Source organism: Gemmobacter nectariphilus DSM 15620 (assembly GCF_000429765.1).
Lineage (GTDB): Bacteria > Pseudomonadota > Alphaproteobacteria > Rhodobacterales > Rhodobacteraceae > Wagnerdoeblera > Wagnerdoeblera nectariphila.
Map to the genome: position 1 here is coordinate 224,707 of NZ_AUCM01000006.1, position 54,906 is coordinate 279,612.

At 64.7% G+C, this 54,906-nt stretch carries 55 protein-coding genes and 1 tRNA gene (2 of these 56 cut by a window edge); 24 read left to right on the top strand and 32 right to left on the bottom strand.

What is annotated here, in order from left to right:
* Positions 1–139: the 3' portion of a tripartite tricarboxylate transporter permease gene (locus G481_RS23205; RefSeq protein WP_035025423.1), read on the top strand. It extends 1,361 nt beyond the left edge of the window; 139 of the gene's 1,500 nt are visible here — the last part of the coding sequence; its start codon lies beyond the left edge, outside the window; its stop codon occupies positions 137–139.
* Between the two features lie 75 nt (positions 140–214).
* Here the strand turns inward: G481_RS23205 and G481_RS0107785 are convergent, their stop codons facing one another.
* The 3 genes from G481_RS0107785 to G481_RS0107795 are packed head-to-tail and all read right to left on the bottom strand — an operon-like array spanning position 215 to position 3,244.
* Positions 215–1,381, bottom strand: a complete 1,167-nt coding sequence (locus tag G481_RS0107785; RefSeq protein ID WP_028029528.1) for a CaiB/BaiF CoA transferase family protein — start codon at positions 1,379–1,381, stop codon at positions 215–217.
* On the bottom strand, positions 1,378–2,172 hold the full coding sequence (locus G481_RS0107790; protein ID WP_028029529.1) for a flavin reductase family protein: 795 nt from the start codon (positions 2,170–2,172) through the stop codon (positions 1,378–1,380). The genes G481_RS0107785 and G481_RS0107790 overlap by 4 nt, the downstream gene beginning before the upstream one ends.
* Before the next feature lie 10 nt (positions 2,173–2,182).
* On the bottom strand, positions 2,183–3,244 hold the full coding sequence (locus G481_RS0107795; RefSeq protein ID WP_028029530.1) for an LLM class flavin-dependent oxidoreductase: 1,062 nt from the start codon (positions 3,242–3,244) through the stop codon (positions 2,183–2,185).
* A 103-nt stretch (positions 3,245–3,347) separates the two neighbouring features.
* Here G481_RS0107795 and G481_RS23210 point away from each other — a divergent pair, with 103 nt between their 5' ends.
* The 4 genes from G481_RS23210 (at position 3,348) to trpE (ending at position 8,968) form a co-directional block, all read left to right on the top strand.
* Positions 3,348–4,304 carry a LysR family transcriptional regulator gene (locus tag G481_RS23210; RefSeq protein ID WP_051294380.1) on the top strand — a complete coding sequence of 319 codons (957 nt, stop codon included), beginning with the start codon at positions 3,348–3,350 and terminating at the stop codon, positions 4,302–4,304.
* A gap of 59 nt (positions 4,305–4,363) precedes the next feature.
* Positions 4,364–5,548 (top strand): aminotransferase, encoded by a 1,185-nt coding sequence (locus G481_RS0107805; RefSeq protein WP_028029531.1) that lies wholly within the window; start codon positions 4,364–4,366, stop codon positions 5,546–5,548.
* 66 nt (positions 5,549–5,614) lie between these two features.
* Complete coding sequence (locus G481_RS0107810; protein WP_028029532.1) at positions 5,615–7,456, top strand: peptidyl-prolyl cis-trans isomerase; 1,842 nt, start codon at positions 5,615–5,617, stop codon at positions 7,454–7,456.
* Positions 7,457–7,462: 6 nt separating this feature from the next.
* Positions 7,463–8,968 carry an anthranilate synthase component I gene (gene trpE, locus G481_RS0107815; RefSeq protein ID WP_028029533.1) on the top strand — a complete coding sequence of 502 codons (1,506 nt, stop codon included), beginning with the start codon at positions 7,463–7,465 and terminating at the stop codon, positions 8,966–8,968.
* 229 nt (positions 8,969–9,197) lie between these two features.
* Here trpE and G481_RS0107820 read toward each other — a convergent pair whose 3' ends face one another.
* The 4 genes from G481_RS0107820 to G481_RS0107835 form a co-directional block, all read right to left on the bottom strand.
* A complete protein-coding gene (locus G481_RS0107820) occupies positions 9,198–10,160 on the bottom strand; it encodes a 2-hydroxyacid dehydrogenase (protein ID WP_028029534.1) in 963 nt (320 codons plus the stop codon).
* Positions 10,157–10,492, bottom strand: a complete 336-nt coding sequence (locus G481_RS0107825) for a tRNA-binding protein (RefSeq protein ID WP_028029535.1) — start codon at positions 10,490–10,492, stop codon at positions 10,157–10,159. Before G481_RS0107825 ends, G481_RS0107820 begins: the two co-directional genes overlap by 4 nt.
* Entirely contained in the window at positions 10,489–11,301 is an 813-nt protein-coding gene (proC, locus tag G481_RS0107830; RefSeq protein ID WP_028029536.1) for a pyrroline-5-carboxylate reductase, read from the bottom strand. Before proC ends, G481_RS0107825 begins: the two co-directional genes overlap by 4 nt.
* A 61-nt stretch (positions 11,302–11,362) precedes the next feature.
* A complete protein-coding gene (locus tag G481_RS0107835; RefSeq protein ID WP_425402454.1) occupies positions 11,363–11,845 on the bottom strand; it encodes a type III secretion system chaperone family protein in 483 nt (160 codons plus the stop codon).
* 457 nt (positions 11,846–12,302) lie between these two features.
* Here G481_RS0107835 and G481_RS0107840 point away from each other — a divergent pair, with 457 nt between their 5' ends.
* The gene (locus G481_RS0107840; RefSeq protein ID WP_028029538.1) at positions 12,303–12,707 is read left to right on the top strand and encodes a DUF2177 family protein; all 405 of its coding nucleotides are present in this window, start codon (positions 12,303–12,305) and stop codon (positions 12,705–12,707) included.
* Here the strand turns inward: G481_RS0107840 and G481_RS0107845 are convergent.
* The 3 genes from G481_RS0107845 to G481_RS0107855 are packed head-to-tail and all read right to left on the bottom strand — an operon-like array spanning position 12,688 to position 14,637.
* A complete protein-coding gene (locus G481_RS0107845; RefSeq protein ID WP_028029539.1) occupies positions 12,688–13,437 on the bottom strand; it encodes an SDR family NAD(P)-dependent oxidoreductase in 750 nt (249 codons plus the stop codon). The genes G481_RS0107840 and G481_RS0107845 overlap by 20 nt on opposite strands.
* Before the next feature lie 4 nt (positions 13,438–13,441).
* Entirely contained in the window at positions 13,442–14,077 is a 636-nt protein-coding gene (locus G481_RS0107850; RefSeq protein WP_028029540.1) for a ChrR family anti-sigma-E factor, read from the bottom strand.
* Positions 14,074–14,637 (bottom strand): sigma-70 family RNA polymerase sigma factor, encoded by a 564-nt coding sequence (locus G481_RS0107855; RefSeq protein WP_035025424.1) that lies wholly within the window; start codon positions 14,635–14,637, stop codon positions 14,074–14,076. Before G481_RS0107855 ends, G481_RS0107850 begins: the two co-directional genes overlap by 4 nt.
* Before the next feature lie 244 nt (positions 14,638–14,881).
* Between G481_RS0107855 and G481_RS0107860 the strand changes: the two genes are divergently transcribed.
* From G481_RS0107860 to G481_RS0107870, 3 genes are read left to right on the top strand one after another with little or no spacing between them, the layout of a single operon-like run.
* A complete protein-coding gene (locus G481_RS0107860; protein ID WP_028029542.1) occupies positions 14,882–16,162 on the top strand; it encodes an NAD(P)/FAD-dependent oxidoreductase in 1,281 nt (426 codons plus the stop codon).
* A gap of 3 nt (positions 16,163–16,165) precedes the next feature.
* On the top strand, positions 16,166–16,951 hold the full coding sequence (locus tag G481_RS0107865; RefSeq protein ID WP_084450717.1) for a DUF1365 domain-containing protein: 786 nt from the start codon (positions 16,166–16,168) through the stop codon (positions 16,949–16,951).
* The gene (locus tag G481_RS0107870; protein WP_028029544.1) at positions 16,948–18,108 is read left to right on the top strand and encodes an SAM-dependent methyltransferase; all 1,161 of its coding nucleotides are present in this window, start codon (positions 16,948–16,950) and stop codon (positions 18,106–18,108) included. Before G481_RS0107865 ends, G481_RS0107870 begins: the two co-directional genes overlap by 4 nt.
* A gap of 32 nt (positions 18,109–18,140) precedes the next feature.
* Here the strand turns inward: G481_RS0107870 and yidD are convergent, their stop codons facing one another.
* From yidD to rpmH, 3 genes are all read right to left on the bottom strand, one after another.
* Positions 18,141–18,395: a membrane protein insertion efficiency factor YidD gene (gene yidD / locus G481_RS0107875; protein ID WP_028029545.1), complete on the bottom strand. Its 255-nt coding sequence runs from the start codon at positions 18,393–18,395 to the stop codon at positions 18,141–18,143.
* Positions 18,392–18,766: a ribonuclease P protein component gene (gene rnpA / locus G481_RS0107880; protein ID WP_051294381.1), complete on the bottom strand. Its 375-nt coding sequence runs from the start codon at positions 18,764–18,766 to the stop codon at positions 18,392–18,394. The genes yidD and rnpA overlap by 4 nt, the downstream gene beginning before the upstream one ends.
* A gap of 62 nt (positions 18,767–18,828) precedes the next feature.
* A complete protein-coding gene (gene rpmH / locus G481_RS0107885) occupies positions 18,829–18,963 on the bottom strand; it encodes a 50S ribosomal protein L34 (RefSeq protein WP_028029547.1) in 135 nt (44 codons plus the stop codon).
* Between the two features lie 229 nt (positions 18,964–19,192).
* Between rpmH and G481_RS0107890 the strand changes: the two genes are divergently transcribed.
* The gene (locus G481_RS0107890; RefSeq protein WP_028029548.1) at positions 19,193–20,581 is read left to right on the top strand and encodes a sensor histidine kinase; all 1,389 of its coding nucleotides are present in this window, start codon (positions 19,193–19,195) and stop codon (positions 20,579–20,581) included.
* A 65-nt stretch (positions 20,582–20,646) separates the two neighbouring features.
* A tRNA-Arg gene (locus G481_RS0107895) sits at positions 20,647–20,723 on the top strand.
* 110 nt (positions 20,724–20,833) lie between these two features.
* On the opposite strand, the gene G481_RS0107900 is transcribed toward G481_RS0107895, so the two are convergent.
* Complete coding sequence (locus tag G481_RS0107900; protein WP_211235189.1) at positions 20,834–21,988, bottom strand: DSD1 family PLP-dependent enzyme; 1,155 nt, start codon at positions 21,986–21,988, stop codon at positions 20,834–20,836.
* Between the two features lie 128 nt (positions 21,989–22,116).
* Between G481_RS0107900 and G481_RS0107905 the strand changes: the two genes are divergently transcribed.
* Both G481_RS0107905 and G481_RS0107910 read left to right on the top strand, forming a co-directional pair.
* Complete coding sequence (locus tag G481_RS0107905; protein WP_028029550.1) at positions 22,117–23,526, top strand: amidase family protein; 1,410 nt, start codon at positions 22,117–22,119, stop codon at positions 23,524–23,526.
* 72 nt (positions 23,527–23,598) lie between these two features.
* A complete protein-coding gene (locus G481_RS0107910; RefSeq protein WP_028029551.1) occupies positions 23,599–24,819 on the top strand; it encodes an NAD(P)/FAD-dependent oxidoreductase in 1,221 nt (406 codons plus the stop codon).
* Positions 24,820–24,822: 3 nt separating this feature from the next.
* Here G481_RS0107910 and G481_RS0107915 read toward each other — a convergent pair whose 3' ends face one another.
* The 5 genes from G481_RS0107915 to rpsA form a co-directional block, all read right to left on the bottom strand.
* Complete coding sequence (locus G481_RS0107915; RefSeq protein ID WP_028029552.1) at positions 24,823–25,269, bottom strand: GNAT family N-acetyltransferase; 447 nt, start codon at positions 25,267–25,269, stop codon at positions 24,823–24,825.
* The gene (locus G481_RS0107920) at positions 25,266–25,940 is read right to left on the bottom strand and encodes a phosphoribosylanthranilate isomerase (protein ID WP_245594940.1); all 675 of its coding nucleotides are present in this window, start codon (positions 25,938–25,940) and stop codon (positions 25,266–25,268) included. Before G481_RS0107920 ends, G481_RS0107915 begins: the two co-directional genes overlap by 4 nt.
* Before the next feature lie 3 nt (positions 25,941–25,943).
* Positions 25,944–26,303 carry a lipopolysaccharide assembly protein LapA domain-containing protein gene (locus G481_RS0107925; protein ID WP_342666567.1) on the bottom strand — a complete coding sequence of 120 codons (360 nt, stop codon included), beginning with the start codon at positions 26,301–26,303 and terminating at the stop codon, positions 25,944–25,946.
* The gene (ihfB, locus tag G481_RS0107930; protein ID WP_028029555.1) at positions 26,300–26,605 is read right to left on the bottom strand and encodes an integration host factor subunit beta; all 306 of its coding nucleotides are present in this window, start codon (positions 26,603–26,605) and stop codon (positions 26,300–26,302) included. Before ihfB ends, G481_RS0107925 begins: the two co-directional genes overlap by 4 nt.
* A 179-nt stretch (positions 26,606–26,784) precedes the next feature.
* Positions 26,785–28,467 (bottom strand): 30S ribosomal protein S1, encoded by a 1,683-nt coding sequence (gene rpsA, locus G481_RS0107935; RefSeq protein WP_028029556.1) that lies wholly within the window; start codon positions 28,465–28,467, stop codon positions 26,785–26,787.
* A 269-nt stretch (positions 28,468–28,736) separates the two neighbouring features.
* Here rpsA and secB point away from each other — a divergent pair, with 269 nt between their 5' ends.
* A complete protein-coding gene (gene secB / locus G481_RS0107940; protein WP_028029557.1) occupies positions 28,737–29,207 on the top strand; it encodes a protein-export chaperone SecB in 471 nt (156 codons plus the stop codon).
* A gap of 75 nt (positions 29,208–29,282) precedes the next feature.
* Here the strand turns inward: secB and dnaQ are convergent, their stop codons facing one another.
* The 4 genes from dnaQ to G481_RS0107960 are packed head-to-tail and all read right to left on the bottom strand — an operon-like array spanning position 29,283 to position 32,002.
* Positions 29,283–29,978 (bottom strand): DNA polymerase III subunit epsilon, encoded by a 696-nt coding sequence (gene dnaQ / locus G481_RS0107945; protein WP_028029558.1) that lies wholly within the window; start codon positions 29,976–29,978, stop codon positions 29,283–29,285.
* Positions 29,971–30,567, bottom strand: coding sequence for a dephospho-CoA kinase (gene coaE / locus G481_RS0107950; protein WP_028029559.1), 597 nt, complete (start codon positions 30,565–30,567; stop codon positions 29,971–29,973). Before coaE ends, dnaQ begins: the two co-directional genes overlap by 8 nt.
* Positions 30,564–31,409 carry a shikimate dehydrogenase gene (locus tag G481_RS0107955; RefSeq protein ID WP_028029560.1) on the bottom strand — a complete coding sequence of 282 codons (846 nt, stop codon included), beginning with the start codon at positions 31,407–31,409 and terminating at the stop codon, positions 30,564–30,566. The genes coaE and G481_RS0107955 overlap by 4 nt, the downstream gene beginning before the upstream one ends.
* The gene (locus G481_RS0107960; RefSeq protein WP_028029561.1) at positions 31,406–32,002 is read right to left on the bottom strand and encodes a Maf family protein; all 597 of its coding nucleotides are present in this window, start codon (positions 32,000–32,002) and stop codon (positions 31,406–31,408) included. The genes G481_RS0107955 and G481_RS0107960 overlap by 4 nt, the downstream gene beginning before the upstream one ends.
* A 392-nt stretch (positions 32,003–32,394) precedes the next feature.
* Between G481_RS0107960 and G481_RS0107965 the strand changes: the two genes are divergently transcribed.
* From G481_RS0107965 to G481_RS0107995, 7 genes are all read left to right on the top strand, one after another.
* Positions 32,395–32,847, top strand: a complete 453-nt coding sequence (locus G481_RS0107965) for a CopD family protein (RefSeq protein ID WP_028029562.1) — start codon at positions 32,395–32,397, stop codon at positions 32,845–32,847.
* A 126-nt stretch (positions 32,848–32,973) separates the two neighbouring features.
* On the top strand, positions 32,974–34,242 hold the full coding sequence (gene rho, locus G481_RS0107970) for a transcription termination factor Rho (protein ID WP_028029563.1): 1,269 nt from the start codon (positions 32,974–32,976) through the stop codon (positions 34,240–34,242).
* Positions 34,243–34,252: 10 nt separating this feature from the next.
* Positions 34,253–35,539, top strand: a complete 1,287-nt coding sequence (mnmE, locus tag G481_RS0107975; RefSeq protein ID WP_028029564.1) for a tRNA uridine-5-carboxymethylaminomethyl(34) synthesis GTPase MnmE — start codon at positions 34,253–34,255, stop codon at positions 35,537–35,539.
* Between the two features lie 12 nt (positions 35,540–35,551).
* Positions 35,552–37,426 carry a tRNA uridine-5-carboxymethylaminomethyl(34) synthesis enzyme MnmG gene (gene mnmG / locus G481_RS0107980; RefSeq protein ID WP_028029565.1) on the top strand — a complete coding sequence of 625 codons (1,875 nt, stop codon included), beginning with the start codon at positions 35,552–35,554 and terminating at the stop codon, positions 37,424–37,426.
* A complete protein-coding gene (gene rsmG, locus G481_RS0107985; protein ID WP_028029566.1) occupies positions 37,423–38,061 on the top strand; it encodes a 16S rRNA (guanine(527)-N(7))-methyltransferase RsmG in 639 nt (212 codons plus the stop codon). Before mnmG ends, rsmG begins: the two co-directional genes overlap by 4 nt.
* A 5-nt stretch (positions 38,062–38,066) precedes the next feature.
* On the top strand, positions 38,067–38,864 hold the full coding sequence (locus G481_RS0107990) for a ParA family protein (RefSeq protein ID WP_035025428.1): 798 nt from the start codon (positions 38,067–38,069) through the stop codon (positions 38,862–38,864).
* A complete protein-coding gene (locus G481_RS0107995) occupies positions 38,861–39,763 on the top strand; it encodes a ParB/RepB/Spo0J family partition protein (RefSeq protein ID WP_028029568.1) in 903 nt (300 codons plus the stop codon). Before G481_RS0107990 ends, G481_RS0107995 begins: the two co-directional genes overlap by 4 nt.
* On the opposite strand, the gene hemW is transcribed toward G481_RS0107995, so the two are convergent.
* Genes hemW through rph form a run of 3 tightly spaced genes read right to left on the bottom strand, consistent with a single transcriptional unit; the run spans position 39,754 to position 42,240 of the window.
* Complete coding sequence (gene hemW / locus G481_RS0108000; protein ID WP_028029569.1) at positions 39,754–40,911, bottom strand: radical SAM family heme chaperone HemW; 1,158 nt, start codon at positions 40,909–40,911, stop codon at positions 39,754–39,756. The two genes, G481_RS0107995 and hemW, sit on opposite strands and share 10 nt — an antisense overlap.
* 13 nt (positions 40,912–40,924) lie before the next feature.
* A complete protein-coding gene (gene rdgB, locus G481_RS0108005) occupies positions 40,925–41,530 on the bottom strand; it encodes an RdgB/HAM1 family non-canonical purine NTP pyrophosphatase (protein WP_028029570.1) in 606 nt (201 codons plus the stop codon).
* Positions 41,527–42,240: a ribonuclease PH gene (gene rph, locus G481_RS0108010; RefSeq protein ID WP_028029571.1), complete on the bottom strand. Its 714-nt coding sequence runs from the start codon at positions 42,238–42,240 to the stop codon at positions 41,527–41,529. The genes rdgB and rph overlap by 4 nt, the downstream gene beginning before the upstream one ends.
* Before the next feature lie 139 nt (positions 42,241–42,379).
* On the opposite strand from rph, the gene hrcA reads away from it, so the two are divergent.
* Both hrcA and G481_RS0108020 read left to right on the top strand, forming a co-directional pair.
* The gene (gene hrcA, locus G481_RS0108015) at positions 42,380–43,450 is read left to right on the top strand and encodes a heat-inducible transcriptional repressor HrcA (protein WP_028029572.1); all 1,071 of its coding nucleotides are present in this window, start codon (positions 42,380–42,382) and stop codon (positions 43,448–43,450) included.
* A gap of 5 nt (positions 43,451–43,455) precedes the next feature.
* Complete coding sequence (locus G481_RS0108020) at positions 43,456–44,007, top strand: nucleotide exchange factor GrpE (RefSeq protein WP_154664550.1); 552 nt, start codon at positions 43,456–43,458, stop codon at positions 44,005–44,007.
* A 37-nt stretch (positions 44,008–44,044) separates the two neighbouring features.
* On the opposite strand, the gene mutS is transcribed toward G481_RS0108020, so the two are convergent.
* Complete coding sequence (mutS, locus tag G481_RS0108025) at positions 44,045–46,690, bottom strand: DNA mismatch repair protein MutS (protein WP_028029574.1); 2,646 nt, start codon at positions 46,688–46,690, stop codon at positions 44,045–44,047.
* A gap of 115 nt (positions 46,691–46,805) precedes the next feature.
* Between mutS and G481_RS0108030 the strand changes: the two genes are divergently transcribed.
* Complete coding sequence (locus G481_RS0108030) at positions 46,806–49,061, top strand: NADP-dependent malic enzyme (protein ID WP_028029575.1); 2,256 nt, start codon at positions 46,806–46,808, stop codon at positions 49,059–49,061.
* 48 nt (positions 49,062–49,109) lie between these two features.
* Here the strand turns inward: G481_RS0108030 and G481_RS0108035 are convergent, their stop codons facing one another.
* The 5 genes from G481_RS0108035 to G481_RS0108055 form a co-directional block, all read right to left on the bottom strand.
* The gene (locus G481_RS0108035) at positions 49,110–50,228 is read right to left on the bottom strand and encodes an alpha/beta hydrolase (RefSeq protein ID WP_028029576.1); all 1,119 of its coding nucleotides are present in this window, start codon (positions 50,226–50,228) and stop codon (positions 49,110–49,112) included.
* Positions 50,229–50,349: 121 nt separating this feature from the next.
* Positions 50,350–51,501 (bottom strand): DNA recombination protein RmuC, encoded by a 1,152-nt coding sequence (locus G481_RS0108040; RefSeq protein ID WP_028029577.1) that lies wholly within the window; start codon positions 51,499–51,501, stop codon positions 50,350–50,352.
* Positions 51,498–53,300, bottom strand: coding sequence for a DNA mismatch repair endonuclease MutL (gene mutL / locus G481_RS0108045; RefSeq protein ID WP_425402453.1), 1,803 nt, complete (start codon positions 53,298–53,300; stop codon positions 51,498–51,500). Before mutL ends, G481_RS0108040 begins: the two co-directional genes overlap by 4 nt.
* 54 nt (positions 53,301–53,354) lie before the next feature.
* Positions 53,355–54,653 (bottom strand): M16 family metallopeptidase, encoded by a 1,299-nt coding sequence (locus G481_RS0108050; RefSeq protein ID WP_028029579.1) that lies wholly within the window; start codon positions 54,651–54,653, stop codon positions 53,355–53,357.
* Positions 54,650–54,906: the 3' end of a M16 family metallopeptidase gene (locus tag G481_RS0108055; protein ID WP_211235190.1), read on the bottom strand. It continues 1,069 nt past the right edge of the window; 257 of the gene's 1,326 nt are visible here — the last part of the coding sequence; its start codon lies off the right edge, out of view; its stop codon occupies positions 54,650–54,652. The genes G481_RS0108050 and G481_RS0108055 overlap by 4 nt, the downstream gene beginning before the upstream one ends.

A 54,906-nucleotide genomic window follows, 5' to 3' on the forward strand; every position in this document is an offset into this window, starting at 1 on the left:
TCGCCGCGCCATGGTGGTCAGCGGCGGCGAGTTCGCACCCTTTGTCGAGCGCCCGATCTCGGCTGCCTTCCTGCTGGCCGGGGCCGCGCTGGTGCTGTGGTTCTCGGGCCGGTTCCTGATGCGGGCAGTGCGGGCCTGAGGGGGCCGCACGTCCGGCAGACATGCAAAGGGCGGGAGCATCGGCACCCGCCCTTTTCCGTTTCAATGTCCGGCGTTACTTGCGCACAAGCCCCGAATCATCGCCGTTCAGGCCAAATTCGCGCACCACGGCATCGGTATCGGCGGCAAAGGCGGGCGGCGCCTTGCGATAGGTCGCCGGCGTGCGGTCCAGCTTGATCGGGCTTGCCGTGCCGCGAAAGTCGCCGATGTCCACGATCATGCCGCGCGCGGCCGTATGCGGGTCGGCCACCACCTGATCCAGTGTGCGGACCGGCGCGCAGGGCACGCCCGAGGTGATCAGCCGTTCCGCAATCTCTTCGGCGCCAAAGGCGGCCAGCGCACCTTCCAGCATCTCGCGCAGGGCCGGGCGGTTGTCCTTGCGCAGCGCGTTGGTCGCATAGCGCGCATCGTCTCCCGGCAAGCCCAGCACCGCGCACAGCTTGGCGAACTGCCCGTTGTTGCCAACCGCCAGGAAGATGTCGCCATCCTTGCAGCGATAGGTGTCATAGGGCGTGATGTTCGGATGCGCATTGCCCGAAGGCGCAGGCACCGGCGCCCCCAGATAAAGGTTCGGCAGATGCGGATGCATCAGTGAGAAGCCGCAATCGTAAAGCGCCGCCTCGACAAACTGCCCCTTGCCGGACCGTGCCCTTTCCTGCAACGCCAGCAGGCAGCCGATGGCCGCGTTCAGGCCCGTCACCATATCGACAACCGGCACGCCCATGCGCACCGGGGCGCCGCCTGCCTCGCCGTTGACCGACATCAGGCCGACCAGCGCCTGAATGGCCGCATCATAGCCCGGACGGCCACCATAGGGGCCATCCTCGCCAAAGCCCGACACGCGCACATGAATCAGCCGGGGAAAGCGGCGGCGCAGTTCCTCGCGCCCGATGCCCCATTTTTCCAGCGTGCCGGTCTTGAAGTTTTCCAGGAACACATCAGCGCTTTCCAGCAGCGCCAGCAGGATTTCGCGCCCTTCGGGGCGGGAGAAATCGACGGCAATGCCTTCCTTGTTGCGGTTCAGGCCCAGGAAATAGCTGGCCGCATCGCCCTGGAACGGCGGGCCCCAGAGCCGGGTTTCATCACCCTGCGGCGGTTCGATCTTGATGACCCTTGCGCCATGATCGGCTAGGATCTGGCCGCAATAGGGGCCTCCCAGCACCCGGCTGGCGTCAATGACAAGCACGCCGTCCAGCGCGCCCTTCGATGTCGTTTCGGTCATGCAGCTTCCCCCTCGAGCCGGCGGGTCACGCCGTTGAAATGCACCATGGGTTGATACTCGCGCGTGGCGGTCTGGACAATGCGCCCGACCAGCAGCCGATGGGTGCCCAAGGTTTCGGTCGTGACGATCCGGCATTCCATCACCGCCAGCGCCGAGGCCAGAACCGGCAGATCCAGCGCCCCTGCCTGCCAGTCCGCATCGCCAAAGCGCCGGCTGCCCTGCGGCTGGGTCATGAAATCGCGCACGATGTCGGAATGCCGGCAGCCAAGGACATTCGCGGCGAACAGGCCGTTTTGCAAGATCATCGGCAGGGCAGAGCTGGCCCCGTTGACAAACACGCCAATCAGCGGCGGTTCGGCGGAAATCGACACCACGCTTGACGCAACCAGCCCGGCCGGGTTCGCCGGCGTTCCGGTGGTGACGGCGCAAACGCCCGCCGCCAGCCGCCGCAAGGTGCGGCGGAAATCGTCGGGATCGATCGCGGCAGGCGGGTCGGACCAGGTGACATGGGCACGCACGGCGCCCGCATCATCCACCCATCCGGCCCGGACGGCATGGGCGATCATCGCATCGAACCCGGCATCCCAGCCAGGATCGCCCGCAAGCGGCGACAAAAAGCGCAGCACGCCAGGCGCGATGCGAATGTGGCCGTCCCCTTCGCGGCGCCCGATGCGGGCGATCTGGCGGGTCAGCCGGTCTTCGGGTTGCGGGTCGATCAAAATGTCGAGCCCGCGAAAATTCGCGGGCTCGAGCATCGTGATCGCGCCCGCATCGGTGATGTGGATGCGCATGTGATCGAACTCAGGCCGCCTTGCGCTGGCCCAGTTCCTTGCGCACGGCGGGGATGATCTTGTCGCCCCACAGCTCGATCTGCTTGAGCATGGTCTTCTGGTCGAAATCGCCCAGCTGGGTCTGCAGCGCGATGTGCTTGGGCTTGAGGATCTCGATCTCGGCCAGCAGCTTGTCGATGACCTGATTGACCGAGCCGACCGGCAGGTTCTTTTTCAGCTGCTCGAACGACAGGTCGGTCTCGGACGGCACTTCCTTGATCATGTAGCCATCGTCGCTTTGCTGGCGGCGATACTTCAGGCTTTCCGAGATGCGGCGCTGGAAGCGGGCGTTATCGAGGTAGCTGTCGATTTCCGCCTGATTGTCACTGGCATAGCCGCAGCGCAGGAAGCCGAACTTGACGTCACGGTCCAGATCCTTGCCCTCTTTCGCGGCAATGCCGTCCAGACGCTTGCGCAGATCGGCAATGGCCTCGTTGCCGTTCAGCAGCGAGGTCACGAATAGGTTGTGCCCGTCACGCACCGCGCGGCCCAACGTCGCCGGGTTGCCCGAGGTTACCCACATCGGCGGCAGCGGTTCCTGCACGCAGCGCACGGCAATCGAGCTGGGCGGGATGTTCAGGTGCTTGCCGTGGTATTCGAACACCTTCTGCGACATCGCCATCGGGATGATGTCGAGGAATTCGTTATAAATCTCGCCTGCCTCGTCCAGGCTGGTACCGAAGCGTTCGAATTCGAACTGCTGATAGCCCGAGCCCACGCCCAGCTCCAGCCGGCCATCGGACACGGAATCGACAAAGCCCACCTCGGCCAGGAACCGCGCGGGGTGATAGAGCGGCAGGATGCACACCGCGCTGCCCAGACGGATCCGGCTGGTCTTGCCGGCGCAATGCGCGATCATCATCAGGGGCGAGGGTGACAGTGAATAGTTGTTGAAATGGTGTTCCGCATACCAGGCCGTATCAAAGCCGGCCTGTTCGGCCACGACGGTCTGTTCGACCGAATTCTTGATCACTTGCTGCGAGGTCTGGTGATAGCCACGCTGCTGGGCCAGAATGAAGACGCCGAATTCCATGGTTTCCTCCGAACGATGGTCTGGTCGATGTTCTATCCGGCTTTGATCTTTGCGGTTAATCGCTATAATGCCTTCAACTGTCCTGCATTCGTTGGGGGTAATCATGGACCGCCTGCGCGCGATGGAACTGTTTGCCTCGGTGGCGCGCACTGGCAGCTTCACCGAAACGGCGCGGCTGTTCGGCCTGTCCGCCACCTCGGTTTCGCGCACAATCACCGATCTGGAGGACCATCTGAACGTCAAGCTGCTGCTGCGCTCGACCCGGCAGGTGGCACTGTCCGAGGCCGGGCAGGAATATGCCCGGCGGGTCGAGGGTATCCTGTGGTCGATCAAGGATATCGAGGGCGGGGTATCGGCCATCGGCACCGATCCGGCAGGCACCTTGCGGGTGCATTCGCGCACCATGTTCGGCCTGCGGGTGCTGACACCGCTGATCGTGGAATTCCGCCGCCTGCATCCGGGCATCACGGTCGAATTGCTGCTGGGCGAGGCCAAGGTCGATCTGCGCCGTCATCAGGTGGATGTCGATTTTCGCATCGCCCCGCCCGCCGAGGCCGGGGTGAAACGGCGGATGCTGTTCATGTCTGAACGCTATCTCGTTGCCTCGCCCGCCTATGTCGCCAGTGCGCCCGCGCTGCGACAGCCGCAGGATCTGGCGCGCCATGCCTGTCTGGCCTACCACCTGCCGGGCAGCGGCATCGTCTGGCGCTTTCGCCAGGCCGACGGCGCGATCGAGGAAGTGCCGGTTGCCCCGCGGCATGTCACCAACAACGGGATGGTGCTGCTGGAACTGGCCCGCATGGGCGAGGGCATCGCGCTGCTGGACGATTACACGGTGGCCGACGATCTGGCCTCGGGGGCGCTGGTGCGGCTGATTCCGACGCTGCGGGCCAGCAATACCGCCTTCGAGGATGGCATGTATGCCACCATTCTGGAAACCACGCCTGTCCCGGCCAAGATCCGGGTGTTTCTGGATTTCGTTTCGGCCCGTGTATCGGGGCCGGAACGGCGGTTTGGCAATTTTGCCCCGCGCAGCCAGCCCGAGGCCGCAGCACGCTGACAGACCCCTTGCGGCGCGCCGTGGCATTGGCCACTCTGCCCCCGAACAAGGAGTGTCCAATGCATCCGCTGAACCCCGCCATGGCCGCAACCTTTGCCCCCCCGGTGATGGAGGCGCGGCGCTGGCTGGCGGAAACCACGCTGCCCCCCGGCCTGCCGCTGATCAACGTCAGCCAGGCCGCGCCGGTGGAGCCCCCGCCGCTGGGCCTGCGTCAGGCCATCGCGGATGCGGCGCTGACCAATGATGCGGCACATCTTTATGGCCCGGTGCTGGGCCTGCCCGAGTTGCGGGCCGAGGTGGCGGCGCAATGGTCCGCCGCCTATGGCGGCGTGATTGCCGCCGGGCAGGTGGCCATCACCCAAGGCTGCAATCAGGCGTTCTGCGCCGTCATGGCCACCCTTGCCGGTGCGGGGGACGAGGTGATCTTGCCGACGCCATGGTATTTCAACCACAAGATGTGGCTGGACATGCAGGGCGTTCGCGCCGTGCCGCTGACCACCGGCCCCGGCCTGATTCCCGAGGCCGATCAGGCCGCCGCCCTGATCACCGACCGCACCCGCGCCATCGTGCTGGTCAGCCCGAACAACCCTGGCGGCGCGGAATACCCGGCCGAAACGCTGGCCGCCTTTCGCGACCTGTGCCGCGCGCGCGGGCTGGCGCTGATCGTGGACGAGACCTACCGCGATTTCGACAGCCGCACGGGCCGCCCCCACGATCTGTTCGCCGATCCCGACTGGGACGATGTGTTGATCCAGCTTTACAGCTTTTCCAAGGCCTACCGGCTGACGGGCCATCGGGTGGGCGCCGTGGTGGCCAACACCGCGCGGCTGGCGGAAATCGAGAAGTTCCTCGATACGGTCGCGATCTGCCCCAGCCAGCTTGGCCAGATCGCCGCCCTTTGGGGGATGCGCAACCTGGCCCGGTGGGTCGCGGGCGAGCGGCAGGAAATCCTGTCGCGCCGCGCCGCCATGGTTGCGGGCTTTCCGGCGCTGACCGGCTGGCGGCTTCTGGGGTGCGGCGCCTATTTCGCCTATGCGGAACACCCCTTCGCCGCCCCCTCGCCTGACGTTGCGCGCGAGATCTTGCGCCAGCAGGCGATCCTCATGCTGCCCGGCACCATGTTCATGCCCGAGGATGACCCCGCCGGCGCCCGCCAGATGCGCATTGCCTTTGCCAATATCGACGCGGAGGGCATTGCCACCCTGTTCAAACGCCTGTCAGACCTGCGCCTGCCCTTGCGCTGAACGCTTGCCCCTGCCCCGCGCTGCCCTTAGACAGGCTTCAACATTTTCAAGGTGCAGGAGGCACGGATGGCGGCTGGCGGCAAGGCAGGACAGGTTCTGGTCTGGATCCTGATGGCCATGCTGATCCTGGGCCTTGGTGGCTTCGGGATCACCAACTTCGGCGGTTCGGTCCGCCGCATCGGTTCTGTCGATGGCGAGGATATCACCACCGACGCCTATTTCCGCGCCCTGCGCAGCGATCTGAACGCGCTGTCGGCCCAGATCGGCCGCCCGCTCGGCTTTGCCGAGGCTTCGGCCCTTGGCCTTGATGCCTCGGTCCGGCAACGGCTGGTGACGACGGCGGCGCTGGACGCCGAAACCGCCCGGCTGGGCATCTCGGTCGGCGATGACCGGCTGGCACAGGAAATCCGCGCGATCCCGGCCTTCCGCGGCATGTCGGGCGCCTTTGACCGCGCGGCCTATACGGCCACCTTGCAGGACAACGGCTGGAAAGAGGCCGCGTTCGAAACCCAGATGCGCCGCGACATTGCGCGCGGACTGGTGCAGACCGCCATTGCCACCGGCTTTGCCGGATCGGATGCGGCGGCCGCCGCGTTCTACGACTATGCCGAGGAGCGCCGCAGCTTTTCGCTGCTGCGCCTGACCGAGGCCGATCTTGCGACCCCGGTGGCCGAACCGGACGCCGCTGCGCTGAAGGCCTATTACGACGCGCATCCGCAGGAATTCACCAGCCCCGAGTTGCGCCGCATCACCTATGCCGCGCTGCTGGCCGACGATGTGGCCAAGGCCGTCACGGTGGACGATGCCGAACTGCGCAAGCTGTATGACCAGCGGATCGGCGAATTCGTCCAGCCCGAACGGCGGCTGGTGGAACGGCTGGTCTATCCCGACGATGCTGCTGCAAAGGCTGCCCGCGACAAGCTGGATGCCGGGCAAGCCACCTTCGAGGATCTGGTCAAGGAACGCGGCCTTGCCCTGTCGGACACCGACATGGGCGATGTGACCAAGGCCGATCTGGGCGCAGCGGGCGAGGCGATCTTTGCCATGACCGAACCGGGCGTCACCGGCCCCCTGCCCTCGCCGCTGGGGCCGTCGCTGTTTCGCATGAACGGCATTCTGGCGGCTGACGAGATCAGCTTTGAGGATGCGCGCGATGCGCTGACGTCCGAATTCGCGCTGGATGCCGCGCGCCGCCAGATCCGCACCCGCGTCAACGAGATCGAGGATCTGCTGGCAGGCGGTGCGACGCTTGAGGATCTGGCCAAAGAGGCAGGTCTGACGCTGGGCACCATCGACATGGGCCCCGACACCGCCGAAGGCATCGCCGCCTATCCGCGCTTTCGCGAGCAGGCGGAAAAGATCACCGACAAGGACTTCCCCGAGGTAACAGAGGTGGATGACGGCGGGATCGTCGCCATGCGCCTTGATGCGATCCTGCCGCCCGCCCTGCGCCCCTATGACGAGGTGGCGGACCAGGTGGCCGAGGCTGCCCGCGCCGCCGCGGTGAAACAGGCGCTGGAATCGCGTCTGGCCGAGGTGCAGGCCGAGGTGGCCAAGGGCGCCGCCATGGGCGGGTTCGGGATCGTCGAGGTTGCGCAGGCCATGCCGCGCGGCGGCCGCATCGACGCTGCCCCCGCCGATCTGGTCGAGCGCGCCTTCCGTCTGCAACAGGGCGACCTTGCCGCGGTGGTCGAGGGCGATTTCGTCGGCCTGATCCGTCTGGACGAGATCATCGCCGCAGACCATGCAACCCCCGAGGCGGAACAGCTGAAACTGGCGCTGAAGGCCCGGCAGGGTCAGGACATGGGGCAAGACGCCTTTGCCCTGTTCTCGGCTGCGCTGGAACAAAAAGCCAAGATCACGCTGGACGAGGCCGCAATCGGCGCCGTCCACGCCCAGATGCGGTAATTCACCATGGCCCTGGTTCCCGATTTCGCGACGTTTGAACAGGGCTGGAACGCTGGCCGGAACCAGCTGGTCTATGCCCGGCTGGCCGCCGACCTGGATACGCCCGTCTCCCTGATGCTGAAACTGGCCGAGGCGCGGGCGGATACCTTCATGCTGGAATCGGTGACCGGCGGCGAGGTGCGCGGGCGCTATTCGGTGGTCGGCATGAAACCCGATCTGATCTGGCAGTGCCACGGCCAGACCAGCCGCATCAACCGGCAGGCGCGCTATGATGCCACCGCCTTTGACCCGCTGGACGGCCACCCGCTGGACACGCTGCGCGCGCTGATCGCGGAAAGCGCGGTGGACATGCCCGCAGATCTGCCGCCCATCGCGGCGGGCCTGTTCGGCTATCTGGGCTATGACATGATCCGGCTGGTCGAACGCCTGCCGAACGTGAACCCCGACCCGCTGGGCCTGCCCGATGCGGTGCTGATGCGCCCTTCGGTCGTGGCCGTGCTGGATGGCGTCAAGGGCGAGGTGACGGTGGTTGCCCCGGCCTGGGTCGGCTCTGGCCTCTCGGCCCGCGCAGCCTATGCCCAGGCGGCTGAACGGGTGATGGACGCGCTGCGCGATCTGGACCGCGCGCCCCCGGCCCAGCGGGATCTGGGCGAGGTCGCCACCATGGGCGAGCTGCGGTCGAACTTCACCCCCAAGGGCTACAAGGCCGCCGTCGAAAAGGCCAAGGACTACATCCGCGCCGGCGATATCTTCCAGGTGGTTCCCTCTCAACGCTGGGCGATGGATTTCGCCCTGCCGCCCTTTGCGCTCTACCGCTCGCTGCGGCGCACGAACCCGTCGCCCTTCATGTTCTTCTTCAACTTCGGCGGCTTTCAGGTGGTGGGCGCCAGCCCGGAAATCCTTGTCCGGCTGCGCGAGGGCGAGGTGACCATCCGCCCGATCGCCGGCACCCGCAAACGCGGCGCCACCCCCGAAGAGGACAAGGCGCTCGAGGCCGACCTGCTGGCCGACCCCAAGGAGCTGGCCGAACACCTGATGCTGCTGGATCTGGGCCGCAACGATGTGGGCCGCGTAGCGAAAATCGGCACGGTACGGCCGACCGAGAAGTTCATCATCGAACGCTATTCCCACGTCATGCACATCGTCTCGAACGTCGTAGGTCAGCTGCGCGAGGACGAAGACGCCCTCTCTGCCTTGCTCGCCGGCCTGCCCGCAGGCACCGTCTCGGGCGCGCCCAAGGTGCGGGCGATGGAAATCATCGACGAGCTGGAGCCGGAAAAGCGCGGCGTCTATGGCGGCGGCGTCGGCTATTTTGCGGCCAACGGCGAGATGGACTTCTGCATCGCCCTGCGCACCGCGGTGGTCAAGGACGAGACGCTCTATATCCAGGCCGGTGGCGGCGTGGTCTATGACAGCGATCCGGACGCCGAGTTCGAAGAAACCGTGAACAAGTCCAATGCTCTGCGCCGGGCCGCACAAGATGCCGGCATGTTCGCGCGGCGCGGAAACTGATACCGCACCGCCCGTGGCTGGCGGCAAGATCGGTATTCCCCACCATCGCGCGACGCGGGATGGTGGGCGGCGCATGGGTATTTGTAAAAAGGCAAAGGGGGAAAGCGCGCGCCCTGCCCCTTTGCCTTTTTTGAAAATACCCCCGCCGGAGGCACGCCGCGCCCCGCGCGGCGCCCGGCCCAAAGGAAGAAGCCGCGCTGGCGCGGCGACGACCTGCGGGAGGTTTTCGTCAGCCCACCCGGTTCGGCACCTCATGCCCGTCAAAGAAGGCATCAAGGTTGTCCAGCGCCATCAGGCCCATCGCCTCGCGCACCTCAAGGGCAGCTGTGCCAAGGTGCGGTAGCAGCACGACATTTTCCAGCGCGCGCAGTGCCTCGGGCACGTCGGGTTCGCGTTCGTAGACATCAAGACCGGCACCCGCGATGCCTCGCTGTTGCAGGCAGGCGATCAGCGCCGCTTCGTCCACCACATCGCCGCGCGCGATGTTGACAAGGATTGCATGGGGTTGCATCGCCGCCAGCGCCTCGGCGTCGATCAGGTGATGCGTTCCCGCGCCGCCCGGCACGGCAATGACAACACAGTCGCAAGACCCCATCAGGTCAGCCAGACTGTCCACCTGCGTTGCCGGCAGCCCTGGATCGTCGATGCGCGAGCGGTTGTAGAACGCGATCTGCATGCCAAAGCCATGATGCGCGCGCCGGGCGATGGCCTTGCCGATACGGCCCATGCCAACGATGCCCAGCCGCTTGCCGGTCACATGCAGCCCCAGCATCTGGGTTGGCTGCCAGCCGGTCCACAGGCCAGCGCGTACCAGGCGCTCGCCCTCTCCGGCGCGGCGTGCGGTCATCAGAAGCAGCGTCATCGCGATATCCGCCGTCGCATCGGTCACCGCGCCGGGCGTGTTCGACACCACGACGCCGGCTGTCCGGGCCGCCTCCACGTTGATATGGTTGTAGCCCACGCCGAAATTCGCCACGATCCGGCAGCGCGGCGCCGGAGACTGTTCAAACACCTGCGCTGTGAAGGCATCGCCCAGCGTTGCCAGCACCGCATCATGGTCATAAAGCGCGGCCAGGGCCTGAGCCTCGGTCAGCGGCTCCAGATCCTCGCGCAGTGTCACGTCATAGCGGGTCAGCGCACGGGTGATGACCCGATCCGGCAGGGTGCGGGTGATCAGCAGCTTCGGGGTCAATACAATCTGCCTCCTTCTGGGACCGCCTGGTCGGGGGCGATCAGCACGACTTCGCCATCGGCATCGGGCACGCCCAGCACCAGCACTTCGGACATCACCTTGCCGATCTGGCGGGGCGGAAAGTTGACCACGGCCAGCACCTGGCGGCCGACCAGACCTTCGGGCGTATAGTGCCGGGTGATCTGCGCCGAGGACCGCTTTTCGCCGATCTCGCCGCCAAAATCGACCCAGAGCTTGATCGCGGGCTTGCGCGCCTCGGGAAAGGGCTCGGCCCGGGTGATGCGGCCGACACGGATGTCGACCTTGGCAAAATCGTCGTAGGTGATGGTCATTTGCCCAGTTCCCTGCCCCGGTCGGCCGCCGCCTGCACTGCGCGGCGCAGCAGCGGCGGAAAGCCGGTTTCCGGGTTCATCAGCACCTCGAGCGCCGCCGCCGTCGTGCCGCCGGGCGAGGTGACGTTGATGCGCAGCTGCTCGGCGCTTTCGCTGGCCTGATAGGCCAGCTCCCCTGCCCCGCAGACGGTGGCACGCGCCAGCTGCATCGACAGATCGGGGGCCAGCCCTTGTGCCACACCGGCCGCCGCCAGCGCCTCGATCAGGTGAAAGACATAGGCGGGGCCAGAGCCGGACACCGCCGTCACCGCATCCATCTGGTGCTCGCCCTCCAGCCGGACCACCTGGCCGACCGCCGACATCAGCGCCTGCGCCATGTCCAGATGCGCGGGGGTCGCATGGGCATTGCCGCAGATCGCAGTGATGCCGCGCCCTACCGCAGCCGGCGTGTTCGGCATGGTGCGCACGATCGGCGTTGCCGTCCCCAGAACCGCCTCGTAGGAGGCGATCAGCGTCCCCGCCGCGACCGAGACGAACAGCGTGCCGCCCCCGCCAAAGGCTTGCAGTTGCGGCAGCGCCGCGCCCATCATCTGCGGCTTGACCGCGACCAGAACCACGGCAGGGGCCGCCGGCAGGGGCTGGTTGACCTGAACGCCCTGCGCCCTGACCCAGCCCGAAGGGTTCGGGTCGATGACATGCACCGCATCCGGCCGCAAACCGCGGGCCAGCCAGCCCTGCAACAGCGCCGAGCCCATCTTGCCGCAGCCCAGCAGCACCAGCCCGCGTTCCGAAATCGCTGCAAAATCCATATGGTCCCCCTTGGGTTTGGCCTGCAGCCTAGGGGGATCGGCGCGGGCGGGCAAGTGGGGCTCAGGCGCGGCCCCAGGCCTCGGTCATGGCGACCTGCATTGCCTCGTCCGGGGTCTTGCCGGCCCAGGCGACCAGCTGGAAGGCCGGGTAGAACCGTTCCGCCGCACCGACGGCAGCGCGGATCATGGTTTCCACCTGCTGAACCGCCGCGCCCTGCCCCCCGGTCAGCACAAGGCCATAGCGCCAGACCATCAGCCGCTGTTCTTCCCACCAGGTAAAGGCGCCGCACCAGCATTCGTCATTGATGCGGTTCAGCAGGGCGTAAAGCTGCGCCTCGGCGCCGGTCGGGGGTTCCATTTCGAAGGTGCAGATCAGGCGCAAGGTTTCATCCCTGCCCGACCAGGCAAGGGTCAGCGAATAGGTCCGCCACTGGCCCGTGACCGCCATGGCGATCTGATCGTCGGTCACACGGTCGAAATCCCATGCGTGATGCGCCGCCAGAGTCTCGACCAGGTCGATCGGGTGAACATCGTCGGTCAACATGAGGTCTTCGGCAATCGACACGCGGCGTTCCTTCCCGGCTATCGACCCACCGACCCATCAGCTTGGGTTGCACAGGACAAAAGCCACTATATGACGCGAGCTATTCTAGATATGGTGTCAGCGATGCGGAAGTCTGTAAAGCGAAAGTTGACGAACAAAGTTGTGGACAAGACGGCGGAGCGATGCGGCATGACCGCAGATCCTGGCGCGGTTGGAACGGGGATCCGCCAAGGAACGGTCTTGCCGGGTTGGGCGGTATAGGGGCGATTGGCGCCCGCATCAAACCCTTCTTTGGCGTCGCTCGATCGGCGCGGCCGACATAGGGCGCCGTGGATCTGCCAAGGCCGTCCACGCTGACCGGCCCGCCCTGCGGGGGCCCAAGGATCTGCCCCGGGTGATCCATCTGCCCCGCCACCGCGTAACCCTAGCAACGTCAGCAAATGGAACCGCGGATATCATGGGGCAACTGATACTTCTTTACGCTGTGACGGCGGTGATCTTTCTGGGGCTCGATATCCTCGGCATCCGCTACATCGTGCGCCCCGTCTTCGAGCCGCATGTCGGGCATCTGCTTGCCTCGCCCCTGCGGCTGGGGCCTGCGGCCCTGTTCTATCTGTTCTATGTCGCCGGGCTTCTGGCCTTTGTCTCGTGGCCCGCACTGAAGGAAGAGGCGCCGCTTCAGGCGCTTGTCATGGGCGCCCTGCTGGGGGCGCTGTGCTATGGCACATATGAAATGACGAATTACGCCACGCTTGCCGACTGGTCCTGGAAACAGGTGGTGGTCGACGGGCTGTGGGGCACCTTCCTGACCGGATTTGCGGCCTGGGCCGGGGTTGCCGCCTTCAGCGGTCGGCTGGCTTGACCGAAAGCCTGGCGGTCAGCCGCAGGGAAAGCGCATAGGGCAGAGCGCGCAGAAGTTTCACCGCACAAGTAAAACGCTTTGGGAAATGCAGCTCGAAAGAGCTGCCTTTCAGCCCCTTGACCACTGCCGCTGCGGCCTGATCGGGTGTGATCAGGGCGGGCATGGAAAAATCGTTCTTGTCGGTCAGTCGGGTGGAAACGAACCCCGGGCAGACCAGCCTGACATCGACGCGCGGGGAGAGTTCTGCCCGCAAAGTTTCGGCCAGATTGTTCACGGCGGCCTTGGTGGCGCTATAGGGCTGGCCGCCCGGCAAGCCGAAATAACCTGCAACCGACCCGAACAGCACCAGCTGCCCCCCGTCACGCAGCAGCGGCGGCGTGAGCCGCGCCACCTCGAAGCTGCCCAGCAGATTGACCGCCACCAGTTTGGCCGTAGCTTCCCGGGACATGTCCTGCACGCGCCCCGGATTATAAAGCGCGGCGGTGCAGATCACCGCATCCAGCGTGCCAGGCGCGATGCTGGCAACGGCGGCGTCCAGCGACCCGGTATCGGCCAGATCAAGCGGCAGCACGCGGGCATCGCCGCAGCTGGCCGCCAGCGCCTCGAGCGCCGCCTGATTGCGCGCCGACAGGATCAGCCGCGCACCTTCCTGCGCCAGGGCGCGGGCCAGTGCCGCGCCGATCCCGTCGCTTGCGCCAATGATCCAGACCGTCTTTCCGGCAAAGTCCATGCCGTCAGATCCGGAAGAGCGGCTGCAACAGGCGTGGGATCGCGGCGCGGAACCGCAGCGGCGCATCGGTGGCCGCAAGGCAGATGCAGGGGGCCTCGGATCCGGCGATGGGCTGATGGTCGATCTCGTCATGCGCGGTTTCGACATCGCCGCGCCCAAAGCGGCCTTCGCTGTCGGAAAAGCTGCCCTGAAGCACCAAGGTCAGCTCCAGCCCGCCATGGCTGTGTTCGGGCACCGCGCGCCCAGGCGGGATATACAGCAGCCGCAGCGATCCTTCGGCATCGGCCGACAGGATCTGCTGGCGAATGCCACCCCCCAACATGCGCCACTTGGGCGGCTGCCCGCCAAGCGCCTGCATGACCGGCGCCGGAAAGATGCCCGACCGCTGGATCGGCGGGCGCGGCAAGGGCGCGCGGTCCAGCGCGTCAAGCAGCCGATCCCTGGCCCCTGCACTGACAGAAGTGGGCGCAATCCGGTCAAGAAGCGCGCCGCCCAGCATCTCGGCAGCCTCGGCCCGTGCCCGGCAGGTATCGCACAGCGACAGATGCGCCGCGACGACAACCGCAAAAGGATGTGACAGGTTGCCGGTGACAAAGGCATCCAGCAGGTCATCGGAGATATGATGGGTAATCGCGGTCATGGCTGCCTCAGATAGTTCAGGTCGCGGCGCAGGCGTTCCAGTCCCAGACGGATGCGCGATTTGATGGTGCCAAGAGGCAGCCCCGTCACCTCGCTGATGCGCGAGTGAGGCAGATCCTCGAAATAGGCCTGTTCAAGAACACGGGCCTGATCGGGCGACATCCCGTCCAGCGCCTTGCGCAACAGCGCCGCCTCTTGCCCAAGGGCAAGGATCTGGGCTGCATCCGGTTCGGACCCTTCGGGTTCGGTCAATGCATCGGGTTCGGGCGGTGGCTTGCGGCGCGCCAGATCGATGCGGCGGTTTCGGGCGATGCGGTAGATCCAGGCGCTGGCCTCGGCCCGGTGGGGGTCGAACTGCGCGGCCTTGTGCCAGACCGTCAGCATGACGTCCTGAACGACATCCTCGGCGCTGCCATCGCGCAAGCCGCCACGCATGAGCATCGCCTTCAGACGCGGTGCGAAATATTCGAACAGGCGCAAGAACGCGGCACGGTCGCGATGGTCGCGCACAGCCAGAAGCCAGAGCGTTGGCTGTGTCGGTGTCTCGGTGTCGTCTTGCAAAACGCCGCTCTCCTTCACGCTTCGACTGGCGTGGCATGCGCGCGCAATAACACCGCGGTTCGGCGGTGCAATCACATCATGGCTGCTGCGGTCATCTGGCATCATGGACTCGATACGGACCGCACGGCAGATCAGATCACCCCGACGCGGGAATTTCAATTACAGATCAGTTTCCTGACCTTACGAGTGATCTGGGGCCCGTGCCGGAACGTAGCCAAACATACCCAGACCCAAGGAGACGACCTTGCCCTTTGACCTGACACGCGGCGCGCCGCAGAAGATCGCGATCATCGGTGGCGGAATTGCCGGGATGTCGGCGGCCTGGCTGTTGTCGCGTCACCACAAGGTCACGCTGTTCGAGGCCGCGCCCAGACTTGGCGGGCACGCACGGACCGTCATGGCCGGGCGGCGGGGGGATATTGCGGTCGATACCGGGTTCATCGTCTTCAACTATGCCAATTACCCACACCTGACAGCAATGTTTCGCGATCTGGACGTGCCGGTCCATCGCAGCGACATGAGCTTTGGCGTCTCGCTTGGGAATGGCCGGGTCGAATATGCGCTGCGCTCGGCCGGGGCGCTGTTCGCGCAACGCTCGAACCTGGTGCGTCCGGGGTTCCACCGGATGATCCGAGACATCTTGCGTTTCAACGCCCATGGGGCGGCTGCGGCGCAGGGCCGGCCCGAGCTGACCATCGAGGAGCTGCTTGGGGAACTGGGGCTGGGGGCGCGGTTCCGCGATCACTACCTGTATCCGATCTGCGGGGCAATCTGGTCCACCCCGGCAAGCCGCATCGCCGACTTTCCCGCCGAGACGCTACTAAGATTCATGGGCAATCATGCGCTGATGTCCAAGGGCGGTCAGCATCAATGGTGGACGGTCACGGGCGGCAGCGTGACCTATGTGAACCGGCTGACGCAGGCTATGGCTGCGCAGGGCGTCGCCTTGCGGCCGGGAACGCCCGTGCGGGCCGTCACGCGCGGTGACGCCGGGCCGACGGTTCAGTTTGACGGCACGGCCGAAGGTTTCGATCAGGTGATCTTTGCCTGCCATGCCGATCAGACCCTGGCCCTGCTGTCCGACCCCTCGGCCGAAGAAACCGCAGCCCTGGGCGCCGTGCGCTTTCAGGACAACCGCGCGGTGCTGCATGCCGATCCTGTCGTGATGCCGCGCCGGCGCGCCTGCTGGAGTTCCTGGGTCTACCGTGCCGATGATCCGCAGGCCGAACAGGCAGTGGGCGTGACCTACTGGATGAACCGCCTGCAATCGCTGCCCGAGGATGACCCGCTGTTCGTCAGCCTCAATCCTGGCGCCGCGATCGACCCGGCGCTGATTTATGACGAAACGACCTTTCGCCATCCGGTCTTTGATCAGGCCGCCATTGCGGCGCAGGCCAGGCTGAAAGACATGCAGGGCACGCGCCAGACCTGGTTTGCCGGCGCCTGGTTGCGCAACGGATTCCACGAGGACGGCTTTGCCAGCGCCATGCGCATCGCGCGCCAGCTTCTGCCGGCACGGATCTAGGTGATGACCGGGGGCCTTGGGTCCATTCTGGCCGACGGGGGCGTGCTGCATCTGCCGTCGGATGTCATGCATGCCCGGCGTGGTGCGGTGCGCCACGCCTTTCGGTATTGGGTCGATTACCTGCTTCTGGCGCCGGAAACCGTCCGCCCGCGTGGGCTGTTCCGGCTGGGCCGATTTGGTCTGTTCAGCTTTTTGGCTGCCGATCACGGGGGGCCACGCGGGGCGGGCAAGGGCGCGCCCTGGGCCTGGAAGATCATCGAAAATGCCGGGCTGGTGCGGGACGGGTCGATGACCATGGCCCTGATGACGCAGCCGCGCTTTCTGGGCTACTGGTTCAATCCGGTCAGCTTCTGGATGGTGCTGCGCGGCGACGACCTGCTTGCCGTGATTGCCGAGGTCAACAACACCTTTGGCCAACGCCATTCCTATCTGTGCCACCGGCCCGGTTTCGCCCCGATCAGGCCCGAGGATTCGCTGACGGCCGACAAGGTCTTTCATGTCTCGCCGTTTCAGGACGTGGCAGGCAGCTATGAATTCCGCTTTGCCCTGACCGCAGACAGCATCAACGTGCTGATCCGCCAGACCGACGGCGACGAAGGGCTGATCGCCACCATGCGCGCAAGGCCCGGCCCGCTGCGTCAGACCGCACTGCTTGCCGCCGCCCTGCGCCGCCCGGGCGGCGCGCTGCGCATTGTTGCCCTGATCTACTGGCAGGCGCTACGCTTGCGTCTGAAGGGTATCGCCTACCGCCGCCTGCCCCCACCCCCGTCCGAGGAGATCAGCCAATGAGCCTGATGCAGACCCGCTTTCTTTCCTCTCTCGAAGGGATCAACCACGGGCGGCTACGGCTGATCACACCCGAAGGACACCGCCACAGCTTTGGCTCGGACGGGCCCGAGGCCGAGATCCAGATCTCTGACTGGGCGCTGCTGTCGGCGCTGGCACGGCGGGGCGATGTCGGCTTTGGCGAAAGCCACATCGCCGGCCATTGGGACAGCCCGGACCTCGAGGCGCTGCTGACGCTGGCGATCCGCAACCTTGACCATCTTGGGTCTCAGGGCAGGCAAGGGCTGCTGGCCGGGCTGCGGTTTCGCATGATCGACCGGCTGCGGGCGAACACGCTTGCCGGGTCATCGCGCAACATCCGGGCGCATTACGACGTCGGGAACGAGTTCTACCAGCTTTGGCTGGACCCCGGCATGAGCTATTCCTCGGCCCTTTTTGACGGCACCGACGATCTGGAAACAGCCCAGGCGCGCAAGAACGACCGCATCCTGTCGCGCCTTGCCAGCGGCGAGCGGATTCTGGAAATCGGCTGCGGCTGGGGCGGGTTTGCCGAACGCGCCGCCGATACGGGGCGCCATGTCACCGGGCTTACGCTGTCGCCCGCGCAAAAGGGCTATGCCGATGCCCGGCTGGACGGGCGGGCCGACATCCGGCTGCAAGACTATCGCCACGCCAGCGGGCGGTTTGACAACATCGTCTCGGTCGAAATGATCGAGGCGGTGGGCGAGCGTTATTGGCCGACCTATTTCTCGGCGCTCAAGGCCCGTCTGGCCCCCGGCGGGCGCGCGGTCGTGCAGGCGATCACCGTGCCGGATGCGGAATTCTCGGTCTACCGCAAACGGTCCGACTTCATCCGCCAGCACATCTTTCCGGGCGGCATGTTGCCCAGCCCCGCGATCCTTGCGCATCAGGGCGCCAAGGCAGGGCTGGAGCTGCGGGGCAGCTTTTCCTTTGGCAAGGACTATGCCCGGACCTGCCGCATCTGGGCCGCGCGCATGGCTGAAGCCGCGCCGCGTATCCGCAAGTATGGCTATGATGCAGCCTTCCTGCGCGGCTGGCGCTATTACCTTGAAGGATGTGCCGCGACCTTTGCAACGGGTCGCACCGATGTGGTGCAGGTCGAATACGGCCACGCAGAGGGCGCTGCACTGGCCGCCTGAGCCCCCAGCCACCGCGATAGCGCGCCAAACGCCTAGCGGTGGTGCTGCGCGTCATGCTCGGGGTCTGCCCCGGGCACAGGATCATATCCGTGCCCGCCCCAGGGGTGACAGCGGCAGATCCGGTGCGCCGCCAGCCAGCTGCCGCGCAGGGCACCATGGCGCTCCAGCGCCTCAAGCGCATAGGCCGAGCAGGTAGGCTGATAGCGGCAGCCATGCCCGACCCAGGGGCTGAGCAGCAGCCGATAGGCGCGCACTGGCAGCGCGGCGATATGGGCCAGCGGGGTCATGCCCCGGCCCCATGAATGCGGCGCAGCGCCTGCGCCAGATCGGCCAGCAGGTCGGCGTAGGGCCGGATCACCGTGGCGCCCGGCCGCGCGACCAGAACATAATCCCAGCCCGGCACCCCCTGCCCTGCCAGAACCTCGCGCGCTAAGGCCCGCATCCGGCGCTTGGCCCGGTTGCGCATCACGGCATTGCCGATCTTTCTCGAGGCGGTAAATCCGACGCGCAGCGCGGGGCTGCCATCGTCACGGGCGCGGGCCTGCAACAGGAAACCTGCGGTGCCCTGCCGGCGGCCCTGCGCAGCGCGCAGGTAATCGGACCGAAGCTGCAAGGTTTCCATCTGCATTCCTCTGGCCAACGACAAAAGGCGCCGCATGCGGCGCCTTGCCTGCCCTTGCGGGCGCAACATCCGGGTCGGGCCGAAGCCCTAACCGGAAATCAAGCGCACAGGCGCTTGCGGCCCTTGGCGCGGCGGGCTGCCAGCACCAGCTGACCACCTTTGGTGGCCATGCGGGCGCGGAAACCGTGGCGCCGCTTGCGGACCAGCTTCGAAGGTTGATACGTGCGTTTCATCGCGGCTCTCCGTGTCGATCATGCGGCCCGCACCCGATGGATTCGAGAGCCGCCGTCATCAAGGCCCGGTCCTTAACTGCGACTCCCCCGCAAGTCAATCACGCTGCTCGCCTTTTTTCGCCGATTCCGCCACAAGCCCGTGCTTTCGCTGTTGCAGCGCAGCAGGCTCTGGTAACGTCGGTGCAAATCGCCGTGATCGGCCAACGGCGCGGCACACTGGGGACGGAGGATGATCCTGAACACCCTGTCGGGGCGGTTTCTTGCGCTGACCGTGGTTTTCGTGGTGTTGGCAGAAGCGCTGATCTTTCTGCCCTATATCGCGAAATTCCGCGAGGACTGGATGCTTCTGCGGCTGGAAAAGGCCCAGATCGCCGCGCTTGCCCGCCTGACCACCGATGCGGTCATCGACGAGTCGCTGGAGGCCGAGCTTCTGGCGAATGCAGGCGTGTTCAACGTCGTGCTGCGGCGCGACGAGGTGCGCCAGCTTGTGCTGTCCTCGCCGATTCCCTCACCGATTGTTGCAACCTATGACCTGCGGCTTGCGACCGTGTGGGATCTGGTGGGCGATGCGGTGGTCGCCATGTTCGGGACCGGGAACCACGTCATCCGCATCATCGGCACGCCGACGAACGATGCCGGATCGCTGATCGAGATCACCACGCAGACCGCGCCCCTGCGCGCGGCGCTGCTGGATTCGGGCCTGCGCATCCTGGCCATGTCGGCACTGGTGTCGGCCGCCACGGCGGTTCTGCTGTTCATGGCCGTCCAGGTGCTGATGGTGCGCCCCATCGGCCGCGTGATCGCCAGCATGTCCGCCTATGCTGCCGCGCCCGAAGATGCCCGCAGCGTCATCGTGCCCACCGCCCGCATCCGCGAGCTGCGCGAGGCCGAAGAGGCGTTGCAGACGCTGCAAACCCAGCTGACCGGCGCGCTGCGGCAAAAGGAACGACTGGCCCAGCTTGGCAGCGCCGTGGCCAAGATCAGCCACGATCTGCGCAATATCCTGACCTCGGCCCAGCTGTTCGCCGACCGGATGGAAGACAGCGACGATCCCATGGTCGCCCGCGCCGCGCCCAAGCTGATCGGCTCGATCAACCGGGCGATCAACCTGTGCGAAACGACGCTGGCCTTTGGCAAGGCCGAAGAGCCCCCGCCAAGGCTGGCCCCGCTGCAATTGCGCCCGCTGGTCGAGGAGGTGCTCGAGGCCGAATCGCTGTCGACCGACGGGCCGGTCACGGCCCTGGTCGATCTGCCGGACGATCTGACCGCCATGGCCGATGGCGAGCAGTTGTATCGTGTCCTGTCCAACCTGATCCGCAATGCCCGGCAGGCGATCGAGGCCACCGGCAAGCCCGGCGAGATCGAGGTCAGCGGTGGCCAGGACGAGGCCGGCATCTGGCTGCGCATCGGCGATACCGGCCCCGGCCTGCCGCAAAAGGCGCGCGAGAACCTGTTCTCGGCCTTTCAGGGCGGGGCACGCAAGGGCGGCACCGGACTTGGCCTTGCCATCGCGGCCGAGCTGGTGCGCGGCCATGGCGGACGGCTGGAGCTGCTGCGCAGCGATGCCGAGGGCACCGAATTCCTGCTGACCTTGCCCGCGCCGAACGAATTGCACTGACTGTCGCATTCCCGTCGTTTTCGCCCTTGCAAACCCCCGGAACCACCGCTAGAAGCCACCCCAACGCGCCCGTAGCTCAGCTGGATAGAGCATCAGACTACGAATCTGAGGGTCGGACGTTCGAATCGTTCCGGGCGCGCCATTCAACTCCTGAACATCGGTAGAGTTTGTCTGGCCTTGGCTAGGCCATTGTCTTGGCTGCCATTCAGGCTGCGGCAAAGGCGGGTGGCCCTTTGGGGGCCGATCAGCCCCCTACCAGACCTTGCCGCGCGCGCTGACTGGCCAGACGTCCTCGACGCGGCCGTTGCGGATGCAGACATACCAGTCGTGCAGGTTACAGGTCGGGTCGCAATGGCCGGGCACAAGGCGCAGGCGGTCGTTGATCTTCAGCCGGTTCTCGGGGTCGGCCAGCGTGCAATGTTCATCGCTCAGGCCGGTAATGGTGACGCCGTCCAGCCCATGCACCAGCGGCAGGCCGCTTTCGGCCGACATGGCCTTGAGCCCCGCATCGCCGACGGCGCGGCCGGGCAGGGGGTGGCTGATGACGCTGGTCAGCACGAACAGTGCGTTTTCCCACTCCGACTCGTCGATCCGCCGGCCTTCGGCATCGCGGATCCGGCCATAATCGGCGTCCATGAAGGCGTAGGAGCCGCATTGCAGTTCATTGTAAAGGCCCGAAGCGGCCTCGAGCCGATAGGACCCGGTGCCCGCGCCTGACACCAGCTTTGGCGGCAGCCCCGCGGCCGCAAGCGCGTCGACCACCTGACGGACCAGCGCAAAGGCGCGGTCCGCGGCGGCCTGACGTTCGGCATGGGTTTCCAGATGCTGCATGGCGCCCTGATAGGCCTGCACCCCCGCAAAACGCAGCCCGGGCGCCGCGTCGATTGCCTGCGCCAGCGCCACGGCCGCGTTCGGGCCAGAAACGCCGCAGCGGCCGGCACCGCAATCAAACTCGACAAAGCAGTCCAGGGCAGTGCCATGGCGCTGCGCAGCAGCCGACAGGGCGGCAACATTCGCCAGATCGTCGACACAGACCGTAACCTCGGTGCCAAGGGCGGGCAGCCTGGCAAGCCGGTCGATCTTGGCCGGATCCGTCACCTGGTTGGACAGCAGAATGTCCCGCACCCCCGCGCGGGCGAACACCTCGGCCTCGGAGACCTTCTGGCAGCACACGCCCGCAGCCCCGCCCAGATCCTGTTGCAGCGCCAGCACGTCCACCGACTTGTGCATCTTGCCATGCGCGCGGTGCCGCATCCCGTGGGCGCGGGCAAAGTCGCCCAGCTTGCGGATGTTGCGCTCCAGCGCGTCCATGTCGAGGATCAGGCAGGGTGTCTGAATCTGCGCCTCGGTCATGCCGGGCAGGGCGGGAATGTCGAAACCGACTTCGAGTCCGTCGAACGCGCGCATCACAATCTCCATCCTGGGACCCTATGGGTGGCGCGGCACCGCCCAAAACACAAGAGGGTCAGAGCAACCTTGCGATACCCGCCCCACGGGGCCATGCTGCCCCCGAAACCGGCAGGGGGGGGCGACGGATGGCCGAGCTTTGGGAACTGGATGCAACCGTGATCGCGGCCAAGGTGCGCGCCCGCGAGGTATCGGCACGCGAGGTCACCAGCGCGGCGCTGGCGCGGTTGACAGCTGTCAACTCTGCCCTCAACGCGGTGGTGCAGGAATTCCCGCAAGAGGCGCTGGCCGCGGCCGACCGGGTGGATGCCGCGCTGGCCGCCGGGCAGGATCCGGGTCCGATGGCGGGCGTTCCCGTGACCATCAAGGTCAATATCGACCAGACCGGCCATGCCACGACCAATGGGTTGCGGCTGCAAAAGGATCTGATCGCAACCTCGAACAACCCGGTGGTCGACAATTTCCAGCACGCGGGCGCGGTGGTGATCGGGCGCACCAATACCCCGGCGTTTTCGATGCGCTGGTTCACCGACAACCAGCTGCACGGCAAGACGCTGAACCCGCATGATCCGGCGATCACCCCGGGCGGATCGTCGGGCGGGGCGGCCGCCGCAACGGCCGCAGGGATTGGCGCGGTCGGGCATGGCAACGACATTGGGGGATCGGTGCGCTATCCGGCCTATGCCTGCGGCATCCACGGGCTGCGGCCCAGCTTTGGCCGGGTGGCCACCTTCAACGCCTCGGGCGCCGAGCGCAGCATTGGTGGGCAGATGATGTCGGTTCAAGGTCCGATGGCGCGCAGCATTGCCGATGTGCGGCTGGCGCTGGCCGCGATGGCCGGGCGCGACATGCGTGATCCGTGGTGGGTGCCTGCGCCGCTGCAGGGCCCGGCCTTTGCCCGGCGCGCAGCGCTGTGCATTCGCCCTGACGGACTTGAGACCGCGCCCGAGGTCGAGGCCGCGCTGCGCGAGGCGGCGGCGCGGCTGGTCGATGCCGGCTGGCATGTGCAGGAAATGGACACCCTGCCACCTTTGCGCGAGCTGGTGCCGCTGCAACTGGCGCTGTGGTTTGGTGGCGACGGGATCGAGAATGTCCGCGCCATGGTTCTGCGCGAGGGTGATCCCGGCGCGATTGCCACGCTGAGCAATGTGCTGGGCAAGCATCTGGACAGCATCGACCTGCCCGCGTTTTCCTCGGTGCTGACCCGCCGCGCGACATATCTGCGCCAGTGGCTGGCCTTTCTGGAGGACTGGCCCGCGGTGCTGATCCCCAATTCGGCGCATCTGCCCATGCCGCAGGATTTCGACATCCAGTCGCCGGAAACCGGCGCCATCGCGGCCGAGATCCAGATGACCCAGCTTGCCCTGCCTGTGCTGGGCCTGCCGGGGCTGTCGGTCGCCATGGACAAGGTGGGCCGGGTGCCGAATGGCGTGCAGATCATAGCCAGCCGCTTTCGCGAAGATATCCTGCTGGCCGCGGGCGAGGACATTGCCAGCCGGGGCGCCCCGATCATGCCAGTCACGCCGGCAATGGGCTGATCCAGCCCACCTTGTGCAGCACGCCAAAGCGGCGCAGGCTGGCCGCGGGTCATTCAGGTAAGAGAGGCTGACATGTCCGAGGTGATGGTTCTGGGCGCCGGTATGGTGGGCGTGGCCACTGCGCTTGCGCTTCAGGCCGCTGGCCGGTCCGTCCTGCTGATCGACCGGGGCGAGCCGGGGCGCGAGACCAGCTATGGCAATGCCGGGATCATTCAGGCCGAGGCGGTGGAACCCTATGCCCTGCCGCGCGATCTGGGGGCCCTGCTGTCCATTGCGCTGCGGCGGGACAATGCGGTCAGCTATCATCTGGATGCGTTGCCCTCGCACATGGGCGTGCTGTGGCGCTATTTCCGCGCCTCGGCGCCCGGACGTCACCGGGAAATCTCGCAGGTCTATGCGGCGCTGGTGCAACGCTCGACCGCCGATCATGCGCCGCTGATTGCCGCAGCGGTGGCCGAGGCGCTGATCCGCCGCGATGGTCTGCGCACCGCCGCGCGGGCCGAGGCGCCCTTTGCCGCGCAGGTTGCCGATGCCGAACGGTTGGCGCGGGACTATGGCGTTGCGATCTCGGTCATGGATGGCGAGGCGCTGGCGGCGGCTGAACCCGGGTTGCGGCTGCGCTTTGCCGGGGCGATCCACTGGCATGACGCCTGGGCCTGTTCCGACCCCGGCGCGCTGGTCGGGGCCTATGCCGATCTGTTCCGCGCGCGGGGCGGCACGGTGGACACCGGCGATGCGATGACGCTGGAACAGGCGGGCGCCGGCTGGCGGCTGGGCCAGCACAGCGCGCAGGATGTTGTCGTGGCGCTTGGCCCCTGGTCGCCGGTTCTGCTGCGGCGCTTTGGCTATCACATCCCGATGCTGCGCAAGCGGGGCTATCACCGGCATTTCACCGGCGGGGCCAGCCTGAATGTGCCGATGATGGATACCTCTATCGCCACGGTTCTGGCGCCGATGCGCGCCGGGTTGCGCGTGCTGACCGGGGCCGAACTGGCGCGCCCGAATGCGGCGGCGACCCCGCGCCAGCTGGCCCGGTCCGAAGCCGGAGCACGCGAGATCCTGGACCTTGGAACCCCGCTAGAGGCCCAGCCCTGGGTCGGAAACCGGCCCTGTATGCCCGACATGCTGCCGCTGGTCGGCGCTGCGCCGCGCCATCGGGGGCTGTGGTTCCACTTTGGCCACGGGCATCAGGGCTTTACGCTTGGCCCGACCACCGCTGCCCTGCTGGCCGAGGAAATGGTGGGCGGGCGTCAGCCCATGTCGGCGCTGTCGCCATCGAGGCTGGCGGTTTAAGGATCAGATCAGGGATTTCTTGAAGCCTAAGTGGCTGGGCTCATACCCCTGCCGGGCATAGAACGCATGGGCGCGGCTGCGGTCGCGGTTGGTGGTCAGCTGGATCAGGCTGCACCCGGCTGCGCGGGCCCGCGTCTCGGCATCGGCCATCAGCGCGGCGCCAATCCCGGTGCTGCGCAGGTTCGAGGCCACGCGCACCGATTCCACCTGCGCCCGCCGCGCGGCGCGCAGCGAAAGGCCGGTGATGAAGGTCAGCTGATAGGTGGCCACGATCACCCCGTCCTGATCGCCAACGATCAGGTGGTTGTTGCCTTCGGCCATCATCGCATCAAAGGCGGCCAGATAGGGGGCAAGGTCCGCAACCTCGCGCCGGGCGCCTAGATCGTCGTCTGCCAACATGGCCACGACCGCCGCCACATCGCCGCGCGTGGCCAGGCGCCAGCGGATCACGCCACAGCCGCCACGAATGCGGCGATCAGGGCCGGATCCTTGATCCCCGGCGCGCTTTCCACACCGGACGAGACATCGACCTGCCGCGCGCCGGTCAGGCGCACCGCCTCGGCCACGTTGGCGGGCGTCAGGCCACCGGCCAGCATCCACGGCCGGCTCCAGCGGCGCCCGGCGATCAGGCGCCAGTCAAACGCCAGCCCGTTGCCACCCGGAAGGGCCGAGCCCTTGGGCGCCTTGGCATCGACCAGCAGCATGTCGGCCACCTGGGAATAGTTGTCCAGTGCGGGCAGGTCTTCCTCGGAGGCAACGCCAACCGCCTTCATAACCGGCAGGCCATAGCGGGCGCGGATTTCGGACACGCGCGCAGGGGATTCCTTGCCGTGCAGTTGCAAGATGTCGATGGGCACTTCGGCCAGAATGGCATCCAGCAGCGCATCATCGGCATCGACCGTCAGCGCGACCTTGGCCAGACCCACAGGCGCCAGCAACGCCAGGTCCCGCGCCTGCGGGATCGACAGGTTCCGGGGCGAGCGGGGGAAGAACACGAAGCCACCATAGGCCGCGCCAGCCTGCGCCGCCGCCAGAACATCGGCCGCCGTGGTCAGGCCACAAATCTTGACACGAACGCCGCCACCCGTGTCGGGGGCGCTCATCACCAATCTGACAGCCATGGATCAGCCAGCCTTGCGCGGAGGCGCATCCAGCAGCGCCAGAACATCGTCTTTCGGCGCGGGCGGGGTGGCCTGGGCGACCTCGCGCTTCAACTGCTGCACCTCGCGCGCCTTGGCGGCGGCAGCGGCCCGATGTTTGTGTTCGCGCAGCCATTCCCAAACGAAGCCGATCAGCACGCCGACGACAACACCGCCGAAGCCGACCAGAAACAGCGGCAGGCGGATCGTCCAGTCAATGCCGACCAGCTGCGCCAGATCTGGCGGCAGCATGTGCAGCGCAACCACTTCGCGGTTCGCCAGCGCCACTGCGACCAGCCCGACGGCGATCAGCAGCAGCACCAGATAGCGCAGGTATTTCATCATTCGTCGTCGTCCGGTCCGGTATCGTATCCGTTCAGGCGATCACGCAGCAGCTTGCCGGTCTTGAAGAAGGGCACGCGCTTTTCCTCGACCTCGACAGCCTCGCCGGTGCGGGGATTGCGGCCAACCCGGGCGTCCCGTTCCTTGACGGAAAACGCACCGAACCCGCGCAGCTCGACCCGGTCGCCACGCGAAAGGGCAGAGATGATCTCTTCGAATACGGTGTTCACGATCCGCTCGACATGACGCTGGGTCAGGTGCGGGTTTTCGTCCGCGATCTTCTGGATCAGCTCGGATCGTATCATCAAGTCCCCCCGGTTCTGGAGTGGCCCTGTTACCGGACCTGCCGCGACTATAGGCAGAAATTGGCGCCTGACAAATACTAATGCCATGCCGAGGCACCCGGTAAGCGGCGCTTGGCGCACAGAAAATGTGAAACGGCCCCGCCAGGGCGGGGCCGTCGCAAGGGCCACTGGCCCCGATCTTAGTTGCGGTCGCCGCGCAGGGCCGCGCCGAGGATATCGCCCAGCGATGCGCCCGAATCAGACGAGCCGTACTGTTCCACGGCTTCTTTCTCTTCGGCGATCTCGCGCGCCTTGATCGACAGGCCCAGACGGCGGGTCTTGGGGTCGATGTTGGTCACGCGCACGTCGACCTTGTCGCCAACCTGGAAGCGCTCGGGGCGCTGGTCGGCACGGTCGCGGGCCAGATCCGAACGGCGGATGAACGACTTGGCGCCGTTGTATTCCACCTCGATGCCGCCATCTTCGATGGCCGAGACGGACACGGTGATGACCGAGCCACGCTTCACGCCATCAACAGCGTCGGTGAAGGTGTCGTCGCCCAGAGCCTTGATCGAAAGCGAGATACGCTCGCGCTCGACATCGACTTCCGAGACGGCGGCCTTGACCACGTCGCCCTTGCGGTAGTTCTGGATCGCATCTTCGCCGCGCTGATCCCACGACAGATCCGACAGGTGGACCATGCCGTCGATATCGCCTTCGAGGCCGACGAACAGACCGAATTCGGTGATGTTCTTGACTTCGCCTTCGATGACGGTGCCGGGCGGGTTGTTTTCAGCGAAGACTTCCCACGGGTTGCGCATGACCTGCTTGAGGCCCAGCGACACGCGGCGCTTGGCGCTGTCGATTTCCAGAACCATGACGTCCACCTCTTGCGAGGTCGAGACGATCTTGCCGGGGTGCACGTTCTTCTTGGTCCAGGACATTTCGGACACGTGGACCAGACCTTCGACACCGGCTTCCAGCTCGACGAACGCGCCGTAGTCGGTGATGTTGGTCACGCGGCCCTTGTGGACCGAACCCAGCGGATAGGTGCGTTCCACCACATCCCACGGATCGGTCTGGAGCTGCTTCATGCCCAGGCTGATGCGGTGGGTTTCCTTGTTGATCTTGACGACCTGAACCTTGACGGTTTCGCCGATCGACAGGATTTCCGAGGGGTGGTTGACGCGGCGCCAGGCCATGTCGGTGACGTGCAGCAGGCCATCGACGCCGCCCAGGTCAACGAACGCACCGTATTCGGTGATGTTCTTGACCACGCCATCGACGATCTGGCCTTCGGCCAGCTTGCCGATGATCTCGGCGCGCTGTTCGGCACGCGACTCTTCGAGGATCGCGCGGCGCGAGACAACGATGTTGCCACGGCGACGGTCCATCTTCAGGATCTGGAACGGCTGCTTCAGACCCATCAGCGGGCCGGCGTCGCGCACGGGGCGCACGTCAACCTGCGAGCCGGGAAGGAACGCAACAGCGCCGCCCAGATCGACGGTGAAGCCGCCCTTGACGCGGCCGAAGATGGCGCCTTCGACGCGCTCTTCTTTCGCATAGGCTTTTTCCAGACGATCCCAGGCCGCTTCACGCTTGGCTTTCTCGCGCGAGATGACGGCTTCGCCGCGGGCATTTTCCACGCGGTCGAGATAGACCTCGACTTCGTCGCCGACAGCAACGTCGGGCGCTTCGCCGGGGTTCGCGAATTCTTTCAGGTCGATGCGGCCTTCCATCTTGTAGCCGACATCGATGATGGCCTGGCCCGCCTCGATGGCGATGACCTTGCCTTTGACAACCGTGCCCTCGTCGGGGGTGTCAAGTTCGAAGCTTTCGTTCAGGAGGGCTTCGAATTCCTCCATGGTCGCTTTAGCGCACATGCAGATCAGTTTCCTTTTGGTCTGTTTCACAGGCCATGCGGTTGGCTCCGCCGGTCTTTGGCCCCGTCAACGCGGTCTGCCCCGGATCATCCGGGCACAGGAGTCGTCGCAGCGGGATGGCGGGCATTTAACGCGCCCACGCCTGTCTGACAAGGAAAACAAGCCGGATTTCCCGTGATGCGGTCGATTCAGGTAGGGGATCGCGCCATTGAGGCCCCGCAGGCTTCCTGATAACACGTCGCCAAGCCGGTTTACAGCAGGAGAGGACTATGGCCGAAGACGCAGAAGCCGCGCCGCAGGTGCGGATGACCATTGTCGCGCAATACATCCGCGACCTGAGCTTTGAAAACGCGCTGGCGCAAAAGGGCCTGTCCACGGGCGACGTTCAGCCGGACATCCAGGTCCAGGTGGCGCTGGACGCCAGCAAGCGGGCGCAGGATCACCAGTACGAAGTGGTGCAGAAGTACAAGATCACCGCCAAGAACAAGGTGAATGGCGATACGCTGTTCCTGCTGGAAGTGGATTATGGCGGGGTCTTCCATGTCGAAGGCGTGCCGGAAGACCAGCTGCACCCGTTCCTGCTGATCGAATGCCCGCGGATGCTGTTCCCCTTTGTGCGGCGGATCGTGTCTGACATGACCCGCGATGGCGGCTTCCCGCCGCTCAACCTGGATCCGGTGGATTTCCTGGGCCTGTATCGTCAGGAACTGGCGCGCCGGGCGCAAGTCGGCAACGCCTGAGCCTGTGACATCTGCGGACCGGGGGTTTTGCACCCCCGGACCCCCGCAGGGTATTTGAAAAAAGGCAAAGGCCGGTCAGGAATAGCGTTTCCAGATCGCCTGATCGCCCATCGCGTCGACAAACGCGGTATGCGCTGTCAGCTCTGACTCGGTCAGCCGGGCGGGCAGGGGTTGCGGGCGGGGACGGGGGCGCCAGTCAGGATCCGAGGCCACGGGGCCCTTTGAGCCCGAGGCAACCGGTGCGAGCACCAGATCGGGTTGCCGGCCACCGATCAGTTCCAGATAGACTTCGGCCAGGATTTCGCTGTCGAGCAATGCGCCGTGCTTTTCGCGCGCCGAATTGTCGACCCCGAAGCGGCGGCACAGCGCATCGAGCGAGGCGGGCGAGCCGGGAAACTTGCGGCGGGCCATCGCGAGCGTGTCAACCACGCGCCCCCAGTCCAGATGGGTCAGCCCGATGCGGCCAAGTTCGAAGTTCAGGAACTTGATGTCGAAGGCGGCATTGTGGATCACCAGCCGGGCATCGCCGACAAAGTCGATGAACGACTGGCCGACGGCGCGAAACACCGGATGGCCGCGCAGGAATTCCTCGGACAGGCCATGCACGGCGAAGGCCTCGGCCGGCATGTCGCGTTCGGGGTTGATATACTGGTGATACGTTCGGCCGGTCGGCATGTGGTTGAACAGCTCGACCGCGCCGATTTCCACGATGCGGTGCCCCTCGGAGGGCTCGAACCCGGTGGTTTCGGTATCGAGGACGATTTCACGCATTGCGCAGCTTTTCTCGGATCTCGGACAGGATGGCGCGCACCTTGGTACGGGCGCCCTCGAGCGTCGAGGTGTCGATCACCCAGGTGGCGCGGGCGCGCTTGTCGGTGTCAGGCATCTGGTTGGCAAGGATGCGGTCCAGATCGGCCGGGGTCATGGTGCCACGATCCAGAACGCGGGCGCGCTGGACATCGGCAGGAACAGAGACGACGGCAACGCCATCACACATCCTGTCGGACCCGCCCTCGAACAAAAGGGGGATGTCGAGCAGGACGATATCGGCGGTGCTCTGGGCCAGAAATTCGGCGCGGTCCTGGCCAACCAGCGGGTGAACGATGGATTCAATGCGCTTGAGCGCGGTCGGATCGGCGGCGATCCGGGCCTTGAGCGCGCCGCGGTCGATCGCGCCCGACACCAGAGACTCGGGAAAAGCCTGGGACAGGGGGGCGACAGCGGCACCACCCGCCGAATAGAGCCGGTGAACGGTGGAATCGGCATCCCAGACCGGGATGCCTTCGTCCGCGAACATGCGGGCGGTCGTTGACTTGCCCATGCCGATGCCGCCGGTGAGGCCAAGAACGTAGCGGGTCATGCGGCAAGCACTGCAGCGCGGGTTTCGGCATCGACCACGGGACGGACGCCGAACCAGCGTTCAAAGCCCGGGACGGCCTGATGCAGCAGCATTCCCAAGCCATCGACGGTGGTGCAGCCGGCCTCTTTGGCGGCGCGCAGGAACGGGGTTTCCAACGGGGTGTAGACAATATCCGTGACAACCGCGCGCGGATCGAGCGCATCGAGCGGAATGCGAAATTCGGACTTGCCGACCATGCCAAGAGAGGTCGTGTTGACGACCGTCATGGCGCCTTCGACCATACTGGCGCCTTGCGTCCAGTCGACGACCTGCACACGGGCGCCAAAATCGGCGCGCAGGCTTTCGGCCCGGGGGCGGGTGCGGTTGGCGATGCGCACCTCGGGCACGCCCGCATCGAGCAAGGCCCAGACCACGCCACGCGCGGCGCCGCCAGCCCCGAAGACAGCCGCCGGACCCGAGGACGGCACCCAATGCGGCGCCTCTTGCCGAAGGTTGTTCAGGAAACCGAGGCCATCGGTGTTGTCGGCGTGCAGCTTGCCATCCTTGCGGAAGATCAGCGTGTTCGCCGCACCAATCACCGCAGCGCGGTCGGTCACGATATCGGCAAGGCCAATGATCGCCTCTTTGTGCGGGATGGTGACGTTGCAACCGACGAAGCCAAGCCGGGGAAGCATCCGCAGCGCCTCGGCCAGATCGGCCTGGGACACCTCCATCGGGATATAGTGGCCTGCGATGCCATAGCGCCGCAGCCAGAAGCCATGCAGGGCAGGGGACCGCGAATGGGCAATCGGCGAGCCGATGACACCGGCGAGGGGAATGCGGGTCGGTGCAGGAGTGGTCATGCCGGGATCAGACCCCGTTGACCCAGATAGCCGAGCAACGCGACCAAGGGCAGACCCAGGACGGTGAAATAGTCACCCTCGACCCGAGAGAACAGGCGAACACCTTCGGATTCAAGCTTGTAGCCGCCGACGCTGTCCAGGACGGATGCACCGTTCCTGCTGATGTAGTCATCAAGATAGGCGTCTGAAAACTCACGCATCGTCAATCGCACCTCCCCGACATGCCGCCACACTGGCCCCCCATCCTGATATACCACGACGGCTGACAAAAGCTTGTGGGTGCGGCCACGAAGAGCCACCAACTGTGCCCGCGCTGCATCAGGGGTTTCCGGCTTGGAAAAGACCTGACCACCACAGTCCAGAACCTGATCGCAGCCGATCACGACAGCAGAGGGAAAGCGGCTGGCAAGTTTGGCGGCCTTCATCTCGGCCAGGGTATCGGCCTGATCGCGCGGATTTGCGCCTTCTGCGTCTAGGGCGGCGCGGATCGCCTCTTCGTCGATGCGGGCAGGGTGGCATTCCACCTGCACGCCTGCATTGCGCAGCATGTCGGCGCGGATCTGCGAGGCAGAGGCAAGGACGATCTGGGGCATGGACGACTCTGTGGATAATCGCGTTTCGTTCTGGTGGTGGATTTTCGGAAATCCCGCCGATCGGCGAAGGTTGGGGCTGAAACCGGACATTCTGTCAAGGCTGAGGTGCGTTCTTCCACATGAGCGTGATTTTTCCACCCGCATGGGGATAAGACAGCACAGACGGAGCACCCCCGATTTTATCCACAACCCCATGACGCGCTGAATATCGTGCAACGCATTGAAATATTTAGATTCAGCAGCGAAGATTCAAAGCGCCCAAAATCATGAGCAAGTTATCCACAGGCAGTCTGGCTGGGGACGAAGACATGGATTTTCCGAGATTTCCGGTTTTCCACCGCCCCTACTATCTTCTACATCCTTATACTCTAAGATCTTTATAAGAGGATAAGATGGAAGACCTGCTCGCTGCCGCTTACCCATGGGTCAAGGCCATGCATGTCGTCTCGGTCATCTCGTGGATGGCAGGGCTGTTCTATCTGCCACGGCTGTTCGTCTATCATGCCGAACAGGTCCAAGCGGGTCTGACCACTGCGGACGAACTGTTCTGCACCATGGAACGTCGCCTTTTGCGGGCCATCATGAACCCGGCGATGATTTCGACCTGGTTGTTCGGGCTTTTGCTGGTTGCAACGCCGGGGATCGTCGATTGGGGGATGGTCTGGCCCTGGGCAAAGGCGGTTTCAGTCCTGGCCATGACGTGGTTTCACATGTGGCTTTCGGCACGGCGCAAGGACTTTGAAGCAGGGCGGAACATTCGCACGGGTCGCACCTATCGGATGATGAACGAGGTTCCGACGCTTTTGATGCTGGTGATCGTCTTTGCCGTGATCGTGAAGTTCTGAAAACGTTGACTCGCAGGGGTGGCCGGTGTAGCGGGGGCCTTGGTGGCCGTCCGGCCCTACCGTTTCCCGTTCTGATTCCGATGTGCTGCCCTTCAGGGTGGTATCGGTGTGCGTTGAGGGCCTGCCATGAGCGAGCAGCTGAAACTTTCTGACCTGAAGGCCAAGACCCCGGCAGATCTGCTGGCGATGGCCGAGGAATGGGAAATCGAGAATGCCTCGTCCATGCGCAAGGGCGAGATGATGTTCCAGATCCTCAAGGAGCACGCCGAAGAAGGGTTCGAGATTGGCGGGGACGGCGTTCTGGAAGTGTTGCAGGACGGTTTCGGCTTCTTGCGCTCGCCCGAGGCGAACTATCTGCCGGGTCCTGATGACATCTATGTCTCGCCCGACATGATCCGTCAGTGGTCGCTGCGGACCGGGGACTCGGTTGAAGGCGTGATCCAAGCACCGCGCGAGAATGAGCGGTATTTCAGCCTGACCAAGGTGACGCGGATCAACTTTGAAGAGCCCGAGAAGGCGCGCCACAAGGTGGCCTTTGACAACCTGACGCCGCTTTACCCGGATGAGCGGCTGAAGATGGAAATCGAGGACCCGACGATCAAGGACCGCTCGGCCCGGATCATCGATCTGGTCTCGCCGATCGGCAAGGGGCAGCGGTCGCTGATCGTGGCGCCGCCGCGCACGGGTAAGACGGTGCTGCTGCAGAACATCGCCCGGTCGATCGAAGTGAACCACCCGGAATGCTATCTGATCGTTCTGCTGATCGACGAGCGGCCCGAGGAAGTGACCGACATGCAGCGCTCGGTAAAGGGCGAGGTGATTTCCTCGACCTTTGACGAACCGGCAACCCGTCACGTTGCAGTCGCCGAGATGGTGATTGAAAAGGCCAAGCGACTGGTCGAGCACAAGCGAGATGTTGTGATCTTGCTCGACTCGATCACCAGACTTGGTAGGGCCTTCAACACTGTCGTGCCTTCGTCGGGCAAGGTGTTGACCGGCGGCGTCGATGCGAATGCGTTGCAGCGGCCCAAGCGGTTCTTTGGTGCGGCGCGCAACATCGAGGAAGGCGGCTCGCTGACGATTATCGCGACGGCGCTGATCGATACCGGCAGCCGGATGGATGAAGTCATCTTCGAAGAGTTCAAAGGCACCGGCAACAGCGAGATCGTGCTGGACCGCAAGGTTGCGGACAAGCGGATCTTCCCGGCGATGGACATTCTGAAGTCGGGCACCCGCAAGGAAGAGCTGCTGGTTGCCAAGAATGACCTGCAGAAGACCTATGTGCTGCGGCGCATCCTGAACCCGATGGGCACGACGGATGCGATCGAATTCCTGATCTCGAAGCTGAAGCAGACCAAGACAAATTCGGAATTCTTCGACTCCATGAACAGCTGAGGTCTGTGCAATGGACACGATCTATGCCCTGGCGACCGCTCGGGGCAAGGCGGGGGTTGCTGTCGTCCGCATCTCGGGGCCGCAAGCCCGGGATGCGCTTTTGCCTATGGTTGGATCCTTTGGCCCGCCCCGGGTCGCAGCGCTGCGTGTTCTGAAGGACGGCGCCGAGGTTCTTGATCAGGCCCTGGTGCTGGTGTTCGAAGCTGACCGCAGCTTTACCGGCGAAGAGGTTGTCGAGCTTCATCTGCATGGCAGTCAGGCCATTGTTCAGGCGGTTCTGGAGCGGTTGAGCCGCCTTGCTGGGTTTCGCCTCGCGCAACCTGGCGAGTTTACCCGGCGCGCATTGGAAAACGGGCGGCTGGATCTGGCACAGGTCGAGGGTCTGGCGGATCTGATCGAAGCTGAGACCGAGATGCAGCGCCGGCAGGCGATGCGTGTCTTCTCGGGGGCCTTGGGAGGCAAGGCCGAGAATTGGCGCAGGAAGCTGATCAGATCAGCGGCGTTGATTGAAGCCATGCTTGATTTTGCCGATGAGGATGTGCCGGTCGATGTGCGGCCTGAGGTGATCGGCTTGCTGGATGGCGTTCTCGCCGACCTTCGGGAAGAGCGGGATGGTTACGCCGCAGCCGAACGCATTCGCGATGGGTTCGAAGTTGCGATCATCGGGGCGCCGAATGCGGGAAAGTCGACTTTGCTCAACAGGTTGGCGGGGCGCCAGGCTGCGTTGACCTCGGAATATGCCGGGACAACGCGCGATGTGATTGAGGTTCGGATGGACCTGCGTGGCATTCCAATCACCATGCTGGATACGGCAGGCCTTCGCGAAGCATCTGACCCTGTCGAGGCGATGGGGGTAGAGCGTGCCATCGCGCGTGCGCGTCACGCGGATTTGCGGGTGTTTCTGCTTGGGGGTGATGAGGACAGTCTGCCCTTGACGCCAGTGCCGGGCGATATCGCGATACAAGGCAAGGCGGACCTTGCCAAGGTCGGTGGGCTGGCTGTGTCTGGTGTCACCGGCGAAGGTGTCGATGAGCTGATCAACCTCATTGGCGATGCACTGGAAAGCAAGACTGCCTCGGCCGCTACAATTATACGTGTGCGGCACCGGGAGATTGTCGCTCACGCCATTGGGGCTTTGGAATTCGCCCGCGAGGTGGTATTGAGCGGCGAGCAAGGCGAGGAAATCGCGGCGGATGCGCTGCGATCTGCGATTGGCTTGATGGATGATCTTGTTGGGCGGGTCGGTGTAGAAGATCTCTTGGGGGAGATCTTCGCCTCGTTCTGCATCGGGAAGTAGGGCTTGTTTCACATGAAACACTATGACGTCATTGTCGTGGGTGGCGGTCACGCCGGCGCAGAAGCGGCCGATGCGGCAGCGCGGATAGGTGCGTCCGTTGCGCTGGTCACCATGCGGATGGACCGGATTGGCGTGATGTCATGTAACCCGGCCATCGGCGGGCTGGGAAAAGGACATCTTGTTCGTGAGGTTGATGCACTGGATGGGCTGATGGCCCGCGCAGGGGACAGGGCTGGTATTCAATACCGCCTTCTGAACAGGCGCAAAGGTCCGGCGGTGCAGGGGCCACGGATTCAGGCGGATCGTGCGCTTTATCGTGCGGCGGTTCAGGAAATGCTGTCCGGGCGCGAGGGACTTGCGATCATCGAGGGTGAGGTTACCGGCTTCACCCTTGAAGGACGTCGAATCCAGGGCGTGGTCGTCAATGGTGACATCAGGATCTCTGGCCGTAGCGTTGTTCTGACGGCAGGGACATTTCTGAATGGCGTCATGCACGTTGGCCCTAAATCCGCCGCTGGTGGTCGGGTCGGAGATCAGGCATCCAACCAACTTGCTGATCTGCTGAGGGAAATTGCTCCGGGCCGTGGGCGGCTGAAGACCGGCACGCCGCCTCGGCTGGATGGCAAGACGATCAACTGGGATGTCCTTGAGCGGCAGGACGGCGATGTTGATCCTGTCATGCTGTCCTTCCTGAACAAGGTTCCTCAGGTTGGGCAGATTTCTTGCGGAATCACCCACACGAACGACCTCACGCATCAGATTGTGCGGGAAAATCTTGGTCAATCTGCAATGTATGGTGGATTCATCGAGGGGATCGGGCCGCGATATTGCCCTTCGATCGAAGACAAGATCGTTCGCTTCTCGGACAAGGACAGCCATCAGGTGTTCCTCGAACCCGAAGGGCTGGATGATTCCACCGTTTACCCGAACGGAATTTCGACCTCGCTTCCGGCCGATGTTCAGGAGCGTTATGTCAGGTCGATCAAGGGGTTGGAGAACGTCCAGATTCTCCAGCCAGGCTATGCCATTGAATATGACTATTTTGATCCCTGCGGCCTGACCCGTGGTCTTGCAGTGCGCGAGATCGAAGGTCTGTTCTTTGCTGGCCAGATCAATGGGACGACAGGGTATGAAGAGGCTGCGGCCCAGGGCCTTCTGGCCGGGATCAATGCCGCCCGCCATGCACGCGATCAGGGCGAATTTGTTCTTCAACGGACAGACAGCTACATCGGGGTGATGATCGATGATCTCGTCACCCGAGGCGTGACCGAGCCGTACAGGATGTTCACATCTCGCGCAGAGTATCGGCTGAGCTTGCGCGTTGACAACGCGGACCAGCGCCTCACCCCGATGGGCATCGAACTTGGCTGTGTTGGTGCGGCACGTCAAGCCGCCTTTGACGCCAAGATGCAGGATCTGACTGCGGCGCGGGCGATGCTTGGCAAGGACAGGTTCAGCCCGAATGAACTGAGCGCGGCGGGGATTGCGGCAAATCGCGATGGCATCCGCCGTTCCGCGCTCGAGGTTCTTGCGTTTCCAGGGGTAGAGCTCGAGCAAGTCGTGCGCCTGGTTCCGGAGGCAGAGGCCGTCGCCACCGAGATCATGGAGCAACTTCAAAGAGAGTCGCTCTATTCCTCGTACGAGGATCGGCAGAAGCACCAGCTGGAGGCCGTTCGACGCGATGAAAACTGGGCGATCCCTACGGACTTCGACTTTGGTGCCATTGCTGGGCTGTCGAACGAACTTCGGCAAAAGCTGGAACGCGTTCGCCCCGAGACCCTCTCGCAAGCCTCTCGGATCGAGGGCATGACCCCGGCGGCCATTGCCCTGATCCATCTGAAGCTGAAGGCGGCAAGTGTTGGACGTCCGCATGAGGCTTCGGCGTGACGAAGGAAGCGGTGTCGGACGCGGCTGGCGTTCAGATTGACGATGCGACATTCCAACGGCTGTCGATCTTTCAACAGTTGGCAGAAAAGTGGAATCCGCGCATCAATCTGGTGTCGCGCAGCACGCTGTCAGAATTCTGGACCCGGCATGTACTGGATTCGGCGCAGCTGTTCCGTTATTTGCCAGCGGAGTCAGGTCTATGTGTCGATCTTGGCAGCGGCGGTGGATTGCCGGGGCTTGTTCTGGCGATCATTGGCAAGCAGACGGTGCCTGATCGCCAACATGTGCTGATTGAATCGGACCAGCGCAAGGCGGTTTTTCTTCGGGAAGTGATCCGCGAGACCGGGTGCAAGGCGATCGTTCGAAGCGAACGGATCGAACAGTCGCCGCGGGTCGGAGCTGATGTTCTGACGGCCAGGGCGCTTGCTCCACTGCCGCTTCTGCTTGGCTTTGCGTTTCGTCATCTGCGCCCAGGGGGGATTGCCATCCTGCCCAAGGGTGCTGCCTTTCAGGACGAGTTGACGGCGGCAAGGGATCACTGGCAGTTTTCGCTGGACGTATTTCCCAGCATGACGGATCCAGATGGGCATATTCTCCGCATCGGAGATCTGAGGCAGCGAGCAGTGGATCAGTGAATGTCATGAGAATTGTTGCGATTGCGAACCAGAAGGGTGGAGTCGGCAAGACGACCACCACAATCAATCTTGGCGCTGCCTTGGCAGAGCAGGGCAAGCGTGTGCTGCTGATCGACCTTGATCCGCAAGGCAATACGTCGACGGGTCTGGGGATTGCTCCAGGTTCGCGCAGTGCGACGAGCTATGATCTGCTGCTGGGCGAGTCGGTCCCCGAGCCGCATCAGGTCGAGATCGGGGGCGGCAGCCTTTGGATCATTCCGGCCAATACCGATCTGGCGTCCGCCGATATCGAGCTTCATGCCCATGAAAAGCGCAGCTTTCTTCTGCATGATGCGCTTCGTGGCGGGTTGCTGGAGCGGCAGAACTTTGACTATGTTCTGATAGACTGCCCGCCGTCGCTGAACCTGCTGACCGTCAATGCGATGGTGGCGGCCCATGCCATTCTGGTTCCGCTTCAGGCCGAATTTTTCGCGCTGGAGGGCCTTTCGCAACTGATGATGACGATTCGCGAGGTCCGCATGAAGGCCAATCCGGCGCTGCGGATCGAAGGGGTGGTCCTTACGATGGCCGACATGCGCAATCGCCTGTCGCAACAGGTCGAGGCCGATGTGCGGGAGACGCTGGGCGATCTGGTGTTTCGCTGCGTGATCCCGCGGAATGTGCGGATCAGTGAGGCGCCATCCTATGCCCGAACGGTGCTGGATTATGATCCGGCCTCGAAGGGGAGCCAGGCCTATCGGGCCCTTGCTCTGGAGCTGCTGGAGCGGCATGAAGGCGCCGGACGCAAGGAGGCAAGAGCATGAATGATCGCAAAGTCGAGCGCCGCGGGCTGGGTCGTGGTCTGTCGGCGCTGATGGCCGATGTCGGAATGGCTGAAACCGTGACAAGCCGTTCAGCAGCCGGCGTTCGCGAGATTCCGATCGAGCATGTTCAGCCGAATCCGGATCAGCCTCGTCGCCGATTTGACAGCGAAGCGCTTGCCGAGCTTGCCGAGTCGATCCGCGAGAAGGGGGTTCTTCAACCGCTGCTGGTGCGCGAACGCGGCGATCTTTTCGAAATCGTCGCAGGCGAGCGCCGTTGGCGGGCGGCGCAGATCGCGCAACTGCATGTCGTGCCGGTCATCGTCAAGGATTATTCGGACACCGAAGTTCTTGAAGTCGCAATCATCGAGAACATCCAGCGCGCGGATCTGAGCCCGGTCGAGGAGGCGGTGGCCTACCGTCAGTTGATCGACCGTTTCGGCCATACACAAGAGAAGGTGGCCGAAACGCTGGGCAAAAGCCGCAGCTATATCGCCAACTCGCTGCGCCTTTTGACCTTGCCGGACGATGTGATCGGGATGGTCGAGACCGGCGCCCTTGCCGCGGGCCATGCGCGGGCCCTGGTGGCTTCAGACAAGGCGTCCTCCTTGGCGCGCCGTATTGTCGATGAGGGCATGACCGTGCGCGAGGTCGAGCGTCTGGTCCGCGAAGACAAGACCGGCAAGGGTGCGGCGCGTGGCTATCGGTCGCGCAACGGGCAAAAAGACGACGATACCCTTGCGCTCGAGGCAGATGTGTCCAGCAATCTTGGCATGAGCGTCAAGATCTCGCATGAGGCGCATACGGGCGGAGGCCTGCTCACCATCAGATATGCGACGCTGGAACAGCTGGACATGCTGTGCCGTGTGCTTTCGTCCATCCCTTCCGAGTTTCAGGACTGAGTGGTTTTCAGATCCTGAAGCAGGCAACCGATGACCGAGTTCAGCAGCAGGCGGCCGCTGGCCGTGGTCTTTAGCCTGTCGTCGTCAGCTTCCAGATAGCCCTCGGCGATCAGATCAAGCCGGGACTGCCAATCGTTCAAGGCAAGTCCCGCTTTTTCCAGTTGAGCCAGCGGCAGACCTTCGTTGATGCGCAACCCCATCAGCAAGGTCTCGGTGATCTGGTCTTCACTGGTCAGCGATGTTTCGGGATGCTCGCCATTGCCCACCTCTTCGACGGCGCGCAGCCATTGGCCGGGGTCACGAATGGCTTCGGTTGCAATCCGTCGTTTGTCGAGTTGGATGCGGCCGTGGGCTCCAGGTCCGACGCCTGCATAGCGGCCAGCTTGCCAATAGATCATGTTGTGCCGGCACTCTTCGCCCGGTCTTGCGTGGTTTGAAACTTCATACGCAGGCAGACCCGCTGCAGCGCACAGGCTTTGAGTCAGCTCAAACATGTCCGCTGCCGAGTCGTCGCCGGGAAGGCCGCGCAGATGCCCTGCCTTGTGGCGCTGCGCAAAGACTGTGCCATCCTCGATGGTCAGCTGGTAAAGGGACATGTGGCCGGTTCCCAGGCTGATTGCCTCGGAGAGTTCCGCGTACCAGGCGTCGATCGTCTGGTTCTGCCGCGCGTATATCAGATCGATGTTGACGCGGCTGAAGGTGTTCTGCGCAATCTCGATCGCGGCAAGCGCCTCATCACGCCCGTGCTTGCGCCCCAGCAACCGAAGATGGGTATCATCCAGGGACTGGATGCCCAGGGAAACTCTGTTGACCCCGGCACTGGCGTAGGATCGAAAGCGCGCTGCATCGACCGAACCGGGGTTTGCCTCCATCGTGATCTCAAGATCATTGGTTGTGCGCCAGGCGCTTGTAGCTGCGCCCAGCACGGCTTCGACGATTTCAGGCTTCATGAGCGAAGGGGTGCCGCCCCCGATAAAGATCGTGGACAGGATCTCATCGGGACAAGATCGCGCAACCCTTTCAATCTCGTTTTGGTAGGCTTTCACCCAGCGCTCGGAATCTATCGCGTTCGCCACATGGCTGTTGAAGTCGCAATAGGGGCACTTGGATTCGCAGTAGGGCCAATGCACATAGAGTCCGAACGCCATGATCAAACCTGTTTCATGTGAAACACGCGAGCAGCTTTTCAAAGGCTCGCCCGCGATGACTCATCTTGTTCTTCTCCCAACGGTCCATCTCACCAAAGGTGAGCGTGTATCCATCGGGCTGAAAGATGGGGTCATAGCCATGGCCCTGATCGCCACGACCTGGCCAGACGATCTGACCGGAAACACGGCCCTCGAATACCTCATCATGCCCGTCAGGCCAGGCAAGCACCAGGGTGCAGACGAACGCGGCAGTCCACGGCGGCGCTGCGCCGGATTGTTCAAGTTCCTGATGGACACGGGCCATGGCCATCGCAAAATCACGCCCGTTCGGCGTTTCCGCCCAATCGGCGGTGTAGACCCCCGGCTGATCCCCCAGCGCCGCAACACACAGACCGGAATCGTCGGCCAGCGTCACAAGGCCGGTGGCTTTTGCGGCGGCATGTGCCTTGATGCGCGCGTTGCCTGCGAAGGTTGTCTCGGTCTCGGCAGGCTCGGGCAGATCGAACTCGGCCATCGACTGAACGCGGATCCCGCGGCCATCAAGAAGCGCCGCGATCTCTTCCAGCTTGCCCGCATTATGGGTCGCGATCAGTAGGCTGTCGCCCGAGAATACCCTCATGCGATGGCTGCCTTCTGCGCATAGACCAGCTGCGCCACCCCGTGTTCTGCCAGATCAAGCAGTTGCAGCATTTGGGCACGGGTGAAGATCGCACCTTCTGCCGAGGCCTGCACCTCGACCAGCGCTCCCGATCCGGTGATGACGAAATTGCCATCCGTCCCGGCCGAGCTGTCCTCGACATACTCGAGGTCAAGCACCGGGTTTCCAGCGTAGATACCGCAGGACACCGCGGCAATGTGATCGGTGATCGGGTCGGACATGATCAGGCGGCTGGACAGCAGCTTGTTGGCCGCAAGCCGCAGCGCAACCCAACCGCCAGTGATCGCTGCGCAGCGCGTGCCACCGTCCGCCTGGATCACATCGCAATCCACGACGATCTGCCGCTCACCCAGGGCGGCGCGGTCCACACCCGCGCGCAGGGCGCGGCCAATAAGCCGCTGAATCTCGACCGTGCGTCCCTGTTGCTTGCCAGCAGCCGCCTCGCGCCGATTGCGCGTGTTGGTCGCGCGCGGCAGCATGCCATATTCGGCCGTCACCCAGCCCAGCCCGGTGCCCTTCAGAAATGGCGGCGGGCGGTCCTCGATGCTGGCAGTGCACAGAACATGGGTGTCACCGACCTTGATCAGGCAAGACCCCTCGGCGTGCTTGACGACATTGGTCTCGATGGAGATCTTGCGAAGTTCGTCCAGTGCTCGTCCCGAAGGGCGCATGGTAATTCCTTTCCGTGCAGCGTTTCCCGGCAGTTACTCTTGTGCTCCTACGCTGGCAACCCCAAGCCTGTGACAGTTCCGAGAGATTGACCTTCGGCGCTTGCTATCCTTAATTCATAGGACTGATCAGGGTGCCTTGATGACGAAATCCGCCAGTCCGCTTGCCGATCTGAATGCCCGTTCGCGCGAGGTGTTTCGCAGGGTTGTCGAAAGCTACCTGCAATCCGGAGAGCCCGTGGGCTCTCGGACATTGACCCGCACGATGTCGGAAAAGCTGTCGGCCGCAACGATCCGCAATGTGATGCAGGATCTCGAATACCTCGGCCTTCTCGATTCCCCGCATGTCTCGGCGGGCCGCATTCCCACGCATATGGGGCTGCGCATCTTTGTCGATGGCTTGCTCGAGGTCGAGACGATCGGGGACAGCGACCGCGAACGCATCCATGCCAGCCTTGACCCCGCAGATCGCGATGTGGGCCAGATGCTTGATCAGATCAGCGGGACGCTGTCACGCATCACGCGCGGGGCAAGCCTGGTGCTGACTCCCAAGCATGAAGCCGCGATCCGGCATATCGAATTCGTCAGCCTTGCCCCGGACCGTGCGCTGGTGGTTCTGGTGTTCTCGGACGGTCATGTCGAGAATCGCATCTTCACGCCGCCGGCAGGGCAGACGCCATCCTCGATGCGCGAGGCGGCGAATTTCCTGAATTCGATTGCCGCTGGCCGGACGCTTTCCGATCTGCGCGCCGAGTTCGCCAAGGAACTCGCGCGGCGCCGCCAGGAGATCGACTCGCTGGCGCAGGCGCTTGTCGAAAGCGGTCTTGCGCTATGGGAAAATGCCGGTCAGGCGTCAGAGCGGCTGATCGTGCGCGGGCGCTCCAATCTGCTGCCCGAAAGCGACGAAGCGGCCGAGCTTGACCGGATCCGCAGCCTGTTCGACGACCTTGAACGCAAGCGCGACATCGCGGAATTCCTTGACCTGGCAGAAGAGGGGCAGGGGGTGCGCATTTTCATTGGCTCCGAGAACAAGGTTTTCTCACTTTCCGGTTCCTCTCTCGTGGTCTCTCCCTATATGAACGCCGAGCGAAAGATCATCGGTGCCATCGGGGTGATCGGTCCGACCCGGCTGAACTATGGCCGGATCGTCCCGATCGTCGATTATACCGCCCAGCTGATTGGCCGGATGATCTCTGAACGATCGAAAGGATGAGAGGCATGCAGGACGAAAAGCTCAACCCTTCGGACGAAACCCCGAAGCCCGAAGCCGGGGGGGCCGAGCCGGAGTTCGACTATATCGACGCCGAAGAGCTGGACCGGCTCAAGGCCGAGCGCGACGAATTCCGCGACAAGTTCATGCGCGCGCTGGCCGATGCCGAGAATTCGCGGAAGCGGTCGGAACGTGATCGCCGCGAGGCCGAGCAATATGGCGGCTCGCGTCTGGCGCGTGACCTGCTGCCGGTGCATGACAACCTGCGCCGCGCGCTGGAGGCCATCAGCGACGAGCAGCGCGCCCAGTCCGCTGCGCTGATCGAAGGCGTCGAGCTGACGCTGCGCGAGCTGCACAATGTGTTCGGCAAGCATGGAATCACGCTGATCTCGCCCCAGCCGGGCGACCAGTTCGACCCGCAGATCCATCAGGCGATGTTCGAGGCACCGGTTCCCGGAACCGTCGCCGGCACCGTCCTGCAATGTATGGCCGATGGCTTCATGCTGCATGACCGGCTTTTGCGTCCCGCGCAGGTTGGCGTGTCGTCCAACGTCGGGTGAGGAAAAGGGGGGCACGGCCCCCCTTTTTTTCCTGCGATCAGTCCAGCAGGCCCCGCAGCTCATACAGCAGATCCAGCGCTTGTCGCGGTGTCAGATCGTCAGCACTGATTTCGCGCAGGCGCGCCTCCAGCGCCGATGGCTTGGGGGGCGTGGCAACCACCGCAGGCGCCGCCGCAGCCGCCGAGAACAGCGGAAGATCGTCGATCAGCGCCATCTGCCGCGACCGACCGCCTTCGCGCTCACCTTTTTCCAGCGCCTCCAGCACCACCCGCGCCCGCTCGACCACAGATCCGGGCAGGCCTGCCAGCCGGGCGACCTGGACGCCATAGGACCGGTCTGCGGCGCCCTTGCGCACCTCGTGCAGGAAGACCACATCGCCGTGCCATTCCTTGACGGACACGGTGGCATTTTCGACGCCTGCAAGACGGCCAGCAAGGGTCGTCATCTCGTGGTAATGCGTGGCGAACAGCGCGCGGCAGCGATTGGTGTCGTGCAGATGTTCCAGCACCGCCCAGGCGATCGACAGCCCGTCATAGGTCGCCGTGCCGCGGCCGATCTCGTCCAGGATCACCAGGGCGCGCTCATCGGCCTGATTGAGGATGCCTGCCGTCTCGACCATCTCGACCATGAAGGTCGAACGCCCGCGCGCCAGATCGTCCGAGGCCCCGACCCGGCTGAACAGCTGGCTGACCAGACCGATCCTTGCCGCATCGGCCGGGACAAAACTGCCCGCCTGTGCCAGCAGGGCAATCAGCGCGTTCTGGCGCAGGAAGGTCGATTTGCCCGCCATGTTCGGCCCGGTCAGCAGCCAGATCGCCGGGGTCGCGCCCGTCGACAACCGGCAATCGTTGGCAACAAAGGGCTCGCCCGTCCGCCGCAGGGCCCGTTCCACCACGGGGTGCCGGCCGCCGGTGATGTCGAAGGCGTGGCTTCCGTCGACCACCGGCTCGCACCAGTTCTCGGCCATCGCCAGGTCGGCCAGTGCACAGGCCAGATCGATCTCTGCCAACCCGCGTGAGGCCTGTGCGATGTTCGCCGACTGCGCCAGAACCTTGGATTGCAGCGACTGGAAATGCTTGCGCTCCAGTTCCAGCGCATGGTTCGCCGCGTTGAGAATGCGCGTCTCCAGCGCCGACAGCTCGACCGTGGTAAAGCGCAGCTGGTTGGCGGTGGTCTGGCGGTGGATGAAGCGGTCCGACAGGGGTGGGGCAAGCATCCGCTCGCCGTGGCGGTCGGTGACCTCGATGAAGTAGCCCAGGACGTTGTTGTGCTTGATCTTCAGCGTCGGAATGCCCGTCGCTTCGGCATAATCCGCCTGCATCCGGGCAATCACGCCCCGGCCTTCGTCGCGCAGGGCGCGGGTCTCGTCCAGATCGCCATCATAGCCAGCCGCGATGAAGCCGCCATCGCGCAGCAACAGCGGCGGTTCGCCGACCACCGCCAAGTGCAGCAGATCTGCCAGCGCCTGATGTCCGGTCAGGGCCCTGGTCGCATCGGTCAGAACCATAGGAATTTCAGCGCAGGCGGCAATCACATCCGCGATTTCGGCGGCCTGGCCAAGACCATCGCGGATCGCTGCCAGATCGCGCGGGCCGCCGCGCTCCAGCGCCAGACGGGATTGGGCGCGCTCCATGTCCGGAACAGCCTTCAGAAGGCTGCGCAGCCGCTCGCGCAGGGCGGTGTTTTCGGTCAGATAGCGCACCGCTTCCAGCCGCGCCCGGATCAGCAAAAGGTCTCTGGACGGCCCCGAGAGCCGCCTTTCCAGCAACCGTGCCCCTGCAGCGGTCACTGTCCGGTCAATCGTTGCCAAAAGCGATCCGTCACGCCCGCCGGCCGCGCCTTGGGCGATTTCCAGGCTGCGCCGTGTGGCAGCGTCGATCTGCATGATCCCGCCTGCAAGTTCGCGGATCGGCGGGCGAAGCAGCGGCAGGTTTCCCCGCTGCGTCAGATCCAGATAGTCGACCAGCGCGCCCATGGCGGCCAGCTCGGCCCGATCAAAACTGCCAAACCCGTCCAGGGTTGTGACCGACCACAGATCGCACAGCCGCCGCTCGGCCCCCGCGCTGTCAAACGCCGACCGCGGCCGCAGGGTCTCGACAGCGCCGGTCTCGGCGATCACCTCGCCAAGTCCGGTCTGTGCTTCGGACAGCAGCACCTCGCGCGGGGCAAGGCGGGCAAGTTCGGGGCCAAGCCGGACTGCGGGGCAGGGCATCACCCGCATCTCGCCGGTCGAGATATCGACCCAGGCCAGCGCGCCAGCCTCGCGCACCTCGGCAAAGGCCACCAGATAGTTGTGCCGCCGGGCCTCCAGCAGGGTATCTTCGGTCAGGGTGCCGGGCGTCACCAGCCGCACCACATCGCGCCGCACGACGGATTTCGACCCGCGCTTGCGCGCTTCGGCCGGGTCCTCCATCTGCTCGGCAATGGCGACGCGAAAGCCCTTGCGGATCAGCGTCAGCAGATAGCCCTCGGCCGCGTGAACGGGCACGCCGCACATTGGAATGTCTTCGCCCAGGTGCTGGCCCCGCTTGGTCAGCGCAATGTCCAGCGCCGCCGCAGCCTGCGCCGCGTCGTCAAAGAACATCTCGTAGAAATCACCCATCCGGTAGAACAGGATGGCATCCGGGTGCTGCGCCTTGATTTCCAGATACTGCGCCATCATTGGCGTGACGGTTTCGGTCATGCGGTCCCCCTGTCGTGACGGCGAACCTAACCTGCACGGACAGGCGGGAAAAGGCCTGCAAATCCATTGTTTCACGCCCCCGCGGGCGCTAAGAGAGCCGGAAAGGGAGGCCCGCATGACCCGCACCAAGATCACGCCCGAAGACGCGCTCGCCTATCATCTGGAACCGCGGCCGGGGAAATACGACATTGTCGCCTCGACCCCCATGGCGACGCAGCGGGATCTGTCGCTGGCCTATTCGCCGGGCGTGGCCGTGCCGGTGCAGGCCATCGCGGAACGTCCCGAGACCGCCTATGACTATACCGTCAAGGGCAACATGGTTGCGGTGATCTCGAATGGCACCGCGATCCTTGGGCTGGGCAATCTGGGCGCCCTGGCGTCGAAGCCGGTGATGGAAGGCAAGGCGGTGCTGTTCAAGCGCTTTGCCGATGTCAACGCCATCGACATCGAACTGGATACCGAAGACCCGGACGAGATCATCAAGGCGGTCAGCCTGATGGGCCCGACCTTTGGCGGCATCAACCTTGAGGACATCAAGGCGCCCGAGTGCTTCATCATCGAAAGCCGCCTCAAGGAGATCATGGACATTCCCGTGTTCCATGATGACCAGCACGGCACGGCGGTGATCTGCGCCGCGGGGCTGATCAACGCGCTGGAGCTGTCGGGCAAGAAAATCCAGGACGTCCGGATCGTGCTGAACGGGGCAGGGGCGGCGGGTATTGCCTGCCTCGAGCTGCTGAAATCCATGGGCGCGCGGCATGACAACTGCATCATGTGCGACACCAAGGGTGTGGTCTACCAGGGCCGCACCGAGGGCATGAACCAATGGAAGTCCGCCCATGCCGCCGCGACAGATCTGCGCACGCTGGAAGAGGCCATGGTCGGCGCGGACGTCTTTCTTGGCGTATCGGCCAAGGGGGCGGTGACGCCTGCCATGGTCGCCAGCATGGCAGAGAACCCGGTGATCTTTGCCATGGCGAACCCCGACCCCGAGATCACCCCCGAAGAGGCCCATGCCGTGCGGGCCGATGCCATCGTCGCAACGGGCCGCAGCGACTATCCGAACCAGGTGAACAACGTTCTGGGCTTTCCCTATCTGTTCCGCGGCGCACTGGACATTCACGCCCGCGCCATCAACGACGAGATGAAGATTGCCTGCGCTCATGCGCTTGCCAAGCTTGCGCGCGAGGATGTGCCGGACGAAGTGGCGATGGCCTATGGCCGCAAGCTTTCGTTTGGCCGCGATTACATCATTCCGACCCCCTTCGATCCGCGATTGATCCATGTGGTGCCGCTGGCGGTGGCCAAGGCCGGGATGGATACCGGGGTCGCGCGGCGGCCGATCATCGACATGAAGGCCTATGAACAGAGCCTGAAAAGCCGGATGGACCCGACCTCGAGCATCCTGCAGGGTGTTCATGCGCGGGCGCGTCAGGCGCAGGCCCGGATGATCTTTGCCGAAGGCGACGATCCGCGCGTGCTGCGGGCGGCTGTTGCCTATCAGCGTGCAGGTCTTGGCAAGGCGCTGGTCGTCGGGCGCGAAGCCGATGTGCGCGACAAGCTGGATGCGGCCGGTCTTGGGGATGCGGTGCGCGAGCTGGAGGTGGTGAACGCCGCGAACAGCCGCCATCTGGATGTCTACAAGGATTTCCTTTACCGGCGCATGCAGCGTCAGGGCCTGGACCGTCAGGATGTGCACCGCCTTGCCGCGCGCGACCGGCATGTCTTTGCCTCGCTGATGCTGGCGCATGGGCATGGCGACGGTCTGATCACGGGCGCGACCCGCAAATCGGCGCATGTGCTCAGCCTGATCAACCATGTGTTCGATGCGACGGCCGCCGACGGGGCGGTTGGCGTGACCGCGCTGTTGCACAAGGGCCGGATCGTGCTGATCGCCGATACGCTGGTCCATGAATGGCCCGAGGAAAACGATCTGGCCACCATCGCCATTGCAGCGGCAGGCGTGGCCCGCAATCTGGGGCTGGAGCCGCGTGTTGCCTTTGTGTCGTTCTCGACCTTTGGCTATCCGGTCAGCGAGCGGGCATCGAAAATGCATCGTGCGCCGGCCGTTCTGGATGCGATGAAGGTCGATTTCGAATATGAGGGCGAAATGACCGTCGACGTTGCCATGAACATGGACCAGATGGCGCATTACCCGTTCTGTCGCCTGACGGGTCCAGCCAATATCCTGGTGGTTCCGGCGCGGCATTCGGCCTCGATCTCGGTCAAGCTGATGCAGGAAATGGCCGGGGCAACCGTGATCGGCCCGATCCTGACCGGGGTGCGCAAGCCCATTCAGATCTGCTCGACCAATGCCACGGTGAACGACATTCTGAACATGGCCGTCATGGCGGCCTGCAAGATGGGCTGACCCAGGGGGCGGAACCCGGGTTCGGGTGCCGTTTTCAGCGGGCGGGGGCTACTTGGCCAGCCCCTCGCCAATCGCTGCAACGGGCGACAGGATGATCTGAGTCGCGCCCTGAACTGTCAAAACGGCCCCTGGCAACAGGCCTATGCGGCGGGCATCGTCGCGGCCAAGCGCCTCGTCTATGTCATTGATCCGGTTAAGCAGCCGGATCAGTGCTGGCGAGGTCCCTGCCGTAAAGTGCCCGTCTCCGGTCGAGAAGGCGCCAACTTCAAGCAACGTTACCTCCAGCCCGGCCAGGACGCGCACGTCTCGGACATTTCCCAACCGCGCGCTTTCCCCGGCAAGCCGGGCAGACAGGGCAAGCGCCCGGTCGCGCGCCGAGGTGAACACGACAAAGGGTTGCGGCAAGCGGCCCATCGCCTGTGCCTGGGCGCGAAAGACGTCAATGTCGATGTCCGGCGAGATCAAGATGACGCCCGCCAGCCGATTCAGGACCGAGTTGTCCTTGCGGATGGCCAGCTGACGCAGTGTTTCCATGGTCAGGGCGCTACCCATGGAATGCGCGACGACCATGATCCGTTCCGCCCCGGCGGCCGCAACTTCGTGCAACAGGCGCTCTAGCCCGTCACGCGCGAACAGGGCCGAATCCCGATCATAGGCATAGCCGACCGGCGTGCCGCGTGATGGCCAGCTGTAATGCACCGGAACGCCAGGCAGGTCGAGATCGTGGTGCAGCTGGGCGAATCGATACAACCCTTCGGCAAAGGTATTGTTGAACCCATGGACAAACACGACAGCGTCCCGGGTGCCGCGCCGTGTCTGTCGGAGTTCCGTGGTCAAGGCCGTCCGAAAGGCGATCCCCGAGTCGAAGACCATCTGATCCACTGTCACCATCTGGGTTCGCGGATCGGGCGGGCGATTGCGCGGCGGCCATGGCACGGTTCCAAGCTCGCGCTCTGGCGGGATGGAGACGTCGAAGCGCGCAAACCTTGTGTCGAAACTGCGATTGCGAGAAAACGGCTCGCCCGCCCCGTCATCCTTGCGCGTTGTCCCGATGAAAACGCGCTGCACCTCGCCGACAGAAGCAGCTTCTGGCACGATGGTGATCGTGCCCCGCGGGGTGCAGGCCGCAATTGCCAGGATGCTGAACAGGACCAAAAGACGCTTCATCATGAATGATTGATCGTCAATGCAGGGCCTCGCGTCAATCGGGCGCGCGACCTGTCCAACCGGACCGCGCAGAAAGCCGCACGCGACGCGTCACGGAATGTTTCGCGTGAAACATTGAGGCTTAGCGAGAGCCAAGCGGAACGGCGGGATCGGGTTCGGGGCTAAGCTCTTCAAAGTCGAACGCATCCAGCCGCCGCGCCCGGCGTCCCGCCTTGTCAGCCGAGATGCGGATTTCTTCCACATCCTTGGCAGCCTGGTGAAAGTGGCGATCCAGATTCTCGACCCGCGTGCCCAGCCGGTCCACATCGGCATGCAACAGCGCCAGTTCCTTGCGGATTGCCCCAGCCTGCTCGCGCATCCGGGCATCTTTCAGCACAGCGCGCATCGTGTTCAGCACTGCCATGCAGGTGGTGGGCGAGACGATCCAGACCCGCAGCGCAAACCCTTCGCGCACCACATCGGCGAAATTCGCATGAAGCTCGGCGTAAACCGCCTCCGAGGGCAGGAACATCAGCGCGCCCTCGGCCGTTTCTCCCTCGATGATATAGCGTTCGGCAATGGCCTTCAGGTGTGTCCGCACGGCCGAACGCAGCAGGCGCGCGGCCTCGGTCTGGTGCTGCGGTGTCGTGGCGTTGCGCAGGGCCTCATAGGCCTCCAGCGGGAACTTGCTGTCCACCGCGATCGGGCCGGGTGGCTTGGGCAGGTGAATCAGGCAATCGGCGCGCTTGCCGTTCGAAAGCGTCGCCTGCATCGTGTAGCTGTCGCGCGGCAGCGCCTTTTGCACGATGTCATGCAGCTGGATTTCGCCAAAGGCGCCGCGGGTCTGCTTGTTCGACAGGATATCCTGCAACGACAGCACATCGCCCGAAAGCTTTTCGATCTTGGCCTGCGCGCGGTCGATGGTTTCCAGGCGCTGTTGCAGATCGCCCAGACTGCGGGCGGTGCGGGTGGCCGATCCGCTCAGCGACTCGCCCATGCGTTGCTGCACCTCGGAAAGTCGTGCCTCCATCAGCTTGAGCATAGCGGCCTGCGCCTGGGTCTGCGCCTCGGACACATGCGCAAGGCCGCCGGCCAGCCGTTCCTGCCCATCGCCGATTGCCTGAACCCGCTGGGCAAGCCAGCCCATATCGTTGCGCAGCGGCGCGGCCAGCCGTGCAGCGCGGGCCGCCGCACGCAAGGTCAGCACCAGCAAAAGAACCAGCACCGCTGCGGCAAGCGCTGCAAGCACCTGCCAATCGGTCAGGGCATAGCTTTGTCCGTTGATCGTGATCATGTGCGCCCGAACAGTCGCTCGATGTCAGAGAGCTTCAGCTCTACATAGGTCGGCCGGCCATGGTTGCACTGACCGGATAGGGGGGTGGCCTCCATCTCGCGCAGCAGGGCGTTCATCTCGTCCGCGCGCATCTGGCGTCCGGTGCGCACCGATCCGTGGCAGGCCATGCGGCTCAGGATCGCGTCGATCCGGGCAGTCAGCGTTGTGACGGTGCCTTGGTCTGCGATTTCGTCCAGAATGTCGCGCAACAAGGCGGCTGCATCCACCTGGCCCAGGATCGCCGGGGTTTCGCGCACCGCCACCGCACCGCCGCCAAAGGGCTCAACCGTCAGGCCAAGCCGCGCCAGATCCGGGGCCAGCTCCAGCAGGCGCGCGGCTTCGTCTTGCGGCAATTCCACGATTTCGGGGATCAGCAAGGCCTGCGCCGCGATGCGTCCTTGCGCCTGTGCCTTGAGCCGCTCGTACACCAGCCGCTCATGGGCCGCATGGGCATCGACGATCACGATGCCCTGATCGGTCTGGGCGATGATATAGTTCTCGTGCACCTGCGCCCGCGCGGCGCCCAGCGGCTGCGCTGTGGTCTGCGCGGGCTCGGAAACAGGCTCTACACGGCCGGTAGGCCCTTCGGCAAAGCCCGACGGCGCCTGAAAGGCAAAGCTGCGCGAGACGGCGGGGGCAGAGGGCCGGTCCATCTGATAGACGTGCGGCGCGGTGCCCGGGTTGGCAGGTTCCGCCCGCATCGCACCCAGCGTGGCCCCCGCGACCGTGCTCGAGGCGCGGTGCCCGGCCTCGGCCAGCGCGTGGCGCAGGGCCGAGACGATCAGCCCGCGCGCAAGTCCGGGGTCGCGGAACCGCACTTCGGATTTCGCAGGGTGGACGTTCACGTCCACAAGCTGCGGATCACAGTCCAGAAACAGCACGGCGCCGGGGTGCCGGTCTCGGCTCAGCACATCCATATAGGCCGCGCGCAGGGCGCCGAACAGCATCCGGTCCAGCAACGGGCGGCCGTTGACGAACAGGAACTGCGCCACCGCCGCGCCGCGTGACCAGGTGGGCAGCGCGGCATAGCCGGTCAGCCGCAGGCCATCGCGTTCGGCGTCGATGGGCAGGGCGTTCTCGGTGAAATCCCCGCCGATCACCCGCGCCAGCCGTCCGCGCAGCGCCTGAAACATGTCGCCCGTTTCAGCGTCTGCGCGGAAGATCAGCCGCCCCTCGCCCCCGTCGCTGACATCGCGCAAGGTAAACGAGACGCTGGGTTCCGCCATCGCCAGCCGCTTGATGACGTCCGCGATCGCCATCGCCTCGGCCCGGTCTGATCGCAGGAACTTCAGCCGCGCGGGCGTTGCAAAGAACAGATCGCGCAGCTCGACCACCGTGCCGCGCGACAGCGCCGCCGGCCGCACCTCGCCCATCCGCCCGCCCGAGACCGAGATCACCGCCGCCTCGGCGCCTTGCACCCGGCTGGTGATCGTCAGCCGGCCAACGGCCCCCAGACTTGGCAGCGCCTCGCCCCGAAAGCCGAAGGTGTGGATGTTCAGCAGATCGCTGCCGTCGATCTTCGATGTCGCATGACGGCTGAGCGCCAGCGGCAGGTCCTCGGCCGTCATGCCGCAGCCGTCATCCGTTACCCGGATCAGCGCCTTGCCGCCCTGGGCATAGGCCACGTCAACGCGCCGCGCGCCGGCATCCAGCGCGTTTTCCACCAGTTCCTTCACGGCGGCGGCTGGCCGTTCCACCACCTCGCCCGCAGCGATGCGGTTGATGGCGGATTCGTCCAGTTGCCGGATGATGGGGCGCATATGGGGGGGCTGGGCGTTCATCCTGCCAGATATAGCAGGCGAACGCCCCTGACGCTACTGCGCATCCAGCCCGACCGGGCTGCCGACCACGACAAAGGACAGGCGGGCCGGGTCAAACACCTTGCGCGCCGCGCGCTGTGCATCGGCCAGCGTCACCGCCTCGATATAGCCGTTGCGCTTGGCCGGATAGTCGATCGGATAGCCATCCATCTGCAACCCGACCAGTGCGCGGGCAATGTTCGCGTTGCCGTCCCAGCGCAGCGGATAGGCGCCGGTAAGATAGGTCTTGGCGGCGTCCAGTTCCTCTTGTGTGATCTCGGGAATGCGGGCCCATTCGGCGCGGATCACGTCGATGGTTGGCTTGACGGTCGCATTGGCCGTCTGCACCTGCCCGGCGACCAGCGCGGCATGGTCCATGATCGAAAGCCCGGCCCCGATCCCATAGGTCAACCCGCGCTTTTCGCGCACCTCGGTCATCAGCCGGGTGCCAAAGCGGCTGCCGCCAAGGATCTCTGACACCACAAAGGCCGGAAAGAAATCCGGGTCCGTCTCGCGGATGCCTTCGTGACCGAACAGGATCACCGATTGCGGGCCGGGGAATGGCTCGACCACCGTCTGACCATGCAGATCCACCTTGGCCGGTCCGGGCAGCGGGGCGCCAGTTTGCGGCAGGCCACCTAGCAGCTTGTCCAACATCGGGCCCAGATTGGCTGCCGAAATATCCCCAACCGCGGCCACATAGACCCGGTCCCGCGCCAGCGCGGCCATGTGCGCAGCCTTGATGTCAGCAACAGTCAGGCTGGCAATGCTGTCCAGCGTGCCATCGGTGGGCCGGGCATAGACGTGATCGCCAAAGGTCACCCGGTCAAAGGCCTGACTGGCCAGAACCGCCGGATCCTGCGCATCCGATCGCAAGCTCGACAGGATCTGCGCCCGTACCCGCTCCAGCGCCTCCGCGGCGAAGGACGGCTCGACGATGGCACGGCGCAACAGATCTGCCGCCTGATCGCGGTTCTCCGACAGGAACCGCGCCGAGACGGACACGCTATCCGTGCCGGTGCCGAACCGATAGCTGGCAGCCAGCGCATCGCGGGCCGCAGCAAAGCCCTGCGCGTCCAGATCGCCGGTGCCCTCTTCCAGCAGACCGGCCATCAGGCCGACCGCACCCTCTTTGCCGGGCGCATCCAGCGCCGCGCCGCCACGAAAGCGGATCTCCAGCGCGACAAAGGGGATCTCGGGCGCCTCGACCAGCCAGGCGGTGATGCCACCGGGGGATTTCACTTCCTGAACAGGGACTTCGGCCCAGACGGGCAGGGCGATCAACGTCAGGAATGCAGCGAGACGGGCGATCATTGGTCAGCCTCCTTGCGCAGCCAGCCGGTTGTGGACTGGCGCCGGTCAAGAACCTTGCGGGCGGCCTCCATCACCTGATCCGGGGTTACCGCTTCCAATGCCTCGGGCCAGGCGATCTCGTCCCCGATGGTCAGGCCACTGGTCAGCGCGGTGCCATAGCGACGCGCCACGCCCATGGTGCTGTCCAGCGCATAGATCTGCTGCGCCTTGATGCGGGCCATGATGGTGGCGAAATCCTCGGGCTTCACGCCGG

What these genes read in the sequence shown, in the direction of transcription:
- G481_RS0107850 (WP_028029540.1), bottom strand. Translation starts at nt 14,077, where the DNA reads ATGACCGCGATTACCCATCATATCTCCGATGACCTGCTGGATGCCTTT.
- rdgB (WP_028029570.1), bottom strand. Translation starts at nt 41,530, where the DNA reads ATGAGGGTATTCTCGGGCGACAGCCTACTGATCGCGACCCATAATGCG.
- G481_RS0107920 (WP_245594940.1), bottom strand. Translation starts at nt 25,940, where the DNA reads ATGGCTGTCAGATTGGTGATGAGCGCCCCCGACACGGGTGGCGGCGTT.
- rho (WP_028029563.1), top strand. Translation starts at nt 32,974, where the DNA reads ATGAGCGAGCAGCTGAAACTTTCTGACCTGAAGGCCAAGACCCCGGCA.
- G481_RS0107785 (WP_028029528.1), bottom strand. Translation starts at nt 1,381, where the DNA reads ATGACCGAAACGACATCGAAGGGCGCGCTGGACGGCGTGCTTGTCATT.
- G481_RS0107840 (WP_028029538.1), top strand. Translation starts at nt 12,303, where the DNA reads ATGGGGCAACTGATACTTCTTTACGCTGTGACGGCGGTGATCTTTCTG.
- mnmG (WP_028029565.1), top strand. Translation starts at nt 35,552, where the DNA reads ATGAAACACTATGACGTCATTGTCGTGGGTGGCGGTCACGCCGGCGCA.
- proC (WP_028029536.1), bottom strand. Translation starts at nt 11,301, where the DNA reads ATGGATTTTGCAGCGATTTCGGAACGCGGGCTGGTGCTGCTGGGCTGC.
- G481_RS0107890 (WP_028029548.1), top strand. Translation starts at nt 19,193, where the DNA reads ATGATCCTGAACACCCTGTCGGGGCGGTTTCTTGCGCTGACCGTGGTT.
- G481_RS0107955 (WP_028029560.1), bottom strand. Translation starts at nt 31,409, where the DNA reads ATGACCACTCCTGCACCGACCCGCATTCCCCTCGCCGGTGTCATCGGC.
- trpE (WP_028029533.1), top strand. Translation starts at nt 7,463, where the DNA reads ATGGCCCTGGTTCCCGATTTCGCGACGTTTGAACAGGGCTGGAACGCT.
- G481_RS0107805 (WP_028029531.1), top strand. Translation starts at nt 4,364, where the DNA reads ATGCATCCGCTGAACCCCGCCATGGCCGCAACCTTTGCCCCCCCGGTG.
- dnaQ (WP_028029558.1), bottom strand. Translation starts at nt 29,978, where the DNA reads ATGCGTGAAATCGTCCTCGATACCGAAACCACCGGGTTCGAGCCCTCC.
- G481_RS0108040 (WP_028029577.1), bottom strand. Translation starts at nt 51,501, where the DNA reads ATGATCACGATCAACGGACAAAGCTATGCCCTGACCGATTGGCAGGTG.
- G481_RS0107845 (WP_028029539.1), bottom strand. Translation starts at nt 13,437, where the DNA reads ATGGACTTTGCCGGAAAGACGGTCTGGATCATTGGCGCAAGCGACGGG.
- G481_RS0108035 (WP_028029576.1), bottom strand. Translation starts at nt 50,228, where the DNA reads ATGAAGCGTCTTTTGGTCCTGTTCAGCATCCTGGCAATTGCGGCCTGC.
- coaE (WP_028029559.1), bottom strand. Translation starts at nt 30,567, where the DNA reads ATGACCCGCTACGTTCTTGGCCTCACCGGCGGCATCGGCATGGGCAAG.
- G481_RS0108030 (WP_028029575.1), top strand. Translation starts at nt 46,806, where the DNA reads ATGACCCGCACCAAGATCACGCCCGAAGACGCGCTCGCCTATCATCTG.
- rpsA (WP_028029556.1), bottom strand. Translation starts at nt 28,467, where the DNA reads ATGTGCGCTAAAGCGACCATGGAGGAATTCGAAGCCCTCCTGAACGAA.
- mutS (WP_028029574.1), bottom strand. Translation starts at nt 46,690, where the DNA reads ATGACCGAAACCGTCACGCCAATGATGGCGCAGTATCTGGAAATCAAG.
- G481_RS0108050 (WP_028029579.1), bottom strand. Translation starts at nt 54,653, where the DNA reads ATGATCGCCCGTCTCGCTGCATTCCTGACGTTGATCGCCCTGCCCGTC.
- secB (WP_028029557.1), top strand. Translation starts at nt 28,737, where the DNA reads ATGGCCGAAGACGCAGAAGCCGCGCCGCAGGTGCGGATGACCATTGTC.
- G481_RS0107790 (WP_028029529.1), bottom strand. Translation starts at nt 2,172, where the DNA reads ATGCGCATCCACATCACCGATGCGGGCGCGATCACGATGCTCGAGCCC.
- G481_RS0108020 (WP_154664550.1), top strand. Translation starts at nt 43,456, where the DNA reads ATGCAGGACGAAAAGCTCAACCCTTCGGACGAAACCCCGAAGCCCGAA.
- G481_RS0107865 (WP_084450717.1), top strand. Translation starts at nt 16,166, where the DNA reads ATGACCGGGGGCCTTGGGTCCATTCTGGCCGACGGGGGCGTGCTGCAT.
- G481_RS0107870 (WP_028029544.1), top strand. Translation starts at nt 16,948, where the DNA reads ATGAGCCTGATGCAGACCCGCTTTCTTTCCTCTCTCGAAGGGATCAAC.
- G481_RS0107905 (WP_028029550.1), top strand. Translation starts at nt 22,117, where the DNA reads ATGGCCGAGCTTTGGGAACTGGATGCAACCGTGATCGCGGCCAAGGTG.
- hemW (WP_028029569.1), bottom strand. Translation starts at nt 40,911, where the DNA reads ATGGCGTTCGGACTCTATGTGCATTGGCCCTACTGCGAATCCAAGTGC.
- rpmH (WP_028029547.1), bottom strand. Translation starts at nt 18,963, where the DNA reads ATGAAACGCACGTATCAACCTTCGAAGCTGGTCCGCAAGCGGCGCCAC.
- yidD (WP_028029545.1), bottom strand. Translation starts at nt 18,395, where the DNA reads ATGACCCCGCTGGCCCATATCGCCGCGCTGCCAGTGCGCGCCTATCGG.
- G481_RS0107960 (WP_028029561.1), bottom strand. Translation starts at nt 32,002, where the DNA reads ATGCCCCAGATCGTCCTTGCCTCTGCCTCGCAGATCCGCGCCGACATG.
- rnpA (WP_051294381.1), bottom strand. Translation starts at nt 18,766, where the DNA reads ATGCGGCGCCTTTTGTCGTTGGCCAGAGGAATGCAGATGGAAACCTTG.
- G481_RS0107795 (WP_028029530.1), bottom strand. Translation starts at nt 3,244, where the DNA reads ATGGAATTCGGCGTCTTCATTCTGGCCCAGCAGCGTGGCTATCACCAG.
- G481_RS0107910 (WP_028029551.1), top strand. Translation starts at nt 23,599, where the DNA reads ATGTCCGAGGTGATGGTTCTGGGCGCCGGTATGGTGGGCGTGGCCACT.
- G481_RS0107810 (WP_028029532.1), top strand. Translation starts at nt 5,615, where the DNA reads ATGGCGGCTGGCGGCAAGGCAGGACAGGTTCTGGTCTGGATCCTGATG.
- ihfB (WP_028029555.1), bottom strand. Translation starts at nt 26,605, where the DNA reads ATGATACGATCCGAGCTGATCCAGAAGATCGCGGACGAAAACCCGCAC.
- G481_RS0107965 (WP_028029562.1), top strand. Translation starts at nt 32,395, where the DNA reads ATGGAAGACCTGCTCGCTGCCGCTTACCCATGGGTCAAGGCCATGCAT.
- G481_RS0107990 (WP_035025428.1), top strand. Translation starts at nt 38,067, where the DNA reads ATGAGAATTGTTGCGATTGCGAACCAGAAGGGTGGAGTCGGCAAGACG.
- G481_RS23210 (WP_051294380.1), top strand. Translation starts at nt 3,348, where the DNA reads ATGGACCGCCTGCGCGCGATGGAACTGTTTGCCTCGGTGGCGCGCACT.
- G481_RS0107900 (WP_211235189.1), bottom strand. Translation starts at nt 21,988, where the DNA reads ATGCGCGCGTTCGACGGACTCGAAGTCGGTTTCGACATTCCCGCCCTG.
- G481_RS0107835 (WP_425402454.1), bottom strand. Translation starts at nt 11,845, where the DNA reads ATGTTGACCGACGATGTTCACCCGATCGACCTGGTCGAGACTCTGGCG.
- G481_RS0107825 (WP_028029535.1), bottom strand. Translation starts at nt 10,492, where the DNA reads ATGACCATCACCTACGACGATTTTGCCAAGGTCGACATCCGTGTCGGC.
- G481_RS0107995 (WP_028029568.1), top strand. Translation starts at nt 38,861, where the DNA reads ATGAATGATCGCAAAGTCGAGCGCCGCGGGCTGGGTCGTGGTCTGTCG.
- mnmE (WP_028029564.1), top strand. Translation starts at nt 34,253, where the DNA reads ATGGACACGATCTATGCCCTGGCGACCGCTCGGGGCAAGGCGGGGGTT.
- mutL (WP_425402453.1), bottom strand. Translation starts at nt 53,300, where the DNA reads ATGCGCCCCATCATCCGGCAACTGGACGAATCCGCCATCAACCGCATC.
- hrcA (WP_028029572.1), top strand. Translation starts at nt 42,380, where the DNA reads ATGACGAAATCCGCCAGTCCGCTTGCCGATCTGAATGCCCGTTCGCGC.
- G481_RS0107925 (WP_342666567.1), bottom strand. Translation starts at nt 26,303, where the DNA reads ATGATGAAATACCTGCGCTATCTGGTGCTGCTGCTGATCGCCGTCGGG.
- rph (WP_028029571.1), bottom strand. Translation starts at nt 42,240, where the DNA reads ATGCGCCCTTCGGGACGAGCACTGGACGAACTTCGCAAGATCTCCATC.